The 57,344-nt window shown below is 43.2% G+C and carries 58 protein-coding genes, 1 pseudogene and 2 riboswitches (2 of these 61 running past the window's edge); of the genes and pseudogenes, 38 read left to right on the top strand and 21 right to left on the bottom strand.

Annotation, left to right across the window (positions count from 1 at the left end; all coding sequences use genetic code 11):
* The 4 genes in view from NLX67_RS07725 to NLX67_RS07710 are tightly spaced (at most 33 nt apart) and all read left to right on the top strand, a layout consistent with a single transcriptional unit that may run on beyond the window.
* A protein-coding gene (locus tag NLX67_RS07725) for a hypothetical protein (RefSeq protein ID WP_254311079.1) crosses the window boundary here: on the top strand, positions 1-175 show its 3' end. 485 nt of this gene lie to the left of the window's left edge; 175 of the gene's 660 nt are visible here — the last part of the coding sequence; its start codon lies off the left edge, out of view; its stop codon occupies positions 173-175.
* A gap of 33 nt (positions 176-208) precedes the next feature.
* A complete protein-coding gene (locus NLX67_RS07720) occupies positions 209-364 on the top strand; it encodes a hypothetical protein (RefSeq protein WP_254311077.1) in 156 nt (51 codons plus the stop codon).
* Complete coding sequence (locus NLX67_RS07715) at positions 357-1,709, top strand: arsenic transporter (protein WP_254311067.1); 1,353 nt, start codon at positions 357-359, stop codon at positions 1,707-1,709. Before NLX67_RS07720 ends, NLX67_RS07715 begins: the two co-directional genes overlap by 8 nt.
* Positions 1,710-1,730: 21 nt before the next feature.
* A complete protein-coding gene (locus NLX67_RS07710; protein ID WP_254311066.1) occupies positions 1,731-2,417 on the top strand; it encodes a hypothetical protein in 687 nt (228 codons plus the stop codon).
* Positions 2,418-2,565: 148 nt separating this feature from the next.
* Here the strand turns inward: NLX67_RS07710 and NLX67_RS07705 are convergent, their stop codons facing one another.
* Positions 2,566-2,808, bottom strand: coding sequence for a hypothetical protein (locus tag NLX67_RS07705; protein ID WP_254311064.1), 243 nt, complete (start codon positions 2,806-2,808; stop codon positions 2,566-2,568).
* A gap of 189 nt (positions 2,809-2,997) precedes the next feature.
* Between NLX67_RS07705 and NLX67_RS07700 the strand changes: the two genes are divergently transcribed.
* Positions 2,998-4,017, top strand: a complete 1,020-nt coding sequence (locus NLX67_RS07700; RefSeq protein WP_254311063.1) for an STAS domain-containing protein — start codon at positions 2,998-3,000, stop codon at positions 4,015-4,017.
* A gap of 206 nt (positions 4,018-4,223) precedes the next feature.
* Here NLX67_RS07700 and ku read toward each other — a convergent pair whose 3' ends face one another.
* Positions 4,224-5,000 (bottom strand): non-homologous end joining protein Ku, encoded by a 777-nt coding sequence (ku, locus tag NLX67_RS07695; RefSeq protein WP_254311061.1) that lies wholly within the window; start codon positions 4,998-5,000, stop codon positions 4,224-4,226.
* 182 nt (positions 5,001-5,182) lie between these two features.
* Between ku and NLX67_RS07690 the strand changes: the two genes are divergently transcribed.
* Positions 5,183-6,862, top strand: coding sequence for a ribonuclease J (locus NLX67_RS07690; protein WP_375143359.1), 1,680 nt, complete (start codon positions 5,183-5,185; stop codon positions 6,860-6,862).
* 98 nt (positions 6,863-6,960) lie between these two features.
* Here NLX67_RS07690 and NLX67_RS07685 read toward each other — a convergent pair whose 3' ends face one another.
* Positions 6,961-7,977 carry a C40 family peptidase gene (locus NLX67_RS07685; protein ID WP_254311060.1) on the bottom strand — a complete coding sequence of 339 codons (1,017 nt, stop codon included), beginning with the start codon at positions 7,975-7,977 and terminating at the stop codon, positions 6,961-6,963.
* Between the two features lie 220 nt (positions 7,978-8,197).
* Here NLX67_RS07685 and NLX67_RS07680 point away from each other — a divergent pair, with 220 nt between their 5' ends.
* Genes NLX67_RS07680 through NLX67_RS07670 form a run of 3 tightly spaced genes read left to right on the top strand, consistent with a single transcriptional unit; the run spans position 8,198 to position 10,118 of the window.
* Entirely contained in the window at positions 8,198-8,596 is a 399-nt protein-coding gene (locus NLX67_RS07680) for a hypothetical protein (protein ID WP_046179355.1), read from the top strand.
* Between the two features lie 29 nt (positions 8,597-8,625).
* Positions 8,626-9,330, top strand: a complete 705-nt coding sequence (locus NLX67_RS07675) for a thermonuclease family protein (protein ID WP_052728392.1) — start codon at positions 8,626-8,628, stop codon at positions 9,328-9,330.
* An 11-nt stretch (positions 9,331-9,341) separates the two neighbouring features.
* Positions 9,342-10,118, top strand: coding sequence for an alpha/beta hydrolase (locus NLX67_RS07670; RefSeq protein ID WP_256519698.1), 777 nt, complete (start codon positions 9,342-9,344; stop codon positions 10,116-10,118).
* 55 nt (positions 10,119-10,173) lie between these two features.
* On the opposite strand, the gene NLX67_RS07665 is transcribed toward NLX67_RS07670, so the two are convergent.
* A complete protein-coding gene (locus tag NLX67_RS07665) occupies positions 10,174-10,554 on the bottom strand; it encodes a ferritin-like domain-containing protein (RefSeq protein WP_046179357.1) in 381 nt (126 codons plus the stop codon).
* 112 nt (positions 10,555-10,666) lie between these two features.
* On the opposite strand from NLX67_RS07665, the gene NLX67_RS07660 reads away from it, so the two are divergent.
* Both NLX67_RS07660 and NLX67_RS07655 read left to right on the top strand, forming a co-directional pair.
* Positions 10,667-11,671 (top strand): zinc-binding dehydrogenase, encoded by a 1,005-nt coding sequence (locus tag NLX67_RS07660; protein WP_254311058.1) that lies wholly within the window; start codon positions 10,667-10,669, stop codon positions 11,669-11,671.
* Positions 11,668-11,826 carry a hypothetical protein gene (locus NLX67_RS07655; RefSeq protein WP_254311056.1) on the top strand — a complete coding sequence of 53 codons (159 nt, stop codon included), beginning with the start codon at positions 11,668-11,670 and terminating at the stop codon, positions 11,824-11,826. The genes NLX67_RS07660 and NLX67_RS07655 overlap by 4 nt, the downstream gene beginning before the upstream one ends.
* Positions 11,827-11,837: 11 nt before the next feature.
* Here NLX67_RS07655 and NLX67_RS07650 read toward each other — a convergent pair whose 3' ends face one another.
* Positions 11,838-12,401, bottom strand: a complete 564-nt coding sequence (locus NLX67_RS07650; protein ID WP_254311055.1) for a DUF3267 domain-containing protein — start codon at positions 12,399-12,401, stop codon at positions 11,838-11,840.
* A 51-nt stretch (positions 12,402-12,452) separates the two neighbouring features.
* Complete coding sequence (locus tag NLX67_RS07645; protein ID WP_254311053.1) at positions 12,453-13,409, bottom strand: DMT family transporter; 957 nt, start codon at positions 13,407-13,409, stop codon at positions 12,453-12,455.
* A 122-nt stretch (positions 13,410-13,531) separates the two neighbouring features.
* On the opposite strand from NLX67_RS07645, the gene NLX67_RS07640 reads away from it, so the two are divergent.
* From NLX67_RS07640 to NLX67_RS07600, 9 genes are all read left to right on the top strand, one after another.
* Positions 13,532-14,524, top strand: coding sequence for a zinc-binding dehydrogenase (locus NLX67_RS07640; RefSeq protein ID WP_254311051.1), 993 nt, complete (start codon positions 13,532-13,534; stop codon positions 14,522-14,524).
* A gap of 46 nt (positions 14,525-14,570) precedes the next feature.
* A riboswitch (TPP riboswitch) is annotated at positions 14,571-14,676 on the top strand.
* Positions 14,677-14,753: 77 nt separating this feature from the next.
* Positions 14,754-16,034 carry an acetylornithine deacetylase gene (locus tag NLX67_RS07635; RefSeq protein WP_254311049.1) on the top strand — a complete coding sequence of 427 codons (1,281 nt, stop codon included), beginning with the start codon at positions 14,754-14,756 and terminating at the stop codon, positions 16,032-16,034.
* Position 16,035: 1 nt separating this feature from the next.
* On the top strand, positions 16,036-16,710 hold the full coding sequence (tenA, locus tag NLX67_RS07630; protein WP_046179363.1) for a thiaminase II: 675 nt from the start codon (positions 16,036-16,038) through the stop codon (positions 16,708-16,710).
* Positions 16,703-17,467 carry an ABC transporter ATP-binding protein gene (locus tag NLX67_RS07625; RefSeq protein WP_046179364.1) on the top strand — a complete coding sequence of 255 codons (765 nt, stop codon included), beginning with the start codon at positions 16,703-16,705 and terminating at the stop codon, positions 17,465-17,467. The genes tenA and NLX67_RS07625 overlap by 8 nt, the downstream gene beginning before the upstream one ends.
* Complete coding sequence (locus tag NLX67_RS07620) at positions 17,467-18,210, top strand: ABC transporter permease (RefSeq protein WP_046179365.1); 744 nt, start codon at positions 17,467-17,469, stop codon at positions 18,208-18,210. The genes NLX67_RS07625 and NLX67_RS07620 overlap by 1 nt, the downstream gene beginning before the upstream one ends.
* Positions 18,207-19,217, top strand: coding sequence for an ABC transporter substrate-binding protein (locus NLX67_RS07615; RefSeq protein WP_254311047.1), 1,011 nt, complete (start codon positions 18,207-18,209; stop codon positions 19,215-19,217). Before NLX67_RS07620 ends, NLX67_RS07615 begins: the two co-directional genes overlap by 4 nt.
* Positions 19,218-19,304: 87 nt before the next feature.
* Positions 19,305-20,198 (top strand): acyl-ACP desaturase, encoded by an 894-nt coding sequence (locus NLX67_RS07610; RefSeq protein ID WP_046179367.1) that lies wholly within the window; start codon positions 19,305-19,307, stop codon positions 20,196-20,198.
* Positions 20,199-20,373: 175 nt separating this feature from the next.
* Entirely contained in the window at positions 20,374-21,303 is a 930-nt protein-coding gene (locus tag NLX67_RS07605) for an AEC family transporter (RefSeq protein ID WP_254311046.1), read from the top strand.
* 68 nt (positions 21,304-21,371) lie between these two features.
* The gene (locus NLX67_RS07600) at positions 21,372-22,703 is read left to right on the top strand and encodes a DUF2252 domain-containing protein (RefSeq protein WP_254311044.1); all 1,332 of its coding nucleotides are present in this window, start codon (positions 21,372-21,374) and stop codon (positions 22,701-22,703) included.
* A 30-nt stretch (positions 22,704-22,733) separates the two neighbouring features.
* On the opposite strand, the gene NLX67_RS07595 is transcribed toward NLX67_RS07600, so the two are convergent.
* From NLX67_RS07595 to argJ, 4 genes are all read right to left on the bottom strand, one after another.
* Positions 22,734-23,048: a DMT family transporter gene (locus tag NLX67_RS07595; RefSeq protein WP_254311042.1), complete on the bottom strand. Its 315-nt coding sequence runs from the start codon at positions 23,046-23,048 to the stop codon at positions 22,734-22,736.
* On the bottom strand, positions 23,045-23,380 hold the full coding sequence (locus NLX67_RS07590) for a DMT family transporter (protein ID WP_254311040.1): 336 nt from the start codon (positions 23,378-23,380) through the stop codon (positions 23,045-23,047). Before NLX67_RS07590 ends, NLX67_RS07595 begins: the two co-directional genes overlap by 4 nt.
* Positions 23,380-23,913, bottom strand: a complete 534-nt coding sequence (locus NLX67_RS07585) for a TetR/AcrR family transcriptional regulator (RefSeq protein WP_254311039.1) — start codon at positions 23,911-23,913, stop codon at positions 23,380-23,382. The genes NLX67_RS07590 and NLX67_RS07585 overlap by 1 nt, the downstream gene beginning before the upstream one ends.
* A gap of 89 nt (positions 23,914-24,002) precedes the next feature.
* Positions 24,003-25,151 (bottom strand): bifunctional glutamate N-acetyltransferase/amino-acid acetyltransferase ArgJ, encoded by a 1,149-nt coding sequence (gene argJ, locus NLX67_RS07580; RefSeq protein ID WP_254311038.1) that lies wholly within the window; start codon positions 25,149-25,151, stop codon positions 24,003-24,005.
* Between the two features lie 169 nt (positions 25,152-25,320).
* On the opposite strand from argJ, the gene NLX67_RS07575 reads away from it, so the two are divergent.
* Together NLX67_RS07575 and NLX67_RS07570 are read left to right on the top strand one after the other, a co-directional pair.
* The gene (locus tag NLX67_RS07575) at positions 25,321-25,779 is read left to right on the top strand and encodes an N-acetyltransferase (protein WP_254311036.1); all 459 of its coding nucleotides are present in this window, start codon (positions 25,321-25,323) and stop codon (positions 25,777-25,779) included.
* A 122-nt stretch (positions 25,780-25,901) separates the two neighbouring features.
* A pseudogene (locus NLX67_RS07570) lies at positions 25,902-27,359 on the top strand (alpha-amylase); the annotation flags it as partial.
* 302 nt (positions 27,360-27,661) lie between these two features.
* Here NLX67_RS07570 and NLX67_RS07565 read toward each other — a convergent pair.
* The 3 genes from NLX67_RS07565 to NLX67_RS07555 form a co-directional block, all read right to left on the bottom strand.
* The gene (locus NLX67_RS07565; protein ID WP_046179374.1) at positions 27,662-29,308 is read right to left on the bottom strand and encodes a glutamine--tRNA ligase/YqeY domain fusion protein; all 1,647 of its coding nucleotides are present in this window, start codon (positions 29,306-29,308) and stop codon (positions 27,662-27,664) included.
* 220 nt (positions 29,309-29,528) lie between these two features.
* Entirely contained in the window at positions 29,529-29,672 is a 144-nt protein-coding gene (locus NLX67_RS07560; protein ID WP_156153995.1) for a hypothetical protein, read from the bottom strand.
* Between the two features lie 114 nt (positions 29,673-29,786).
* The gene (locus NLX67_RS07555; protein WP_254311034.1) at positions 29,787-30,116 is read right to left on the bottom strand and encodes a DUF948 domain-containing protein; all 330 of its coding nucleotides are present in this window, start codon (positions 30,114-30,116) and stop codon (positions 29,787-29,789) included.
* A gap of 116 nt (positions 30,117-30,232) precedes the next feature.
* Here NLX67_RS07555 and NLX67_RS07550 point away from each other — a divergent pair, with 116 nt between their 5' ends.
* The gene (locus tag NLX67_RS07550) at positions 30,233-31,468 is read left to right on the top strand and encodes a DUF2254 domain-containing protein (RefSeq protein WP_254311032.1); all 1,236 of its coding nucleotides are present in this window, start codon (positions 30,233-30,235) and stop codon (positions 31,466-31,468) included.
* On the top strand, positions 31,422-32,042 hold the full coding sequence (locus NLX67_RS07545) for a DNA-3-methyladenine glycosylase (protein WP_254311030.1): 621 nt from the start codon (positions 31,422-31,424) through the stop codon (positions 32,040-32,042). Before NLX67_RS07550 ends, NLX67_RS07545 begins: the two co-directional genes overlap by 47 nt.
* Before the next feature lie 286 nt (positions 32,043-32,328).
* On the opposite strand, the gene NLX67_RS07540 is transcribed toward NLX67_RS07545, so the two are convergent.
* Positions 32,329-32,529: a hypothetical protein gene (locus NLX67_RS07540; RefSeq protein ID WP_046179377.1), complete on the bottom strand. Its 201-nt coding sequence runs from the start codon at positions 32,527-32,529 to the stop codon at positions 32,329-32,331.
* 104 nt (positions 32,530-32,633) lie between these two features.
* Between NLX67_RS07540 and NLX67_RS07535 the strand changes: the two genes are divergently transcribed.
* Positions 32,634-33,779, top strand: a complete 1,146-nt coding sequence (locus NLX67_RS07535; protein ID WP_254311028.1) for a DEAD/DEAH box helicase — start codon at positions 32,634-32,636, stop codon at positions 33,777-33,779.
* A 37-nt stretch (positions 33,780-33,816) separates the two neighbouring features.
* Here NLX67_RS07535 and NLX67_RS07530 read toward each other — a convergent pair whose 3' ends face one another.
* Positions 33,817-34,482, bottom strand: a complete 666-nt coding sequence (locus NLX67_RS07530) for a Dph6-related ATP pyrophosphatase (RefSeq protein ID WP_254311027.1) — start codon at positions 34,480-34,482, stop codon at positions 33,817-33,819.
* Positions 34,482-36,038, bottom strand: a complete 1,557-nt coding sequence (locus NLX67_RS07525; RefSeq protein WP_254311025.1) for an ABC-F family ATP-binding cassette domain-containing protein — start codon at positions 36,036-36,038, stop codon at positions 34,482-34,484. The genes NLX67_RS07530 and NLX67_RS07525 overlap by 1 nt, the downstream gene beginning before the upstream one ends.
* A gap of 127 nt (positions 36,039-36,165) precedes the next feature.
* On the opposite strand from NLX67_RS07525, the gene NLX67_RS07520 reads away from it, so the two are divergent.
* Positions 36,166-37,197, top strand: a complete 1,032-nt coding sequence (locus NLX67_RS07520) for an STAS domain-containing protein (protein ID WP_254311023.1) — start codon at positions 36,166-36,168, stop codon at positions 37,195-37,197.
* A 116-nt stretch (positions 37,198-37,313) separates the two neighbouring features.
* Positions 37,314-38,639, top strand: a complete 1,326-nt coding sequence (locus tag NLX67_RS07515) for a hemolysin family protein (RefSeq protein ID WP_254311332.1) — start codon at positions 37,314-37,316, stop codon at positions 38,637-38,639.
* Positions 38,640-38,922: 283 nt separating this feature from the next.
* Here NLX67_RS07515 and NLX67_RS07510 read toward each other — a convergent pair whose 3' ends face one another.
* From NLX67_RS07510 to NLX67_RS07495, 3 genes are all read right to left on the bottom strand, one after another.
* Positions 38,923-39,333 carry a C40 family peptidase gene (locus NLX67_RS07510; RefSeq protein ID WP_375143361.1) on the bottom strand — a complete coding sequence of 137 codons (411 nt, stop codon included), beginning with the start codon at positions 39,331-39,333 and terminating at the stop codon, positions 38,923-38,925.
* Between the two features lie 195 nt (positions 39,334-39,528).
* Positions 39,529-41,709 carry a GDYXXLXY domain-containing protein gene (locus tag NLX67_RS07505; RefSeq protein WP_254311022.1) on the bottom strand — a complete coding sequence of 727 codons (2,181 nt, stop codon included), beginning with the start codon at positions 41,707-41,709 and terminating at the stop codon, positions 39,529-39,531.
* A gap of 509 nt (positions 41,710-42,218) precedes the next feature.
* Entirely contained in the window at positions 42,219-44,408 is a 2,190-nt protein-coding gene (locus NLX67_RS07495) for a DNA topoisomerase III (protein WP_254311020.1), read from the bottom strand.
* A gap of 62 nt (positions 44,409-44,470) precedes the next feature.
* Between NLX67_RS07495 and NLX67_RS07490 the strand changes: the two genes are divergently transcribed.
* Both NLX67_RS07490 and metA read left to right on the top strand, forming a co-directional pair.
* On the top strand, positions 44,471-44,794 hold the full coding sequence (locus NLX67_RS07490; protein WP_254311018.1) for a hypothetical protein: 324 nt from the start codon (positions 44,471-44,473) through the stop codon (positions 44,792-44,794).
* An 84-nt stretch (positions 44,795-44,878) separates the two neighbouring features.
* Positions 44,879-45,787 (top strand): homoserine O-acetyltransferase MetA, encoded by a 909-nt coding sequence (metA, locus tag NLX67_RS07485; protein WP_254311017.1) that lies wholly within the window; start codon positions 44,879-44,881, stop codon positions 45,785-45,787.
* A 235-nt stretch (positions 45,788-46,022) separates the two neighbouring features.
* Here the strand turns inward: metA and NLX67_RS07480 are convergent, their stop codons facing one another.
* Positions 46,023-46,799, bottom strand: a complete 777-nt coding sequence (locus NLX67_RS07480; RefSeq protein WP_254311015.1) for a carbon-nitrogen family hydrolase — start codon at positions 46,797-46,799, stop codon at positions 46,023-46,025.
* Between the two features lie 101 nt (positions 46,800-46,900).
* A riboswitch (SAM riboswitch) is annotated at positions 46,901-47,002 on the top strand.
* Between the two features lie 71 nt (positions 47,003-47,073).
* Between NLX67_RS07480 and NLX67_RS07475 the strand changes: the two genes are divergently transcribed.
* From NLX67_RS07475 to pabC, 4 genes are all read left to right on the top strand, one after another.
* Positions 47,074-47,586, top strand: coding sequence for a class I SAM-dependent methyltransferase (locus tag NLX67_RS07475; RefSeq protein WP_254311013.1), 513 nt, complete (start codon positions 47,074-47,076; stop codon positions 47,584-47,586).
* A 69-nt stretch (positions 47,587-47,655) separates the two neighbouring features.
* Positions 47,656-49,026: an anthranilate synthase component I family protein gene (locus NLX67_RS07470; protein WP_254311011.1), complete on the top strand. Its 1,371-nt coding sequence runs from the start codon at positions 47,656-47,658 to the stop codon at positions 49,024-49,026.
* A complete protein-coding gene (pabA, locus tag NLX67_RS07465; RefSeq protein WP_254311010.1) occupies positions 49,023-49,613 on the top strand; it encodes an aminodeoxychorismate/anthranilate synthase component II in 591 nt (196 codons plus the stop codon). The genes NLX67_RS07470 and pabA overlap by 4 nt, the downstream gene beginning before the upstream one ends.
* On the top strand, positions 49,598-50,434 hold the full coding sequence (gene pabC, locus NLX67_RS07460) for an aminodeoxychorismate lyase (RefSeq protein WP_254311008.1): 837 nt from the start codon (positions 49,598-49,600) through the stop codon (positions 50,432-50,434). The genes pabA and pabC overlap by 16 nt, the downstream gene beginning before the upstream one ends.
* Here the strand turns inward: pabC and NLX67_RS07455 are convergent.
* The gene (locus NLX67_RS07455; protein ID WP_254311006.1) at positions 50,403-50,738 is read right to left on the bottom strand and encodes a YflT domain-containing protein; all 336 of its coding nucleotides are present in this window, start codon (positions 50,736-50,738) and stop codon (positions 50,403-50,405) included. The two genes, pabC and NLX67_RS07455, sit on opposite strands and share 32 nt — an antisense overlap.
* Positions 50,739-50,864: 126 nt before the next feature.
* Between NLX67_RS07455 and NLX67_RS07450 the strand changes: the two genes are divergently transcribed.
* The 5 genes from NLX67_RS07450 to NLX67_RS07430 form a co-directional block, all read left to right on the top strand.
* Positions 50,865-52,400 (top strand): response regulator transcription factor, encoded by a 1,536-nt coding sequence (locus NLX67_RS07450; protein WP_254311004.1) that lies wholly within the window; start codon positions 50,865-50,867, stop codon positions 52,398-52,400.
* A gap of 15 nt (positions 52,401-52,415) precedes the next feature.
* A complete protein-coding gene (locus tag NLX67_RS07445) occupies positions 52,416-54,188 on the top strand; it encodes a sensor histidine kinase (RefSeq protein WP_254311002.1) in 1,773 nt (590 codons plus the stop codon).
* Between the two features lie 147 nt (positions 54,189-54,335).
* Positions 54,336-55,622, top strand: a complete 1,287-nt coding sequence (locus tag NLX67_RS07440; protein ID WP_254311001.1) for an ABC transporter substrate-binding protein — start codon at positions 54,336-54,338, stop codon at positions 55,620-55,622.
* A 135-nt stretch (positions 55,623-55,757) separates the two neighbouring features.
* Positions 55,758-56,633, top strand: coding sequence for a carbohydrate ABC transporter permease (locus tag NLX67_RS07435; protein ID WP_254311331.1), 876 nt, complete (start codon positions 55,758-55,760; stop codon positions 56,631-56,633).
* Positions 56,626-57,344: the 5' portion of a carbohydrate ABC transporter permease gene (locus NLX67_RS07430; protein WP_254310999.1), read on the top strand. 106 nt of this gene lie beyond the right edge of the window; 719 of the gene's 825 nt are visible here — the first part of the coding sequence; it begins with the start codon at positions 56,626-56,628; its stop codon lies off the right edge, out of view. The genes NLX67_RS07435 and NLX67_RS07430 overlap by 8 nt, the downstream gene beginning before the upstream one ends.

Here is a 57,344-nt window from a genome sequence, read left to right as displayed (position 1 = left end):
ATATTATTCCCTGATGAAGCAGACAGAAAAACACCTTGAACCCCAATATTATTCCCTGATGAAGCAGGCCGAAAAACAGCTTGAACCTCAATATTATTCCCTGATGAAGCAGGCCGAAAAACAGTATAGGGAATTACGGGAAAAAAGGATCGGATGGGAAATGATGAACAACTAATGTACTCTTTTTTTGCAGGGAGGAGGAGCAGGGATGGCGATGACGGTTTTTTATTTAGCGACTGGAGGCTGTTTTTACTTTCTGTTTATTAAACCATCTTTTTTAACCAATTCAAAGAGAAAGAAAAGTGAACTCCTCACTATGAAAGGAGCTTCTTTAAAGAAGAAGGCGGCGAAAACGAATGCTTGATTCAGAGCTTTTCTTAATGGCCATGACCTTTTTTGTTGTCATTACCATTATGCTGTGGAGGCCTTTCGATGTAAATGAAACCATCCCGACGTCGGCGGGAGCAGTGTTCGTTTTAGCATTAGGTATTGTACCGCTTGCGGATATTAAAGATATTTTCAACATCGTAAGTGGTGCTTCACTGACGATTTTATCAACAATTATGATGTCCATCGTGCTGGACAGCATTGGATTTTTTAAATGGATTGCACTAAATATCATCATTCGGTCAAAAGGGTCAGGGAGGCACTTATTTTTTTATGTTATTCTTCTCTGTTTCTTCATGACGATGTTTTTTAACAATGATGGCAGCATTTTAATTACAACACCGATTATTATTCATATTATGTTACTTCTGAAAATGAAGCCAAAACAGGCTTTTCCATACTTAATTTCAGGCGCTTTAATTGCCACTGCTGCAAGTGCCCCGATTGCCGTCAGCAATATTTCCAATCTGATCGCTCTTAAAATTGTCGGACTTAGCTTAAACAGCTACATCGAGATGATGTTCGTTCCTTCTTTAGCAGGAATTCTTCTGATTGCGCTTATGCTTTATGTCTATTTTCATGGAGATATCCCGAGAAAAATACCTATTTTACAATTAAAGTGGAACCGATCCACAAACAATATAAAGCTGGACCACCCTTTGAAATTGACAGATACAAATGAAAAAGTGGATTGGTGGCTGTTTAAAGTTTGTTTATCGATCGTCGTGATCACCAGGGCCGGTTTTTTCTTGTTATCTCCACTTGGGGTTCCAATTGAATGGGTCGGGTTAAGTGGAGCATTTCTCCTTATTCTAATCAGGTGGTTCCGAACGAAAGATGGAATAATGGATATCGTGAAAAAAACACCGTGGCACATTTTATTGTTTGCTTTTAACATGTATGTTCTTGTATATGGATTGAAAAATGTCGGATTAAATGAACTTATTGTCGTTTATCTAAAAGAAATAGTCACAGAAAACCATTTTTATGCGAGCATGGTCATGGGGCTGTTTTTGACAATCCTTTCAAACATAATGAATAACCTGCCGGCTGTTATGATCGGTACATTGTCGATAACCGAAATGGGGCTGGATCATAAAACGATGCAGATCGCCTATCTGGCAAACGTAATCGGCAGCGATATTGGATCGCTTTTGACGCCTGTCGGAACATTAGCTACATTAATATGGATGTTTTTGTTGAAAAGACACAATGTTCATATTTCCTGGAGGCAGTACATGAAAGTAACATTTATCGTCATTCCGATCGGTCTTGTGGCCAGTCTTCTTTTTCTTTATTTATGGAACAGTTGGCTTTTTTAAGGGAGAAGGAGGTTTCATGAAATGAAGAAATACATTGGTGAACCGGTCTATTTAAATCTTGTCGGCAAAAAAGAGCTGACAGGTGTCTTGATTGATTACGGCAGCGACGTACTTGTGCTGCTAAGCCAAAACGACTTTTACTATATCCCGCTATTTCACATCCGGGAAATACGTTCTTTATCCAAAGAAGAAGCCGGCTCTTTTTCGCAGTCTGATACCGCCATGACACTTTCGTTTGATGAACAATTATCATTAAAAGAAGTTTTGCACGCTGCGGCGAAAGGAAGCTTCGTTGAAGTGAATATAACGGCCGCTCACGCTATTCATGGCTATATAACAAATGTGCTGGATGATTATCTGGTACTGTTTACACCTATTTATGAAACGATACTTATCCCGATTCATCATATCAAATTTCTAATTCCTTACTCTAAAGATTCCCGTCCTTACGGGTTCAAACTCACAAAAGCGCCTGTTTCAGTCATCAAAGGGCCTCCATCTGCTTTTGAAGACCATCTGGTAAAATTAAAAGGCTCTTTTATTACATTAAACATTGAAGGAAAAGACAGCATAAGCGGCCAACTGATTGGAAAAGAAGCTGAATTTATAGAATTGCTGACAGTGAGGGAGCAGCAAATTCATTTAAATATTCATCATATTAAAACGGTTATGCCATTTGTATTTAAAGAAGAAAAACAACAGTTATAAAAAAAGAAACGGCTCTGCTGTATGAACTGTATCCCGAATAGTGGACATTAAAAAAGTCTCTATTCGGGCTTTTTTATGTTTACTTTAACAAAAATGAAAAAAAGATTTAACGTCAACACAAAGCACATCCCGGTGTGGCAGGTGGTTGTCACCAAATGGCAACACCATAATCGTCACCCGCAGCGAAGTGAATGGACACGATCTCATCCTTTGAACTGTAGCCTTCCAATTTTGAATATTGTTTCCGGACAGGAAGCCGGCTGCATTCAGAGACGATTCCATCCACTTTCAGTAAATGATCATCGCCAAGTATATTACCAAAAATCACATAAGCACCAAAAGCGAACAAAAACGATAATGAAAAATAATGAATTTTTATCTTTGCTTTCATATACTCAGTACGATCAAGTTTCTCATATTGGCAATGAAATCCGAAATGTTTCGCATCCATTGCATAAGGAGATGATAAAGCAGAAAAGAAAAGGAGCAGCATCTGTATTGGACATGTTTTTTTATAATAACTATAATGAACTTACTATGTGCAAAAAACAATTGCTTAAAGCAAAAGGAGCATCAATATATGAAAATGAATTCAAGTATCAATGTAGGCGGGCTTGACTTTGAATGGGATCTGGAAAAAGGAACATTTCTATTTGAAGGGGAGGATGCGGTTCTTTTCTGGATTTCTTCCGCAATGAGAACGTTCTTCGATACGATTGAAGAAATTTCAGGCGAAGAAGCATCAAACCTTGTTTTTGAGACAACCGGTTTTCGGCAGGGATTAGTGGTAGGGCAGTACTTTGAGAAAATAAAGGATGTCAGTATCGCGCAAGCAGCAGAATTGATTACGAATACATATGCTTCAGCTGGCTGGGGACGGACCACGATTGAAAATTTAGACTTCGAATCAAAAGCGTTGACGGCTCATATTCAAGACAGCTGGGAATATAAAATCAACCTGGCACAAGGAAAGACACAGGGCGGCAACTATCTTCCCGCACACTATGCTGGAATCTTTACCGGACTGTTCGGTACAAATATTTGGTATAAAGTCGTGCAGCAGCAACTGGAAGGCCATGAATATAGTGTGATTGAATATTTTCCGTCAGATGTGACGATTACAAATAATATTCATCAATTAGCGAGAAAAAAGGAAGCAGAAGAAATTCTCCGCTTAGAAGCTCTTGTAGAAGAAAAAACGAGAGAACTAAAAGAACTGGTGAAAAAGCTTTCTTCACCCATTATTCCCGTTCTTGAAGGAATCGTGGTGGTCCCACTGCTCGGAAAATATGATGAGGAACGTTCAGAAGAACTTGTTGTCAAAACGTTAAATAATCTTCCTGCATATAAGGCGAACTATCTTGTGCTGGATTTAACTGGACTGGATAAAGACATAAGTGGCCATACGGTAAGCCTTATTGAAAAAATCGGCTCTGCGGCTTCTCTAATCGGGACAAATACGATCCTTGTTGGCATTTCTCCTGAACTCGGCATGATTATTTCGCAATCAAATATCAATTTGTCTATATTTGATTGTTTTCAAACTTTGCAGCATGGAATCTATTTTGCTTTAGGACAGCATGGGCGAAAGATTATTTAAAAACGAATGGAACACGAAACGGCACTTCACTAGAGGAAGTGCTGTTTTTTTGTATGCGTAAGATAAACTAACAGGCGCGTTCGTAAGGATAATGTCACGATTCATCCTTCATTCGCTCAGCAAGTTTGATCGGGACAATATTTTTCAGGCCATACGAGCTGTCTGTTCGTTTCAGCCGGCCATTTGTCTTAATGGATGGAACAGGTTTATTTTGCTTGTTTTTGCTGTTGGATGTGGACAATGCTTCGCTCCATCGCATCCATTAAGCTAAGAATATGTGAAGCGTCTGGAACCGGTTCAGCCCGTTTCGGCATTTTGGTTTTGATCAGCTTTTCCAGTTTCTCACGGTATTCGTCGTAGTAGTTGGATGGATCGAACTTTTCGGTCATCTGCTCAATCAGTGCAAGTGCCACTTCTTTTTCCTTCTTCGTCAACTTTATGCTGGATAGGTTGGACAGCTCCATCGTTGAGCGGATCTCGTCGGGAAAATGAAGCGTTTCAAGGACAAGATAATTATTAAAAACCCGGATTACTGCCAGCCGTTCCTTTGAGCGTATCGTAATTTTTACGATACCAGCCTTTCTTGTTGTCATTAATGATTCTTTTAATAATGCGTATGCTTTTGTTCCTGCCGTATTAGAAGCCAAATAATATGTTTTGTCAAAGAAGATCGGATCGATTTCACTTAATCGAATAAATTCGATGATCTCGACCGATTTATCTTCAACGTCACTTTTTATACCTGCCAGCTCTTCATCCGAAATAACGATAAAGCGGTCCGAAGCATATTCATACCCTTTAACCAATTCATTTAAATCGACTTCCCTGTTACAAACTGGACAAAATTTAAGCTGCTTAACCGGATTTTTACATTCTGCATGCAGCTGGCGCAATTTAATATCTCTGTCTTCAGTAGCGGCATGAAGTTTGATCGGGATGGAAACCAATCCAAATTCGATTGAGCCTCGAAAAATTGTTTGCATATTTTTTCACCTCGGTCTTATTTTGTGGCCTAAGAGAGTTTGCTATGCATGAAGAGTGGCAATCATGGCCGTTTTTAACGAAAATATGTTAGCTGAATGATTGAAAGTGGTCTTAAAAAAGGAAAAGCATAAAAGGACTTTAAAAGGGCACAATTTGGATAATGATTTAGTTGGGGAGGAATATGATTTTGAACACAGCGGAAAATAAATTATCCATATTTGCTTTAGGCGGTGTGAATGAAGTCGGGAAAAATATGTATGCGGTACAATATGCAGACGATATTGTGGTGATTGACTGCGGGTCCAAGTTTCCAGACGAGAGTTTATTAGGCATTGATTTGATTATTCCGGATATTACATACTTGCGTGAAAACAAAGATAAAATCCGAGCTTTAATTGTGACACATGGTCATGAGGACCACATTGGCGGCATTCCCTATTTTTTAAAGCAATTGAATGTGCCTATTTATGCCACCCGGCTGACACTTGGCTTAATTGAAATAAAGCTGACAGAACATGGGCTTCTTAGGGAAACAAAGCTTACGTCAATTGATTCCCATTCGAATATTGAGTTAGGAACGATCCACTTGACGTTTTTTAAAACAAATCACAGTATTCCTGATTGTTTAGGGGTGGCATTCCATACACCTGAAGGAACGATCGTACATACCGGCGACTTCAAATTTGATTTAACGCCGGTAAATGACCAATATCCGGATATTCATAAAATGGCCGATCTCGGCAAAAACGGTGTTTTAGCTCTCTTATCAGAAAGCACGAATGCGGAACGTCCCGGATTTACGCCATCAGAAAAGCTTGTCGGCACGCATATTCAAGAAGCATTTAACAAAGCGGATGGGAAAGTGTTTATCTCGACTTTCGCTTCGAATGTCCATCGTGTACAGCAGGTGGTGGATGCGGCGGTCAAAACAAACCGAAAGCTTGCTTTGCTTGGCCGGAGTATGGTGAATGTTGTGTCGGTTGCGATGGAACTTGGTTATTTGACGATCCCGGACGATATGCTGATTGAAGCAAATGAAGTGAATGACTGGGCTCCAGAAAGAGTGGCAATTCTTTGTACGGGAAGCCAGGGAGAACCGCTGGCGGCTTTATCCCGTCTGTCCAGTTCAAAATATCGGCAAGTGGAAATCTTCCCGGGCGATACGGTTATTTTCTCTTCAACGCCAATACCAGGGAATGAACGGAATGTTGCGCGGATTATCGACAATTTGTTCATGCTGGGAGCGAAAGTGATCTATGGATCGGGAACAGCCACGGGTATGCATGTTTCCGGACATGCTTACCAGGAAGAATTAAAATTGATGCTTACATTAATGAAACCAAAGTATTTTATTCCTATTCACGGTGAATACAGAATGCTGTATCAGCACCGCCTGCTGGCTGAGTCTGTCGGTGTCGAAAAAGAGAATATTTTTGTTGTGAAAAATGGCGATGTAGTCGATATCAGCCAATCGACTGCCCGCCAAACGCGGAAAATACCTGCAGGAAACATTTTTGTTGACGGGTTAGGGATTGGCGATGTGGGGGATATTGTTTTGCGTGACCGCAAACAGCTTTCCGAGGATGGAATGCTTGTGATCGTCATTACGTTAAGCAAAACAGAGAACAAGATTATCTCGGGTCCGGATACCATTTCCCGTGGATTCGTGTATGCCCGGCAGTCAGAAGAACTTTTAAAAGATGTAAATCAAATTGTAACATCGACCATTAACAAGCTGCAGGAAGCAAATGTGACGCAATGGAAGATCATGAAGCAAAACTTAAAAGAATCCGTCGGCAAATTTTTATACGCTCAAACGAAAAGACGGCCGATGATTGTTCCGATTATTATTGAAGTATAATCCACTCAAAACGTGTCGAAGTGGCACTGTGCTGCCTTTATAAAAGTAAAAAACATCCCCGGGATACGAGTGCCGGGGATGTTTACTGTTTCTTTATATTAATCGGTGTAGCGTCTCGCTCCTGCATATTCCTGTTTATATGGAGCTGTATTCATTGAGATGATTTCCACTCGTTTGCCGGCTTTTGGTGAATGAATCATTTGGCCGTTTCCGGCGTACATGGCAACGTGGTGAACGCGTCCTTTCCCATTATTATAAGCGAAAAACAACAGATCACCTGGCTTTAAGGACGACTTCGCAATCGCTTTTCCTTTTTTCGCCTGATCGGACGCGTCACGCGGAATGCTGATGCCGTGGTATCGGTAAACAGAAGATGTAAAGCCTGAACAGTCATAGCCATAAGACGACACGCCTGACCATAAATAAGGAAGACCGAGAAATTGCTTGCCGGTTGTGAGCAGCGCTGTGCCGATCGGCTTCGGAATGACCGGAGTGGCGGCGAGAATGCGAATATCGCCCTTTTTTAACCATTTAGCGCCGTTGGCCGGGGTCATCACCTGCACCCAATTGGTTTCTGATTTGATAATCGGCAGCTCAGTATTAAAGCTCAGTTCCATAAAGGATGTCTTTTTATCTTGAAACAGGACAGCCGTATTTGATTTTACACCCGCCGTCTCGCATGCTTCATATGCGGCCGGCTGTGTTGTTACTTGTGCTTTTGGCAGCCAGCCGGGATAGCCTTTGCTGTTTTTAGGTGTAGACTGGTCTTTAACAGCAACCTGTGCCCAGCTGCCGCTCGTTTTCAACACGGTTACTTCCTGGCCGTACAGTGCCTGCGTTTCAGCTTTTCCTGTCAGCCAGAGCCGATCTTTGACCGTTGTCATTTTTGACGTCCATGCTTTCATATTGACGGGATTGGAGAGGACGTGCTGATCCATTTGCCGTTTCGTGCCGGGTTCTTTCCAAAGAGTGGCGACGGATACATTAATGTATGTTTTTTTAGCGGGTGTTTTCGCATAACAAGTGGCGGGGTCGGCTGCTTTTGCAGCAGGAGGGACGAGTGAAAAAGCCATTACACAAAGCATGATTGCCATCATCACCTTTTTAAAGGTCATATCTTGAAGCTCCTCTATCTATATGGTATTTGTTGTCACGACTATATCACGATTTGAAAGTGTTGTTAATAAAATTTTTTCGGCGTTCGTGCATTCACCATCGCAACCTTTAGCTTTTTGTTAATAGTGTATGTGCTGTGAAGGATGACGTTGAATGGAAATTGACGGATATGCGCCTGCATCATGTATAATAAAAAGGAAAGAAAAAGGAGGCGTTTGTATGGGCAAGAAATTACCGATAAAAGAACAGGTGCTTCTCGCATATTATGTGCAGTATTATTTGGAGAACAAGCCGGATGTCATGTATGAATTGCATGAACGGATGAGTGAAAACATGGAACCGGCTGTCTATGAGATTGCGATGAATGATTTATTTGACCAAGGGCTGATCAATGGACTCGAAAAAATCCGCCATTATGATGAAACAGATGGGCAGATTATCAAACCGATGATTACAAACGAAGGCATTTTATACATTAATAACGTACTGAATATTCAATCATACGCGAGCGATGGCAATAAGCTTGAGTACGTGAAAAATAGTTTGACGACGAGCGGCCTGGAATTATCGATTCCGATCATTGCGGAATACATTAACGAGGCAGCGGCAAAGAAATAAAAACCTCTTAAATTGAAGAGGTTTTTTTAATGGCTGCCTTCTACAAGGAAAGAAAAGAGGACTTAGACGTGAAAAAGTGGATGACAATCATTCTATCCGGGGTTGCGGCTCTTTTTTTATCAGCTTGCACATTAGATGAGGTGAATGATGTTCTCGAAGTAACAGAAGATGTATTGACAGCAATTGAAAAAGAAAAGCAGGACACTGCAAATACGGACGATTCACAGGAGCCGGTTAACGAAACAAACAATGTTTTAAAAACAAAAGGGACGATGGACCCGATTCCGGCAGACCTTGTCCGTCCGGTTGACGGCGATACGGCCGTATTTGCATTTGATGCGGACAACGATGGGGAAAACGAGGAGTTCAGCGCCCGTTTTTTACTTATCGACACCCCGGAAACGCGCCATCCACAGCTTGGCAAGCAGCCGCTCGGGGAAGAGGCGAAAGAGCGGACGGCGGAGCTGCTGGAAAGCGGTAATATCACAATCGAATTTGATATTGGCCAGCGCCTTGATAAATATAGCCGGATTTTAGTATACGTATATGTGAATGGAAAAAGCGTTCAGGAAACGCTTCTTCAAGAAGGATATGCGCGGGTTGCTTACGTGTATCCGCCAAATACACGCTACCTTGATGAATTTGAAGCAAAACAGCAAATTGCTAAAAAGAAAGAAAAGGGTATCTGGTCAATGGATGGATATGTGACCGAACGTGGATTTAATTCAAAGTAGGAGGGAATTTTATGATTCGACTGTGGGAAAAAGAAGCACCTTTTCAGATTGAAGAGGAGGAAGCACCATATATGACGGCTTATCCGGCTGGAACAGAAACGGCGCCCGCGATGCTGATTTTTCCAGGCGGAAGCTATCGAAGACGGGCCGCTCATGAAGGAGAGCCTGTCGCAAAATGGTTAAACAGTCTGGGCATTCATGCGTTTGTCGTTCATTATCGGGTTGCACCGTATAAGCATCCCGTGCCGCTTTTAGATGCATCGCGTGCGATTCGTATGATCCGGCAACAGGCAGAAAAATGGAATGTGGACGAAAAGAAGGTTGGTGTACTCGGCTTTTCGGCAGGCGGGCATCTTGCCTCAACACTTGCCACGAAATATGACCATGGAATCAGCAGTGCGGCGGATCAGATCGAACAACAATCATCCCGGCCGGATGTCATCGTGTTAGGGTACCCGGTCGTTACATTTGGGGAGCATCGCCATGAGGGGTCTATGGAAAACTTACTCGGTCTCGGTTCCTCGGGCGAGCAGCGTTTATTTTTATCTAATGAACGGCACGTAACGAAAGACACACCACCCGCATTTCTTTGGCATACAGCGGAAGATGAACCGGTTCCGGTTGAAAACAGCCTTTTATTTGCTGGTGCTTTAAGCCGTGCTGGTGTCCCATTTGACCTGCACGTTTTTCAAAGCGGCCGCCACGGTCTCGGTCTCGCATCTGATCATTCGGAAGCTTTTTTATGGACGGCTGTGTGTGAGAAGTGGCTGAGAAAACAAGGATTTTAACGTGTTTTTTCCGCCGATAATGCAATGCGGGAGTATAAAAGGGAACAAGCTGTCATTATAAAAACGATAAAAACCAGACGGCATGCCGCTGTTCATCCGCTGCTGCACGGTTGAATACTTTTTTTATATATGGAAGGTGAGAAGAATCTGCTATTTGCCGGTAAAATTCAGACGTTTCCTGCTCATCTTGAAACGATAAAAGAACGCCTTGTTTAAAGATTTTTGGACAAGGTTTATTCATTTTAGGAGATGGAGCAGATCCGGTTAATGCATGATAAAGAGCGGAGAATGCTTCAAAATGCTGCAGTTCATCTTCGCGAATGGCCAAAATCCGTTTTTTCGCTGAAGGGTTTGTCGCTAGATTGGCAAGCTTTTCATACCAATGAATGGCCGTATACTCTCCATTTATCGCTTTTGTGAGCTGCTCAGTCATCATAGAGAACACGTCCTTTTCTACATAGTAGTGCTATATCATATGCATGCTGTCGTTTTCTTGTTAAAATGGACGGGTAAATGGATGAGAAACGTCAGACAAAGGGGGAAAAACAATGAAAGCCATTTTATTGAAAGAAACAGGCGGTCCGGACATGGCAAAGTACACAGAGGTGGAAAAACCAGTTCCGAGCAGCTGGGAAATCGTCGTAAAGCTGAAAAACGCATCATTAAATCGGCGTGACGTGTTTATAACATATGGGATGTACCCGGGCATAAAACTGCCCTCCATTCTTGGGGCGGATGGAGCAGGCGTCGTTGAATCAGTTGGAGACGGAGTGGAGAGTCTTTGCCAAGGCGATGAGGTCGTTATCAATCCAGCTCTTCAATGGGGGGATGATATTCGGTTTAGCAGCTCTAAATTTCATACTCTGGGTATGCCAACCGATGGTACATATGCAGAATACGTGAAAATATCATGTGAAAATGTGTATAAAAAGCCACCCTATTTAACATGGTCCGAAGCAGCGGCGATTCCGCTTTCTGCTTTAACGGCTTACCGGGCTCTTATTACGCGCGGCGAGTTAACAAAAGGAGAGACTGTATTTATTCCGGGTATTGGGAGTGGTGTTGCGCTATTTGCCCTGCAAATTGCTGTCGCAAAAGGAGCTCATGTTTTTGTTTCATCAAGCAGCGATGGGAAAATTGAACGGGCGAAAGAAATGGGCGCGGCCGGCGGCATGAACTATAGGGCAGATGGCTGGGTAAAAGCACTAAAGAGCGAAATGGGTGGCGCCGACGTCATCATTGATGGGATCGGCGGCGAAACATTTAAAGACTTAGTTCAGCTCGCGAATCCAGGCGGAAGAATCGTCAACTTTGGTGCAACGGCCGGACCGGTGCCGGAGCTTGTACTGCCGCGTGTTTTTTTCAAGCACCTTGATATACGCGGAACGACAATGGGCAGCCCGCAGGAATTTGCGGATATGCTGACGTTGTTTGAACAGCACGAAATCCGTCCAGTTATCGATAAGCAGTTTCCGCTTGAGGATGCCGTTTCAGCCCTCAAGTATATGGAAGACGGCGACTCGTTCGGCAAAATTGTGCTGAATATTGAATGAAAAAGTGGACAGCCTTTTTAACAACAGCTTCTATTGCGAAAGCAATAGGTATCTTTCAGGGAAGCGGCCTCGCTTTTTTACCTGGAACCGATAGGTGTTTTAGAAAAGCAGCAAGGGGATATTCCGGTAAAAAATTTAATTTTTCTACAATCTGAGTGGGCGCTTCCTAATAAGGAACGTCCACTTTTTCATTAAAGACATACAAAACTGGCTCATGAAGGTGATCCAAAACAAACGCATTTTTTTTAGCCCGACGCAGCTGACGGTACATCGAAAAGTCGCCGACCGCTCCACCGATTAAAAAAGCGGATGTAATCATTAAAACAGCACTATTCAGCCAAATTCCCGCGATGAACGGAAGCAGGCCTGTTACCCAGAAAGGAAGGAGCAGCGCTCTTTTCATAGCAGAAACGGGCAGTATTTTTTTCGTGCCCGCATACGCAATGCCAAGTTCCCGGTTAATTCCATAAACGAGGTCCCTTCTTCTGCATTTCCCCCAAACTATAAAACCGATCAAGTGGAATATCTCATGCAGAACAATTAAAAGGATATACAAAATTGCCCACAAAACAAATCCCCACAATGAAAAAGAAAAGCCGCTTTCTAAATGGAGAAACGCCATAAGAAAGGCCCCGATGAATACAGAGGTGAGCGTGAGAACAATTGCCCAGATATGAATACTTTTCATGTTTAATGTAATGACCTGGTCCGGTTCACGAGGAAGATTCATCGAAGTCACCCTTTCATTCCGGTTTTTGACGCACACATTGAACGATGCCGCTTAAGCTACATGTTCACGTTTTCCACGCTCCTTCAATTTTTTCGTATACCAGCTGTGCAGGATCATGCCGATAATAATCAGCACAATACCGCTGGATGCAATTAGACCTGGAAACGCCGCACTGAAAAGCAGCACTTCACCGATCAAAGTAACCAATACCTGCGCGGACTGGGTCGCTTCAACAGACGCAAGCTGACCTGGATTGTGGCGGGATCGGTCAGTTGCGATAAAAAAGAGTGTTGTCGCAATAACACCAGATGACAAACTAACGATAAACGTCTGAACCAGCTGGCTTGATGACGGCGGTCCATCCATCGCCCATCCGAACGCGCTAATGAGAAGCCAAAATGGCAGACTGGCGATAATCATGCCAAGGATGCGTGAAAACGTATCAAGCCGCCCACCGCACAGCTCCATCATCTTCCGGTTGCCGAGCGGATACGCACAAGCCGCGATCAGCACCGGCAAGATACCGGTCATAAAGGCGGACGTTGTCAAGCCATCTGATTTTTCGAATTGAAGCAATGTAACACCAATCAAAATGACACAGGAAATCGCTAACGCGCCGAGCGGAATTTTATGACGGATCACCTGCCCGTTTATTTTCTCCGTAAACAGCGGCGTTAAGAGAACACCGGCGACAATCGTTAGCTGCCACGTGCCGCCGACAACCCAGCCCGGTCCGGATGCCGCTGCATACGTAATCGGAGCATAAAAAAGCACAAATCCGAAAAAGCTCCACACAACCCATGCAATAGGATTGCGCTTCATTTCTGTAAATAGTGGCCGCAGTCTGCCGCGCATGGCAACAATGATCGCAAAAAACGGCACCATAAAGAAAAAACGAAGGGAGGCACTCCACATCCAGCTGCCGCCCGACAGCTCCATCGAACGATTTAAGATAAAGGTTACTGCAAAAAACACCGAAGCTAAAATGCCAATGGCTATTTCTTTCATAAAGCGCCTCCTTCCCGGTATCTGTCCCCTAATTCGTTAATATGTCCATGCGCTGGGTGACAGGCACCATTATATGTATGTTAAAATCATATCATACTGACAAAAAACAAGGGGGAATTTCGATGAAGGCGATTGTGCATGAAGGAGCCGCCGGACTTAGCGGTGTTTCTTGCCGTGAAATAGAGGAAGCGGTACCAAAACAAGGGGAGGTGCGGATTCGGTTAAAAGCAGCGGGGCTGAATCATCGCGATTTGTTTGTACTGCACCGTCATCAAGAGAATGAGCCGCCGCTTGTGATCGGATCAGATGGCGCGGGTATCGTGGATGAAGTCGGCGCGGGTGTAACATCGGTTAAAGTGGGAGACGAAGTGATCATCAACCCGGGACTTGGCTGGTCGGAAAAAAGCGATGCGCCGCCTGCTGGATTTGAGATTGTTGGCTTGCCGTTTCACGGAACATTTGCAGAATCAATCATTGTGCCCGAAGAAAATGCGGTACTGAAGCCGCAACACTTGTCATGGGAAGAAGCAGGCGCCTTGTCACTTGCCGCTTTAACGGCATACCGCGCACTATTTACAAGAGGCAATGTTAAACCTGGCATGACGGTATTAATTCCAGGCATCGGCAGCGGAGTAGCGACGTTTTTGCTTCAATTTGCAAAAGCAGCAGGTGCTGCTGTGTACGTCACGTCACGTTCGGAAGAAAAGCGCCAAAAAGCGCTGGAAATCGGCGCGGACAAAGCCATTGATTCAGCGGGCAGCTGGACTGAAGCGCTCGGCGGAGAAAAAGTCGATCTTGTTATTGAATCTGTCGGTGCGGCGACATTTAATCAGTCGCTTGAGCAGTTGAAAACTGGCGGTACCATTGTTACGTTTGGTGCGTCGGCCGGGGATGAGGTGATGATTAATTTACGAACCTTCTTTTATGGCCAGTTTAACATGCACGGCTCAACGCTCGGCAGCGGTGAAGAACTGAATGAAATGCTTCAGTTTATCGAAAAACATGAACTACATCCTATTATGGACCGGACGTATACACTTGATCAATTTGAAGAAGCCTTTACAAGAATGGAAAAAGCCGAGCAGATCGGGAAAATTGCATTTTCTATTGAATGAAACGCTTTAGTGTGATAAAACTAGTAACAAGATCAAATTAAATAGGAATCACCGCTGGGGGTGCCCGTAATGGGGCTGAGAGAGGCGAGCTGCCTTAACCCTTATAACTTGAACCGGTTTGAACCGGCGTAAGGAAGAGGTGTTTTGACGTTTTACTTCAATTTGTCATGACAGCCGTTTCTTCCTTGCGAAGAAATGGCTTTTTTACGTTTTAGAAAGGAAGGCTGCTATGACCACGATCACACAATTACATACACAAATTGATAAGAGGAAAGATGAACTTATTGATTTATTGAAAACATTGATTTCATTTAAAACGCCGGCACCGCCTGCCCGTAATACGGAAGAAGCCCAGCAGTTTGTTGCTGCTTTTTTGCGTGAAAAAGGCTTCGCAATTGATAAATGGGATGTATATCCGGGAGATCCGAATGTCGTTGGTACATTAAAAGGAACAGACAGTGCCGTGTATAAAAGTTTAATTATAAATGGCCACATGGACGTGGCGGAAGTGAGCGCGGATGAGAAATGGGACGCCGATCCATTCATGCCGATTATTAAAGAGAATGCTGTAGTCGGGCGTGGCGCAGCAGACATGAAGGGGGGTCTCGCCGGCGCTTTATTTGCGATTCAGCTTCTCCATGAGGCGGGTATTGGACTGCCGGGTGATTTGATTTTTCAATCTGTCATTGGTGAAGAAGTCGGCGAAGCGGGCACCCTTCAATGCTGCAAAAAGAGCTACAGCGCCGATTTTGCCCTCGTCGTTGATACGAGTGATCTGCATATTCAAGGCCAGGGCGGTGTCATTACTGGGTGGATCACACTAAAAAGCGATAAGACATTTCATGATGCGACGCGCCGGCAAATGATTCATGCAGGCGGCAAGCTGCTAGGTGCAAGTGCCATTGAAAAAATGACAAAAATTATTCATGGCCTGCAGGAGCTTGAGCGGCATTGGGCGGTCATGAAAAGTTATCCTGGATTTCCGCCGGGAACAACAACGATCAATCCAGCAGTGATTGAAGGTGGACGTCACGCCGCTTTTATTGCCGATGAATGCCGCCTTTGGATTACGGTCCATTTTTATCCGAATGAAACATATGAAAGTGTGGCAAAAGAAGTAGAAGAATTTATCGGAAATATAGCAAAAGGCGACTTGTGGATGCAGGAAAATCCGCCACAGTTTGAGTGGGGCGGCACGTCCATGATCGAAGACCGCGGAGAAATTTTCCCATCGTTTGAAGTGGATCCTGATCATGCGGCCGTTCACACATTGATGGACATACACAGCAGGGTGCTAAAAGAAAAGCCAATACTTGACGTGTCACCATCCGTAACTGATGGAGGATGGCTGGCGGATGCCGGCATTCCAACCGCAATTTACGGACCCGGCAAGCTGCATCATGCCCATGCGGTTAATGAGCAGCTCGATATCGATGAACTCGTTCAATACACGAAAGTGATGGTTTCCTTTATATACAATTGGACGCACCAAAAGAAAGGAGACCAGTGACATGAAATTCAGCGATCAGCTAAAAGAAAAATGTCTGCCGATCTGGCAGCAAAACCATTATCACCCGTTCGTAAAAGGAATGGCGGACGGCACGCTCGATCCGGAAAAATTCCGTTTTTATATGGTGCAGGATTACTTGTATTTAATTCAATATGCAAAAGTATTTGCGCTTGGCGCCGTTAAAGCGGACGACATAGCGACAATGGGCAAATTTGCAGCGCTGCTGGACGGAACACTCAATGAAGAAATGGCACTGCACCGGCAGTATGCGGCCCGGTTCGGCATCACAGAAGAAGAGCTTGAGCAGGCGAAGCCGTCACCGATCACACTTGCGTATACGCACTATATGCTGCACGCCGCTCAGAACGGGACACTTGCGGATGTCGTTGCGGCTGTTTTGCCTTGTGCCTGGAGCTATTGGGAAATTGGCAAAGAATTAAGTAAGCGGCCGGGTGCTGCGGATCATGAGTTGTACGGTGAATGGATTCAAATGTACGCCTCGGAAGAATTCGGCCAGCTTGCAAAGTGGTGCATCGAGTTGATGGACGAGCACGCGGCTGGAAAATCGGACAAAGAACGCGAACGGTTAGAAGAGATTTTCTTAAATACGACCCGGTTTGAGTACATGTTCTGGGAAATGGCGTACAACGGGGAAATGTGGCCGATTAATGCGTAAGCCAGTGCTTGAGTTTCAAGATGTGTCGTTTTCATACGGCGGCAAAAAGCCAATTCTCGACCATTTAAATGTAACGGTTTACGAACGGGAGTTTGTCACGATTATCGGCGCAAGCGGCTCCGGAAAAAGTACGCTGTTTCGCTTAATTACCGGTCTCGAAACGGAGGAACACGGACGAATACGGATAAATAGTGAGCAGCCCAAAAACCGCCACGGCCGCACCGGCTATATGCCGCAGCAGGATTTATTAATGCCGTGGCGAACGGTGCTCGAAAATGCTGCAGTTCCACTTGAGCTTGCGGGAGTGAGTAAAAAAGAGTCATCTATCCGTATTTTACCGCTTTTGAATGAATTTGGACTAAACGGTGCAGAACATAAGTATCCGTCTGAGCTGTCCGGCGGCATGAAGCAGCGAGTGTCCTTTTTACGTTCGATTTTAACAGGATCCAATATTCTGCTTTTGGATGAGCCGTTTAGTGCGCTTGATGCCATTACGCGGCTGTCGATGCAGGAGTGGCTGCTGGACCAGTGGGAAAAACGGGAAAAATCAATTTTGTTTATTACGCACGATGTGAACGAAGCACTGTTTTTATCCGACCGGATTTTCGTTTTTCAGGATACACCGGTACGCACACTTCAGGAAGTCGTTGTGCCACTTGGCCGTCCAAGATCGCTGCGTGATTTAAATGATCCGGCCGTGATGGAACTGAAAGACAAGCTTATTGATCAATTGCGGGGCGGGGTGAAGAGATTGTGATGAAAAAATATGGACCCGCCGTGCTTATTGTCATTTTCCTGTTTGGATTATGGGAATTGGCTTCCCGTTTCGTAAACTTGTCGTTTATTTTTCCGCCGCCATCTGGCGTCGCGATCCGGTTTTGGGAACTGCGGGAAACACTTCTTTTTGACCATTTGCCATCCACGCTTGCCATCATTTTAATCGGTCTTGCGATATCGATTGTGCTCGGTGTGGCACTTGCCGTCTGGATGGCGGTTAGTGAAACAGCGGAACGGGCTTTTTATCCGCTTGTCATTTCATCACAAATGATTCCGACCATTGCGCTTGCGCCGATTTTTATTATGTTTTTTGGCTATGGGATTTGGAGTAAGGTCGTTGTGACCGTTCTGATTACGTTTTTTCCGATCACTGTCAATACATTTGACGGGTTGAAATCAAGCAGCAAAGAGCTGCGGGAATTAATGCTGACGATGGGCGGAACGAAAAAAGATATCTTTTTAAAAGTGCAGGTACCTTCTGCGAAACCGCACTTTTATTCCGGCTTAAAAGTAGCCGTTACACTAAGTGTGATCGGCGCGGCGATTGGGGAATGGCTTGGTGCCCAGGCGGGACTTGGATACTTCAGCCGCCGGATGATGACTCAATTTGACGGCGCGGCCGTTTTTGCGCCAATTGTTCTGTTATCTGCTGTCGGTATTGTTTTATTTTTACTTGTGAAGGTACTTGAAAAACGATCAATGAAATGGAGGAATAAAGAATGAAAAAATGGACAGCAGGTATTCTTGCGGCAATGATGCTCGCAGGGTGCGGGGCAAGTGAAGAAGAAACACAGACAGAAACAGCAGGGGGCGGCGATCAAGAGCTGCAGGACGTCAGCATTATGCTCGACTGGTATCCGAATGCAGTACACAGCTTTTTATATGTAGCAGAGGAAAAAGGCTATTTTGAAGATGAAGGCATTAATCTTGATATTCAATTTCCGGCGAATGCGACCGATCCGATTGCGATGGCCGCGTCTGATCAAGTCACGCTTGCGATTACATACCAACCGGATGTAATCGTAGCAAGTACGGAACAAAATGTAGGCGTGAAGTCCGTTGGCGCGATTGTGCGTGAGCCGTTAAACCGCGTCGTATCACTTGCTGAAAGCAACATTCAGTCACCAAAAGATTTAGAAGGCAAAACGGTCGGCTATACGGGTATTCCACTCAATGAATCCATTGTCAAAACAATGGTGGAACAAGATGGAGGAGACCCATCGAAAGTAGAATTGATTGACGTCGGTTTTGAATTAAATGCAGCGTTGATCAGCAAAAAAGCAGATGCCGTTGTCGGTGCGTATATTAACCACGAAGTGCCACTTTTAGAGTTTGAAGGGTACAAGACCGCCAATTTTGATTTAACCAAATACGGTGTGCCATCGTTTTATGAATTAATTACGGTCACAAGCGACAAAACGTGGGAAGAAAACCCAGAACTCATCCAAGCGTTCTGGCGCGCGGCAGGGAAAGGCTTTGACGATGTGAAAGCGAACCCAGATGAGGCCCTTGATATTTTGATGGCGAATCAGGAAGCCGAAAACTTCCCGCTTGAAGAAGAAGTAGAAAAAGAGAGCATGGATATTTTATTGCCGTTAATGGATTCAGAGCAAGGCTTTGGCTACCAGGAAGAGCAGCCATGGGCAGATACAGCCAAATGGATGAAAGAGACAGGCTTAATTGAAAAGGATCCGAAAATCGACGAACTGTTCGTCAATATGCCGGAATGAGAAAGGAACTGCCCCAAAATTTGGGCAGTTTTTGCTGTTATCGTGTACAATGTAAAGATAGGCAGGATGTAAAGGAGAGGGATACACTTGTTAACAAATGATCTCGATTTTCGACTAGAGCCAAGACTGAAAGTCTTATACGATGAACATAAAACACGTTCTGCTAAAATTGACTGGGGCTACCATGAATTTTTGCCATGGGACAAAGCGCAGGATTTCCGCCGCGTGCCTTGGGATCCGTCGCAGGTTACATTGCCGCCGAACGTTGTCACGGCAATTGAAACCGCTCTTTTGACTGAAGTGAATCTGCCTTGGTTTACGTCGCATCTTGCGCAGACGTTTAAAGGCTCGCTTTCTATCGTTAAAGATTTTGTTTATACGTGGACTGCAGAAGAAGATCAGCATTCAAACTTACTTGAAACGTATTTGCTCATTACACGCAGTGTTGATCCAAATCGGCTGCATGAGCTTCATAAAATGACCGTTGAAAACGGCTGGGAGCCTGATTTCCACACACCGTTTGAAACGATGGTGTACACGTCGATGCAGGAGCTTGCGACCATGGTGTTTTACAACAATGTCGCCAAAGAAGCGAATAAGCACGATCCGGATCTGGGCAAAATTTTACGCCGTCTCGCTAAAGACGAAACGCTTCATTATGCTTTTTACCGTGACGTGATCAAGTTTCATTTAGAGCTTGAGCCAAATTACTGCTACCATCTCGGGCACGTTATTAAAAACTTCCAGATGCCGGGTGCCGTTATGCCGGATTTTGAAAATCGGATGGCGATTATTGCAAAAGAGGCAAACTATGGACCGCTGGAATATTTTGATCAAGTGCTTGATGTTATTATTAAGTATTGGGATATTGAAAATCTTCGTCCAATTGCGCCAGAAGCAGAAAAGGCCCGTCTGGACATTTTAAATTACCATGCCCGGATGAAACGGGTAAAAGAACGGTTTATGCGTTCACAAAAGTAATTCACTCATGGATAATATGAATAAAAAGGATAAAATGATAACAATCTGTTCGGAAAAGGGATGCTGTGTTACGATTATTTCATCCCCTGATGTGAACAGAAGTGTTTCACATCCCCAGGGAAAACGAAGCGCCGCGCTTCGTTTTCTTTTTTTATTTATTGGAGGCGTTTACAAGATGGCAGTCTTCACAAATGTGCTTATTCAAATTATTCTTCCTATGTTTTTGCTTATTGCAGCCGGCGCTTTTTTGCACCGGAAATATACATTGCACATGCCGACATTATCACAGCTGACCATTAATTTCTTTTTGCCGATGGTGTGCTTTGTGAATATATATGAAACAGAGTTATCGGGTACAACCGCTGTTATCATTTTTGTTTATTTGCTGCTGTTTAATGGACTGTTAATTGCGGCAGCCATGCTCATCTCCAAGATGGCAGGGTTTGAGCGGAAATTATCATCCAGCTTTCAAAACAGCGCCGTTTTAAGCAATTCAGGCAATTATGGTCTTCCGGTAAGCGGTCTTGTGTTTGCCGCAAATCCGCTTGGCTTATCTGTTCAAATTATTATTTCGATTTTTCAAAATCTGCTGACGTATACGTGGGGGTTTTACAACTCTGTTTCCGCTTCGGCCGATAATGAGAACGTGCTGAAAAAAGTACTCAAGCTGCCGGTGCTTCATGCCCTTGTATTAGCTGTTGTGTTAAAAGCAGCCGGCATCAAAATCCCATTCTTTTTATGGTCACCAATCGAAAATTCATCAAATGCTTTTTTAGCGGTAGCTCTTATTACGCTTGGCGCACAATGTGCTTATATGAAAATCACATCTGTTTCTAAGCCGCTCATACTTGCCGTTTCAACCAGGCTGCTGCTTTCACCGGCGATCGGTCTGCTCGTCATTTTCCTGCTGGATGTTCAAGGGACGCTCGCCCAGGCGATGTTTATTGCCAGTTCGTTTCCTACATCACGAAATAGTGCGCTTTTGGCACTTGAATACGATAATTATCCAGAATTTGCGTCACAGGCCGTTATTGTTACCACTGTGCTCAGCAGTGTAACAGTGGCATTGGTCATTTATTTGGCAAAAATATGGTTCCCGTTGTAAGCGCCGTTTTTTCTAAACCGCGCTCTTTTTTGTTGTGGTAAAATGTAAAGGACGAGGGAGGGATATGGATGATTGAAAACTGGATGGCAGAAGTACAGAAAACGCGCCGCGCGCTTCGTTCAAATATATTAGAGACGGTGCTGAATGAATTTGACTCACGGATCACCGGCCTGAGTCATGATAAACGCAAGAATAAATACAGGCAAATGGCGGAAAATCCATTTCGATTTTTCCGGGGCAGCGCGTATTTATTTTATTATGATGTAACAAAAATCCCATTTTCATTTCATACACCGGACGATAAACCGACGTGGATTCAAGGTGATATGCACGTGGAGAACTTTGGTGCGTTTCAAAATAGTGAAGGGGATATTGTATACGATGCCAACGATTTTGACGAAGGCTACATGGGTTCGTACGTATACGATTTACTTCGCATGACTGTCAGTATTGCACTTTACTGTGAACAGTACGGCTTTGGTGACGCAGAGGAACGCATGCGTGTATTTCTTGAAGCTTATTATAAGCAGCTGAAAAAGTTTGTAAAAGGAAAAGAAGACCCAATCACCCTTTTTTACACGGAGCACAACACGAAAGGTCCAATCCGCAAAGTGCTGAAAAAACTTGAAAAACGTGATTCAAAGCGGCTATTGGAACAATGGACAGTAAAAGAAGACAGTACACGGACGTTTGACCTTTCAGAAGAACTCACACCGGTTACACAAAAAGAGCAGGAGAAGATCGAAGCGGTCTGGCATGCTTATATAAGAAGCTTGGATGATGCAGACCGGAAAAAGAGCGAATTTTATGAAATAAAGCATATTGTGCGCAGGCATGGTTCCGGTACGGCTTCGATCGGTCTCGACCGCTATTACATTTTAATAGAAGGTAAGCAGGAATGCATAGAGCAGCTTGATGACTTGATTTTGGAAATGAAAGAAGTTCGTGCACCCGTACCGGCTTATTTTATGCCGTATAATGAAGAATTTTGGCTGAAATACAGCCATCAAGGTGAACGTGTGGTCACGACCCAAAAAGCGATGCATCACTACGATGACCCATTGTTAGGTTATGTCACGATCGACAACCGGCATTTTTACGTACGGGAACGGTCGCCATACAAAAAGCGGATCAAGCCGGAAGATATTGAAAACGAAAAAGAGTTCGATAAAGTACTCGACGTCTTTGGCGGCATTGCGGCGAAGATCCACGCCCGCGCTGATGTAGACATCGCACATTCACTCTTAGACTATCATAGTGAAGAAGAGATTTTAAATGCGATTGGCGAAGATTTTGATGCGTTTTCTGAACAGCTCGTTTTTATGTCAATGGCGTACAAAGAACGTGTTAAACAAGATTACGTGCTGTTTTGCGGCTGGCTGAATACAAAATTTACGTAAGGAAAAAACTGCCGAGTGGGGCAGTTTTTTTCATGGAACAAGTTTTAAGCCGATCACAGCGGCGATAATCATGGCAATAAATAAAAGCCGCTTGGCGTCACGCGATTCATTGTAAACAATCATGCCGACGAGTGCGCTGCCGACGGTACCGATGCCTGTCCAGACGCTGTACGCGGTGCCCATAGGCAGCGACGTCATCGCGATAGATAGGAAAAGAAAACTTAGTCCGAAGCCGCCGGTTAGCATAACCCAGGAGCGGATATTTTTCTGCTGATTGACCATCGTCATGCCGGCAACACCCACTACTTCTAAAAGACCTGCTGCGATTAAGAGAGTCCATGTCATGATGCCGCCACATCCTTTTCATACGTCACCATTTTCAAGCCAGTGATGCCAGTAAGAAGAAGCACGATAAGCGCCACTTTCATCCAGCTGAACGGTTCGCCAAACACGGTCATATCGAGCAAAACCGTTCCGGCGGTACCAAGGCCAACGAAAGCCGCATACACGGTAGTGGCTGGCAGCTTTTTGGAGCAAAAAATGAGCAGACCAAAGCTGACGGCAATCGCCACGGCTGTTCCGAGCCATTCAAAAAGCGAATCAGCATGTTTTAATCCCGCAGCCCATCCGACTTCAAAAAATCCCGCTAAAAGTACGAGAAACCATTTCGTATTCATTACTTTTCCTGTCCTTTCAAAAACTGCTGCTCGTAAACCCGCCATGCCACATCCAGCCGTTTCTCCGACTTCTTCCGGGTACCATAGCATAGTTCAACAAACAAGCTGTCTAAAATAATCGTATACATAACCGCTGCATCATCCGCCTGATCAGGAGGCAATTTCAACAATGCCCTCACTTTGCTTTCAAGAGCGTCAAGATACGCCTCGTACTGTTGAAGAATGTTTTCTTTTAAAAAGTCAGGCGGAAAAAAAGAACTCGTTAAGAAAAAGCGGAAAAGTGAATCTTCATCGTAAAGAAAAAGGTACGATTCAAGCAGTCCATATAAATTATTTGTTTCCTCTAATCGTTTCATTTCAGCATTAAATGCATCGTGAAGCATATATTCAAATAGATGATCCTTGCTTTTATAATGCGCATAAATAGACGGTTTTTTTATGCCAACTTTTTCACTTATTTGGGCAAGAGACGTTCCTGCATAGCCGTGCTCGGCGAAAAGTGAAGCGGCCGCTTGTTTAATCATTTCTTTCATTTTTATCCCTTCCTAACGTTCGTTAGTTTAAATGATAACATAAAGGGATGAAAAACAAAAACTCCCGCCTATAAAAGGCGGAAGAGGTATTATGTTGTATATTCACCATTAATTTTTACATAATCATACGATAAATCACAGCCCCAGACGGTTGCGGCACCTGCGCCATTTCCGAGCGAGATTTTAATAAGCACCTCATCTGTTTTCAAGTATTCTTCAAGCTCTGCCCGTTTGTCTTCTGTCGGCGACCCATCTTTAAACACATAAACGTCCGCAAATGAAACAGAAACAGAAGTGGTATCAACCGCGTCTTCTGAATTTCCGATCGTCGACATAATCCGTCCCCAGTTCGGGTCTTCTCCAAAAATAGCCGTTTTCACAAGCGGCGAGTTAATAATCGACTTGCCTATTTTTTTCGCTGCTGCATCGCTGTCGGCTCCTGATACTTGCACTTCAATGAGCTTCGTGGCGCCTTCGCCGTCACGGGCAATTTCTTTGGCAAGTTCAATACAAAGATCGGTTAAAACGGATTCGAATTCGACTAAGTCCACATCGCCCGCCAAACCGTTTGCGAGCATAGCGACTGTGTCGCTTGTGCTTGTATCACCGTCAACAGAAACGCTGTTAAACGAAACATTGACTGCTTTTTTTAGCATTTTGTTTAAATCAGCCGCTTCTATTTTTGCATCCGTTAGAATATAGCTAAGCATCGTCGCCATGTTAGGCTCAATCATGCCTGAACCTTTCGCCATCGCGGCAATCGTGATATTCCCGATCGTGCGTGTCCGGAATTTTGGGTATGTGTCCGTTGTCATAATCGCCTTTGCTGACTGTTCAAGCCCATCTGCTTTCAGCTGTCCTTTTAAGCCAGGAACAGCAGAGACGATTTTCTCAATGGGCAGCGAAACACCGATGACACCAGTTGAAGAAGGGAGAACGTCAGCTGAGTTGATGCCAAGTTCAGCAGCAACGGTTTCTGTCATCGTTCGGGCATCTTGAAGCCCTTTATCACCGGTTGCGACATTTGCGTTTTTGCTGTTGACGGCAATTGCCTGCAAATAGCCGTCTGCCACATGCTCTTTTCCAACCACAATCGGTGCGCCGCAAAATTGGTTTTTTGTAAACATGGCCGCAGCCGAAGCGCGAACATCAGAGTAAATAATCGTGAAGTCAAGTGTGTCATCTTTTATTCCTGCATTGATCGAGCACGATGTAAATCCTTTTGGAAAATGAGTCAAAGAAAATCCCCCTAGCGTTTATTTCGATGTTTTTATTATACAACGAGATATTGATAAACGTGAAGAATATTTGAATAATTATTCAAATAAAATGAATATAACATCTTGACATATAAATGAAAATCAGTAAGATAGAAAGATAGCATAGGAACAGAAAGGGTGAGAAATCATGATCGAAGTACGCAAAGCGGTGCTGGCTGACGTGGAGCAAGTATTTGAACTCGTGAATCATTATGCAAATGAAGGGCTGATGCTGCCGCGAACGAAAGATTCGCTCGTTTTAAACTTGCAGTCTATTTTTGTTGCAGAGGAGGAAGGAGAGATTCTTGGCATTGCCAGCCTGGCGATACTTGGTCATGATCTCGCTGAAATTCGTTCGCTCGGTGTGAAAGAAAATGCGAAAGGACGCGGCATTGGAAAAATGCTAGTTGAACGAGTGGTAGAAGAGACGAAGTTAATCGGTATTCCCAAACTCATTTCGCTTACGTATCAAGTTGTTTTTTTCGAAAAATGCGGGTTTGAAGTTATTCAAAAAACAGAAATGCCGCAAAAAGTGTGGACAGATTGTATTCACTGTCCGAAATTTCCGAGTTGTGATGAAATCGCAATGGCGATTCAAACAGCGTAAAGAAAATCGGCCGCCTCTCGCCGGGCCGCCGGTTTATTTTCATTTGACTGATCATTTTTTATGAAATTAGGGTATAAAGAGTTTATACAGTTTTTCACAAGCAGATGACAGGAGAGATGAAAATGGAACGAAATCGTACAATGATGCAATTTTTTGAATGGCATTTGCCGGCAGATCAAAAGCACTGGGCAAGACTGGAAGAGCGAGCAAAAGAATTAAAAGATGCGGGCATCGGTGCCGTATGGGTTCCACCGGTGACGAAAGGGCAGTCTGCCGAGGATACTGGTTACGGCGTGTACGACTTATTTGATCTCGGTGAATTTGATCAAAAAGGCACGATTCCAACAAAATATGGAACAAAAGAAGAGCTTGAAGATGCCATTAAAGCCTGTCATGATGCGGGCATTCACGTATATGTCGATGTTGTGATGAATCATAAAGCAGGAGCAGATGAAACAGAAAGATTCGCAGTCGTTGAAGTGGATGAAAATGACCGTAAAAAGGTGATTTCAGAAGAACCATTTGAAATTGAAGGTTGGACTAAGTTTACATTTCCTGGCCGTAAAGGCAAATATTCAGATTTCCACTGGCGTTTTCAGCACTTTAATGGAACAGATTACGATGCGAAAGAAGACCGGACTGGCATTTTCCGTATCGAGGGTGAATATAAAAATTGGAATGATAATGTTGATGATGAATTTGGCAATTACGATTATTTGATGTTTGCCAATATTGACTACCGTCATCCAAGAGTGCGTGAAGAAGTGATTAAATGGGGCAAATGGATGGCAGAAACGCTGGACTGTGATGGTTATCGTTTGGATGCTATTAAACATATTGACCACAACTTTGTGAATGAATTTACAAAAGAAGTAGAAGGTGAACGGGGAGACGACTTCTTTTTTGTTGGTGAATTTTGGGTGGCGGATTTGGAACCATGTGCAAATATGATTGAAGAAACTGATGGCCGCATTCACTTGTTCGATGTGCCCCTTAAATATAATTTATATAGTGCTTCTCAAGAAGGAGCAAAATACGACTTAACGAAAATCTTTGAAGGAACAGTCGTGGAAAATTATCCGCAAAATGCTGTTACATTCGTTGATAACCACGATACGCAGCCAGGAGAATCATTAGAATCGTTTTTGGCAGATTGGTTTAAGCAAAGTGCCTATGCATTAACACTGCTTCGCAAAGATGGCTATCCGTGTGTGTTTTATGGGGATTATTACGGCATTGGCGGTGACAACCCGGTCGATGCAAAAAAAGAAGCGATTGATCCGCTGCTGTACAGCCGTCTGCATAAAGCGTATGGTGACCAGGATGATTATTTTGACCATCCAAATACAATCGGCTGGGTACGCCGGGGTGTGGAAGAGATTGAGCGTTCAGGCTGTGCAGTTGTTATTAACAACAGTGAGGAAGGCGGAGAGAAGCACATGTGCGTCGGCGAAGAACGTGCCGGTGAAAAATGGGTGGATATGCTGAATTCCCGCGATGAAATTATTGAAATTGGCAAAGACGGTTGTGCAACTTTTCCTGTTAATGCGGGATCGGTTTCTGTTTGGGCACTTCCAGAAGTTGATGTAGAAGAACCAGATAAGGGAGAAGATCGAAAGCAGGAATTAATGCAGGAATTGATGCTGGAAGTAAAGCAAGAATTAAAAGAGGAAGTAAAACAAGAATTAAAAGAGGAAATAAAAGAAGAATTAGAGCAGGAAATAAAAGAAGAGTTAGGACAGGAAACAACGAAAGAAGCAAAAAAGGAAACAAAGAAAGAAGTGAAGAAAGAACTAAAGAAAGAAGAAGCGAAAAAAAAGAATGAAGAGTAAAACGTAAAAGAAAAGGCAGCTCTCGACGTAGGCGAGAGCTGCTTTTTTTGTTATAAACGAAATGAGCTTTTTAATGAAACAATCTGGTTAAAAACTGGTTTGCCAGGCTCTGAATGTTTCGGATCAACGTTAAAGTAGCCATGGCGGAAAAACTGTAATTTTTCCTGCGCATCAATGTCTTTTAAATTTGGCTCGATGAACCCATTTAATGTTTCTAAAGACTTTTCATTCACGTAATCTAAGAACGTTTTCTCTTCGTCTTCTTCTTCGCTGTCCAAGATAAGCGGCTCGTATAAACGAAATTCGGCAGGAACCGCGTGTAGGGCATCTACCCAGTGAATCGTTCCTTTTACTTTTCGCTCATTAAAGTCTGATCCACTTTTCGTCCGGGGATCGTACGTGCAATGGATTTCAACTACATTTCCTTCTTCATCTTTAATGAAATCTTCACATTTCACAAAGTAAGCATGTTTTAAGCGCACTTCATTGCCAGGGAAAAGACGGAAATATTTTTTTGGAGGCTCTTCCATAAAGTCTTCCTGTTCGATATAAATCTCACGTGAAAATGGAATTTTACGCAAGCCCATTTCCGGATTTTCCGGATTCACTTCCGCATCCAGCCACTCTACTTGACCCTCTGGATAGTTCGTAATGACAAGCTTTAGCGGACGAAGCACACCCATCGTACGCGGCGCTTTCAGTTTCAAATCTTCACGGACAAAATGGTCAAGCATTGCTGAATCAACAACACCAGAACCTTTTGAGACACCCGTTTCTTTGACGAATTCACGAATGGCTTCCGCTGTAAAACCGCGGCGGCGCATACCGGAAATCGTCGGAAGACGTGGATCATCCCAGCCGTCTACATGCTGCTCATCAACAAGCTGCTTTAGCTTCCGTTTACTCATTACAGTGTTGGTAATATTTAAACGGCCAAATTCGATTTGCTGCGGCTGCATCTCCATTTCGCATTCGCGGACAACCCATTCATAAAGCGGCCGATGGTCTTCAAATTCTGTCGTGCACAGAGAATGTGTTACGCCTTCAATTGCATCCTCAAGCGGGTGGGCAAAGTCATACATCGGGTAAATGCACCATGTATCACCTGTATTATGATGAGACGTATGAGACACACGGTATAAAACCGGATCGCGCAAATTTAAATTTGGTGATGTCATATCGATTTTCGCACGAAGCACTTTCGTCCCATCCGCGAATTGACCGTTTTTCATCTGTTCAAACAAATGAACGTTTTCTTCGACAGAACGGCTCCGGTGTGGACTTTCTTTGCCCGGTTCTGTTAATGTGCCGCGATATTCGCGAATTTCGTCAGCAGATAAATCATCGACATAAGCAAGCCCTTTTTTGATAAGAAGTACAGCACGCTTATACATTTCATCAAAGTAATTGGAGGCATAGTGAAGAGCGTCCCACTCATAGCCGAGCCAGGTGACATCTTCTTTAATGGAATCAACATATTCCTGGTCCTCTTTTAATGGGTTTGTATCGTCAAAACGCAAGTTTGTTTTGCCTCCAAAATCGTCCGCAAGCCCGAAGTTGATGACAATTGATTTTGCGTGTCCAATGTGGAGATAACCGTTCGGTTCAGGCGGAAAGCGGGTAATAACATGATCCCGTTTGCCTGTTTCTAAATCTTGCTTAATAATCGTTCGAATAAAATTAGATGATTGTTCCAAGGTGATATCAGCCTTTCTCTGTTAAGGTCATGTATGTTTATTATATTTCACTGACCGCGTGAAAGAAAGGGCTGGACACTATTCTTTCACTTTTGCGGTAAATTTGTCGAACCGTTCTGTCATTACGCCTTCCATTCTTGTCAGCAGGCGCACGATTATAATGGCAGCAAGGGAAAGCGCCAATCCTGGAATCAACTCATATAAAAGATCGGCATAAAAGTCAGCTGCTCATATCCGATACACTGGCAGAAAGCGCCGTTAAAGCAAGATCTAACCCACGGTCTCTGAGCATATAGTCTGTTAAAGCAGCCGGTTTTTTATTCGCAAACGATCCACTAAACAGCATGGCGGCCATGTGAATCACAAATCATCCATTAAGATATCCTTTCTGTTTTTTGAGCGTAACGGTACCCATTAGAAAGAAATGTAACAAAAAGCTTTCCGGCGTGGAGCCGAAAAGCCTTTTGTTCCTATCATATTAAGCTTTTGCCATTTTTTTATTTTTTCTTGAAGGAGCGGCTGTTTTCGCCAAAAATTTCGCGTTTTGCGGAAGTTGCTTCGCTTCATTAACAGTCAATGTAACCGCTTGTTTCGCATGATCAACATCTGCCATAATATGCTCCTGATGAACCTTTAATTCATCCGTTTCCGTTTTAATTTTACCTGTTTCAGTTTGAATACGCTGCTGTGCCGTTTTTAAATGATCCATTTTCGGTTTCATTGATTTAAATGTTTTAAAAGCCGAAATTCCGAGAAAAATAAGTGCACCGACAACAATAGCAAGACTAAGCCATCCAATCCATTCCATAAAAAAACCTCCTGAAAATTCAATGCTTTTTTCTACTTTACCCTGAATCGAAGGAAAAGTAACAGAAAACGTTTTGGAAAACAGCCAAAACGGAAAAAGAAAGGAGAGGTGATCGTATGTTAAAGGAACGGACGAAACTGAAGCTGTCCCGCCATATTTGGATCGTGCCGGGGATCTACAGCATCGGAGCTCTGCTGCTGGCCAGTTTGGTCATTTGGATTGATATATTTCATTATGAAACGGTGAAAAAAGTTGTCCCAAACCGGTTGTTGACGAGCACGTCATTAACGAAAACGATTCTTGGCTCCATCGCTGGCTCGCTGCTGACGATGACATCGATTACGTTCTCAACGCTCATGGTTGTGTTAACTACCTATTCAGGCCAATTTTCACCGCGTATTTTGCAGAATTTTATTCATGATAAAGTGACACTCCGGGTGCTCGGTGTGTTTATGGGCGGATTTGTTTATTCGATGTTTTCATTGCTCTTTATTCGCGAAGTGAACAATGACGATCCAGTTATTTCCGCAGCAGTCGGAGTGTTTATCGCCTTTACCTGCCTGGTTTTCTTCGCCCATTTCCTGCAGCATGTCGCAAATTCCATTCAAGTAACAAAATTGATTGCCCGTCTTGGGGATGAAGCAGTAGAAGCGATTGAGAAAATCGAAATGTCGGGTGAACGTGTAGGTGTACGGCCCGATGTGCTGAAAGTGGAACCGGATCTGCTCATTTCTGGAAAAAGAGGGTATATACAGTTGTACGAAACAGAAAAGCTTTTGGCGATCGCCGAAAAAAATGAATGTGTCATTGAATTGATCGAGCCGATTGGCGCGTTTGTCACGAAAAAAACTCCGATTGTAAAGCTGTATCGAAGGCATTCGTTTTCTGAAGATGTTCGTGAATATATAAAGGTCGGGGAAGAGCGGATACATGTACAGGATGTAGAATTTGCGATCCAAAAGCTGGCTGAAATTACACTTCGGGCTTTGGCGCCGGGGGCTAATGATCCAAATACGGCAATCGAAGGTATTCGTCATATTGGAATGGCGCTTGAAGAAGCGAGTCGTCTGGACGGAAAGTATGTCGTTTTTCGAGATCGGCTGATCGTTCCGCAGCGGCCGTTTGAAGATATTCTGTACGAAACGTTTTACGAAATTTGTTATTCAGGGCGGGATCGCGTCTCGGTGCTTCTAGCTGTTTTTGATGCACTGCAAATGATCTCACGTGATAATACCCCGGCAATTGGAGAAAAGGTCCGCCATTTCGGTGACTATGTCCGGGCAAAAGTAGAGGAGGATATTTTAAATGAGACAGACCGGCGAAAGATTACCGAACGATTCGAACAGCTATAAGCCGGTTGGCGAAGCTTTTTTTAAATTGCCGACACTCACACTGGCGCGCAATTTACTTGGATGTCTTCTTGTAAAGGAAACGGAAGAGGGCATTGCTTCCGGTTATATTGTGGAAACGGAAGCATACCGGGGACCGCTTGATCAGGCTGCTCACAGCTATAACAACAGACGGACGAAGCGTACTGAAGTGATGTTTGCAGAAGCAGGCCGTGTGTACACATATTTAATGCATACACATTGCCTAGTCAACGTCGTCAGCGGGGAAGCAGGAGTGCCGGAAGCCATACTTATCCGGGCGGTTGAACCGTGTGACGGAATTGATTTGATGATTGAGCGACGGGGCAGCATGACGATGAAAAATTTAACGAGCGGTCCAGGCAAGCTGACGAAAGCACTCGGTATTCATATGACTGATTATGGCAGACGATTTGATGAGCCGCCTATATATATTGCGCCAGGGTTTGCGCCCGAAAAAATTGTAACAGGTCCCCGGATTGGTATTCCAAATAGCGGCGAAGCAAAAAACTACCCGTGGCGGTTTTGGGTAGCCGGCAATCCGTACGTATCGAAATAAAAAGCAGCGGCTGCTCAGCCTAGCCGCTGCTTTCAGAGTGTAAACAAATAAGTATTTCTTTGCTCTCTACAGTGAAAGGAAGAGGAGAGAGGGTTTCGTTTGTTACTTTTAAACGAGCCAGTCTGAGCTGGTTCATGTGAGTGACCTTATGCAATAAAAAGGAAACATCCCCTATGCCCTCTGCCCGTGGAAAGCGAAGTCCGGCTGGCTTCACCTATCGGCTCTTTTCAAAAAAGCTGCCGACTTTGTCGACAGCCTGAAAGAAGCGGCTAATTGGCTGCTTCTTTTATTTTGGGTATTTTTTTTCGCTGGATGATGAATCTTTTGTTTTGTGCTTGTCTTTTTCATCACGCTGTTCGATTTTTAAATCCTCTAACGGAATGGCATCAACGTTTTGTTCTTCTTCAAATTTGTCATACAAGCTTTCTTTATCTGTATCGATTTGTTCAGGATTATCCATTTTTCCCTGATCAAGCTTTTTATCCATATAAATCACTCCTAAAAAATTGTTTTCTGTACTGTAACCTTATTTTGTCATTGTTAAACATCTGAAAAAAATGGATAATAGATAAAAACGAAGAAGGAGCTTTTATGTCGACACAACCAGTCTTTTTATCATCATTACAGCCATTTTTACAGGAATCTTGGGAGAAAGCGGGCTTTAAACAAGCGATGCCTGTTCAGGAAGAAGCCATTCCATTTTTATTGAACGGACGTGACGTGATCGCGGAATCACCGACAGGAACAGGTAAAACATTGGCTTACGTTTTACCAATGCTTCAGAAAATAGACCCGAAGCGCAATCAAGTCCAGGCGATTGTGATGGCATCATCACGCGAGCTCATTATGCAAATTCAAGAAGAAATCCGCACATTTGGCGGGGGTATCATTACATCTACGGGCATGATCGGCGGCGCAAATATTAAACGCCAGACGGACCGGCTGAAAAAGCCGCCGCACATCATTTGTGGAACGCCGGGACGGCTGCTTGAACTTATTCAAATGAAAAAATTGAAAATGCATGAAGTAAAATTAATCGTGCTCGATGAAGGAGACGAATTGTTTAGAACGGCTCTTTTAGAACCGGTTCAATCGATTATTAAAGCAACGCAAAAAGACCGGCAGCTCGCACTTTTTTCGGCAACGCTTCCCGCTGCCGCAGAGCTAAAAGCGAAAGAGCTCATGAATGATCCGGAAATAATTCAAATTAAAAAAGAAAGCATGCCGCAGGAAGGGACGGTCCGTCATCTTTACTTCACGTGCGAATGGAAAGAAAAGCAGCAAATGATTGAAAAAGTGATGCGCACCTTTGAACCGGAGCGCATGCTTGCATTTATTAAAGATATTACCGATGTAAACGTTATGTCGGAGAAGCTATCATTTAAAGGGGTAAAAAACGGTGTTTTGCATAGTGAACTCCGTAAAGAAGAACGTCTGAAAGCAATTCGTGATTTCCGAAGTGGAAAAGCACCATTGCTGTTTGCGACAGATGTAGCTGCGCGGGGGCTTGATGTTAAAGGATTAACACATGTGCTTCACTTTGAAGCGCCGCACAATTTACGCGAGTACACACACCGCTCCGGCAGAACTGGACGTGCTGGCGGAGACGGAACCGTGATTACCCTTATTACGAGTGAATTTCAAGAAAAAGAACTGAAAAAAATTGCCCGCCAAATGGGCGTAGAACTCGAGAAATATGAATTTTTCAAGGGAAAAGCATTTCCAGTGAATAAATAAGCAAAAAGGAGACAGCAGTCATGCCGTCTCCTTTTTTTCATATAAACAATTCCAATCGGTATGAAGCTTTTGATTCAAGCAAAGGCCCGGTTTTGATCGGAATCGGCTCTTGAAACAACGGACCATTATACACAAACGTATGATATTCACCATTTTCACCCATGGGACAGCAATCTGTTTGGGCGATGTCTTCCGCAAACGACGCGTTAAGTACCATTCCGAGGTATCGTGGGGCGAGCATATCTTTTCGCACGCGGATGACCATCGCTTTATAACCGGTCAAAATAAATTCTTCTAACATTTGGGCTGCTTTATCGGGTTCACCGCGCAGGGGAAAGATCGCTTTCAACCCCACAGCCAGGGCTGTATTTTCTCCCCATTCAAAATGGGCGTCTGTGTAAATGTCACCGTACGCGATACCGTCTAGTGAAAAAGATTCCTTCAGCATCTTCAAATCTTGAATAAAGTCTTCAGTATAATGATCGTAACGGCAGCGGATAAAATGGACAGGAAGACCAAGCGCTTTTCCCTGCGCTTCAATGAGCTCCATTTTTTCATCATGCCCAAATGTCCGTCCTGTTTCGATTGGCGCTGTCGTGATAAGACAGGCAACGTCCATTTGCTGTTTTTTCATCTTATGCAAAACCATCATGCAGTCTTTGCCGCCGCTCCACGATAACGCAAATCGTTTTGTTGTTCCCATTAAAAGACCTTCGTTGTCCATGATTCGCCGTTCCAAATGCCTGTCACAATGTCCTGGTAAAATTCAGGTTCATGGGAAATAAGCAAAACGCTGCCTTTATAGTCTTTTAGAGCACGCTTTAGTTCGTCTTTCGCATCGACATCCAAATGGTTCGTCGGCTCATCGAGTACGAGAATATTGGATTCCTGATTAATCAATTTGCACAGGCGGACTTTGGCTTTTTCGCCGCCGCTTAAGACAGATACTTTGCTTTCGATATGTTTCGTTGTTAAGCCGCATTTTGCAAGCGCCGCCCGAATTTCATACTGCGTAAAAGACGGAAATTCCGTCCACATTTCTTCAATGCATGTATTTTTATTATCGACTTTTATTTCCTGCTGGAAGTAGCCGATCAATAAATTTTCACCGCGCTCAACGATGCCGGAAACAGGCTTGATTTCGCCGAGCAGGCTTTTCAGCAATGTTGTTTTCCCGATGCCGTTTGCGCCGGTCAAGGCAATTTTTTGTCCGCGTTCCATCTGTAAGTTTAATGGACGTGATAGCGGCTCATCGTACCCAATAACAAGATCACGCGCTTCAAAAATAAGCTTGCTTGGCGTCCGGCCTTCTTTAAACCGAAACTCTGGTTTTGGCCGTTCAGATGAAATTTCAATAATATCCATTTTATCGAGCTTTTTCTGGCGGGACATCGCCATATTACTCGTTGAGGCACGCGCTTTGTTGCGGGCGACGAAATCTTTCAAGCCGGCAATCTCCTGCTGCTGCTTTTTAAAAGCTGCTTCCTGCTGCTGTTTTTTCATTTCGTGTACTCTCAAAAATTCATCATACGTACTGGCGTAGCGGGTTAATTCCTGGTTTTCCATATGATAAATTAAAGTGACCACTTCGTTTAAAAAGGGAATATCGTGTGAAATTAGGACAAAAGCATTTTCATATTCCTTTAAGTAGCGCTTCAGCCATACAATGTGTTGTTCGTCTAAATAGTTTGTCGGCTCATCCAAAAGTAAAATATCCGGCTTTTCAAGAAGCAGTTTTGCAAGCAATACTTTCGTCCGCTGTCCGCCGCTCAAGTCGTGCACATCGCGCTCAAGGCCAATTTCATCAAGGCCGAGTCCACGCGCCGTTTCTTCAATTTTGGTATCGAGAATGTAAAAATCGTTGTTCGTTAATAAATCCTGCATTGTTCCAGTTTCTTCAAGAAGCTTTTCCAGCTCCTCCGGCGTTACATCGGCCATTTGGCCAAACAGTTCATTCATGTTTGTTTCGATATCGAATAAATATTGAAAAGCCGTCCGAAGCACATCACGAATCGTCATGCCGGTCTTGAGCACGGCATGCTGGTCCAAGTAGCCGACACGGACATTTTTCGACCATTCCACTTTTCCTTCATCCGGCTGCAGCTGCCCGGTAATAATATTCATAAAGGTTGACTTGCCTTCACCGTTTGCGCCAATAAGTCCGATATGTTCGCCTTTCAGCAGTCGGAACGAGACGTCGTTAAAAATCACGCGGTCGCCAAAGCCGTGGCTCAGGCGGCTTACTGATAAAATACTCATGTAAGATAAAAACTCCTTGTTCTTTTTTGATCATTATATCATTCCCCTAAAAAAACGGGGCAAAACTGTTAAACAGGCGGTACTCATTATAGAATAAAGGTATGAAGAAATTCGGGAGGGATTGTGGATGCAGGAAAAGCAGGAAATCAACGTGATCGGGACGAACCTTCAATGGGACCGAACGAACGGATCATTTCAGTTTGAAGGGGCGGATGTTGTTCTTTTTTGGACAAAAACGGCACTGAAAACATTCATTGATACAATCGAAGAAGTAACAGGTACGGAACCTGCCCGGATCGTAATGGAAACAGCGGGCTACCGGACAGGGAAAATTGTCAGCGGTTTTTATAAAGAAATCGGAGAAGAAACAGAAGATGTGCTTGCGTTATTGCCAAATATTTATGCGGCGGCAGGATGGGGAGCGATTGAATTCAAGCAGCTTTGCTTAACGGAACGCCGCGCCATCTTGTCTATTCGAAACGACTGGGAAAGCAAAGTCGTGCGTGCGCAAGGGAAAGAAAGCCCCGGCACGTTTTTAGGCGGCCATTGGGCAGGACTGCTCAGCGGCCTGCTTGAAGAAACGATTTGGTATAAAGTAACGGAATATACGTCGACAGATGAAGGATCTTATAAAGAAATTGAATTATATCCGTCTCCAATGACACCATCAGAAAATGTCCGGGAGCACATTCAGACGCAAGAGCAGCAAACAATTACGCAGCTTGAGGCGATGGTGGAAAATCGCACAATCGAACTGCGTAAAATGATTCGTGAGTTGTCCTCGCCGGTTATTCCGGTGCTGGACGGTATTCTCGTGACGCCAGTCATGGGCCGTTTTGATCAGGAACGGTCGGATGATTTTACGGAAAAAGCGCTGCAGGCGATTGTTGAGCATAAAGCAAGCATGCTTATTCTGGATGTCACCGGTATTAAAGCGATGAACAATTTAATTTTGAGTACGCTTGAAAAAGTGACGCAGTCCGTACAGCTGATCGGAGCTGTCCCGATCATTGCGGGCATTTCACCGGAACTTGGCATGGAAATGGCCTCAAAAGGCATTTATTTGAATAATTTAAAATGCTTTGCGACATTAAAGCATGCCATTCATTATGCGATTGCGCTTGAAGGCATACAGATTGTGAAAAAGGAAGACAAATAATTTCATAAAATTTAGTGCAATTTGGTATGATAAAAGAAAATACGGGTATAGAAAACAAGAACTTTTTTGCCCCAGGAGGTGAGGGGAAAAAGCAGCCAAGCTGCTTTTTCCACATTTTGATAGCTGTCAATTTATTGTTATTTGCTTTACTTATCGTGTTAACTGGTTTTTTCGTTGCGACGGAATTTGCCATCATTCGTGTGCGCCAGTCACGTATTAATCAGCTCGTTGAAGAAGGAAACAAACGGGCGATTGCAGCACAAAAAGTAACATCTAATCTGGATGAATACTTATCCGCCTGCCAGCTCGGAATCACCATTACTGCGCTTGGTCTCGGTTGGCTGGGTGAACCGACAGTCGAGGAAATTTTGCATCCGGTCTTTGAACGGTTCGAGATTGCCTCATCTGTTTCGAGCATTTTATCATTTGTGATTGCGTTTTCTGTCGTGACATTCCTGCACGTGGTTGTCGGGGAGCTCGCACCGAAAACGGTCGCTATTCAAAAAGCAGAGTGGGTCACATTAACATTTTCGCCGCTCATTATCATTTTTGATAAAATTATGTATCCGATTATTAAAACGCTCAACGGCTCTGCACGTGGGCTTGTCGGACTCTTCGGCTTAAAGCCGGCGTCTGAGCACGAGATGGCCCATTCGGAGGAAGAGCTGCGCATCATTTTATCCGAAAGTTTCAAGAGCGGAGAAATCAACCAGTCTGAATACAAATATGTTGATCGTATCTTTGAATTTGACGAGCGCGTGGCCAAAGAAATTATGGTGCCGCGTACCGATATGATTACGTTGTCAAAAGATTTAACGTGGGATGAAATTACATCAATCATTGAAATTGAGAAATACACACGCTATCCGGTTGATGATGGGGATAAAGATAATATTCTCGGCATGGTCAACATGAAAGAACTGCTGTCGTATTATTTAAGCCGTGACAGCGACCGGAGCCGCCCGCTTGAAGAATTCGTCAAGCCGGTGATCCGGGTGATTGAAACGATTCCCATTCATGACCTTCTATTGAAAATGCAAAAAGAACGTATTCATATGGCAGTGTTAATGGACGAGTATGGCGGCACGTCCGGACTTGTGACCGTTGAAGACATTTTGGAAGAAATCGTCGGTGAAATTCGAGATGAATTTGATACGGATGAAAAACCAGAAGTTCAAAAACTCGGCGAGAAGCATTATTTGCTGAATGCCCGCCTGCTTATTTCGGAAGTAAATGACTTGCTTGGCACGGATCTGTCGGATGAAGAAGTCGATACACTCGGCGGCTGGGCACTTACGGAAAATATTGATGTGAAACTCGGTGATTCTATTGAACAGGACGGCTATGAATTCATTATCCGCGATGCAGAAGGCCATCATATTCATGAGATTGAAGTGAAAAAAGCGAAGCCGAAAGAAGAAGTGGCAGCTGAGGGTGATTAACGAAAAGAGTCTGCGGTTTATCGCAGACTCTTTTTTGAAATTCAAATTGACGCAGCTAAACTACTGATTCATTCAATAAAGTGCTTAGAATTAGCGGCTTCTTCATTGCTGATTGTTTTAAGCTGTCATTTAATCGTTTTTCTTATGATGTTAATACCCCGTTGGAATATTCTTTCTATTCACTTTTATCATAAGCAATGTGAAAGAAGACGTTTTTTCTTTCACATTTTAACAGCGAAAAAGCGCCCGCAGCTGATTCATTCAGTTGCGGGCGCTTGAAATATTAATCTAGTGTTTTAGAGCCGATATAACGTTTGCTCCAATAGGAATTGGATGTTTTATCAATTGTTACGCCTTTAGAAGAAGACGCGTGGATAAATTGATTATCACCAAGGTAGATGCCGACGTGTGAAGCACCTTTTTTATATGTTGTAAAGAACATTAAGTCGCCTGGCTCCATATTTGCTTTCGAAACGGCTTGTCCTTTTTTATACATTTCAGCAGCAGTACGGGGAAGTGAGTAGCCTGTTTGCTTATGGGCATATTGGATAAAGCCCGAGCAATCAAACCCTGCTGGTGTTGTGCCGCCAAATTTATAAGGTGTGCTAATATGTTCTTTTGCTTCCGCAATCGCTGCATCTGCGGAGTAAGCTGCTTTTGTTTCTTGTGCCGGCAACAGTCCGCCGAACATCATGAAACAAATACTGAAAATCATAAATAATCCTTTTTTCAATGTAGTCCCTCCGGTCTGCTTTACCGCTTCTAAACGGGTTGTATATATGAACTTATATAAATATATCAGAAAATTTGGGTTATTGAGTTACAGTTCCATGTGTTTCACATTACAGTTTCATGACAAAAACCGCCCGGGGACATCCCGGACGGTTCATTAACGTAGCGTTTCTAGAATTGCATCGCCATTTTGGGCAATACGGACGATTGCATGTGTTTTTTCTTCCCATTCTGTTCCGGTGTTTTCAGGGATGAAGAAATGCTCGATCCCGAGCGTTAACGTCCCGTATTGGCCTTTTCCTTTCAGGAAGAGCTCTTTTTTTGTACCCGCTTCAACAAATTCTTCTGCTTTATAAACTGGGATTTTCTGGCCTTTATATTCAATCGAGGTGGAAGAAGGCTTCAAGATGACATCGATTTTCCCCTCGGGCGGAGCTGTTGAGCTGTTTAAAAATTGGTCATTGTAATCAGCCTGAACGTCGTACCCCAGCTGAACATAATCTCCTTGAATAAAAGAACGCGGATCAACAGGCGCCAGCTCCAGTGCTGCGATTTCCCCATTTTGGATAAGCTGTTCTTTTTGCCACGCGGTTACTAGCACGAAAGCAGATTGCAGTACGAGGATAGCTGCAAACAAACCGGCACTCCATTTTTTCACAGAAACAGGAGTGGTATGCTTTCGTCCCCATACAAACCAGATTGTAAAAAAGAGAACGCTGATCAGCAAAAACGTAAGTGATTTATGCAAAAGCAGCCAGGCGTATTCGTAATACTTCCAAATGAAAAATCCGATAAAAGCTGCCCAGACCGGCCAGCGGTACAGCCGCGTCTCAAGAATAGGCTTAAACAGGTGCCAAAAAATGCAGACGAGAAAAGCGGCATGCAGGAGCAAAGAATCCCAGCCTTTTTCCGTTAACGAATAAAGCATAAAGGCGAGTGACAGCCAAAAAGCAGAGAGGCCAATTGGAAGGTTCTTTAATAAAAGAAACACAACGGCATTGCCAGCTGCGGCTGAAAATAAAACCCACGTACTAATGGAAAGAGACACATGGTTTTCGGAAAGCAAATGAAGAATGCCATAAAGAAGAGATGCATTCGCTGCCGTATAATACAAAATGGCTTCTTTCTTTTTAAACAGCAGCACTGTCAGCAAAACCAACGGAGTGGTGATAAAGAATGCTGGCCATACGTGCGGCCATTCCGAAATAATATAAGAAAACAAAAAAACAATTCCAGTAATTTGTAGGGTCATGCGGACGACTAACCATGCTTCTTTTTTCACGGCAAGGCCGGCACTAACACACAGCACTGCCAAAACAAGAAAGCTGAGCGAAAAATTATCGCTGAATCCAAAAATCATCCCGACAAACGAACTGAGGGAGAACACGGCGATCAGCGTTCCAATAAAAGCGAGCGCACCGGTAAAAAAAGTCACCATGTATCTTGCCCATTTCCGGTCGTGTCCGGCAGAGGACAGCTTAATTTTTCGCAGGCCGATAATGCTGAAGGCGAAAAGCAGCAGCAGCATAGGGAAACCGGTGTAGAAAATAAATTCACCAATTAATTGAAACGTCATGTAAAAGACGTTCGGAACAACGTATAAACCAAAAAATAAAAGATGAACGGCCAGATCAAACGGATGACTTTTTGGCGCATTCATAAAAGCTCTCCAAAAAATTACTATAAATGCAATATACAGGATATGGAGAATAATAAAGACAGCGCGATAATCCATTTCGCTTGCAAACGTGTCGTACAGCATATGCTTATTCAGCAAATAAACAGCACAGCTTTGCATGACAATGAGAGAAACAAATGAAAGTTTTTGCTCTTGAACTTTGCGCCAAAAAACGTAGATGGCTCCGTGGAGGACAATCGCTCCGAAATAAATGAGGAGCTGTTCGCCGTCTGTATACGTAAGAAATGTACTAGTCGGATAAAGCTTGAGCCAAAATGTCAGTTCAAACAGGAAAAACGACAGCCAGTAAAGCGGACGGTAGCGGGTAAAGACTGCCAGTAATACGGATGGAATAAGCGTAACAAGAAATAAAATGTACGAATCCGCATGTGAATTGTACATTTGCCCGAGGAGTGCCGTCGCGACCGCAAAAGCGATGACAGATAAGAAAAGCCACCAATTGCTAAGGTACGCAAACGTATGGCTGCGCCGATAAAAAAAGGCTCCGGACGCACAAAGGAGTAAAATCGACAGACACAGCCCAATTTTTACCGGACGATCAAAGCCGGGCCAGTTGGAGGCAAAAAAGTATACAACCGCAGCGATGAAAAAAATGAGTCCGAGTAAATACGGAATATCCCCCCGTTTTTGCGTAATCATCCTATAACCCCCTCCTACTTTTTCTGTAGTATAAGTATACTATCTTTCTAGAAAAGAAGAGAGCAGAACGGCAACAGAAGCGGTAATTGCTGCATATGCAGCTAATGGTTCGCCATCCCAGTTTTGGACAGCAATGCCGGTAAGCCTCTAAACGAAAACGAACGGGTACGTGCGGTCGTCGTGTGAAAGCTGGTGGAGTGAAGAGCACTATTAATTTATCGGAAATTTCACCAGTTGTCTGCCCGTTCAATGGCAGAGCACTCGCCAGGCCATTCCCTGAAATGACAAATATAAGAGTCAAAAGATGAATCCAAGAAATTCACAGAAAATCGCTCCCTTTTTCTTTCCGTTCCCTTTAAAAGCTATGCACTAACCCTTGTCCTTTTTCTGATTGCTATTTTGAAATAATTTATTTGATTGTGATTTATCTCTATAAAAATGAATTAAAGAAAGGAAAAAAGACGTTGGTTATCTGATTTTCGATAATCAACGTCTTTTTCATTTAAGGATTAGTCAAATTTTAAACCTTTTAACGCCTCTGCAAGTGCATTGTTTAAAGGTTCTTCTTGTTTATCTTGTTGGTTTAAATATTTCTGTACGGAACGTTTATCCACTTTACCACCAGATTCTTTCTTACGTCTTGCTTCAAAAGCAGATAATTTCTCGCGATACCCACATTTACATGTAAAGATCTGACCGTCTCCTTCACCACGAAGTTCCAGCTTTTTCTTACATTGCGGACAACGTGCATTCGTTACACGTGCGACGTTTTTACGGTGACCGCATTCCCGATCTTGACAGACAAGCATTTTTCCTTTTTTGCCGTTCACTTCAAGCATCGGTTTTCCACAGTCCGGGCAGGATTTCGTTGAAATATTGTCATGCTTGTATTTTTTATCGCTGGATTTAATTTCAGAAACGATTTTCTTTGCGTAGTTTTTCATCTCTGAAATAAATACTTCTTTTTTCAGTTTGCCGTTTGCAATAGCCTCTAGCTTTTGCTCCCATTCGGCTGTTAGGGTAGGGGATTGTAACTCTTCGGGCACTAAATCAAGCAGCTGCCGGCCTTTTGAAGTAATGTGAATGTCTTTGCCGCGCTTTTCAATTAAGAATGAGTTAAACAGTTTATCGATAATATCAGCCCGCGTTGCAACCGTACCTAAACCACCAGTCGATTTTAATGTGTCTGCAAGCTGTTTGTTTTGCGTGTCCATATACTTCGTAGGGTTTTCCATTGCCGAAAGTAATGTCGCTTCATTAAAGCGTGCAGGTGGCTTTGTCTGTCCTGATGTTTGTGCAATCAATTTTACGTTTAATGTATCGCCTTTTGCGATGCGGGGTAAAATTTGTTCTTTCAGATCATCTGCTGCCTCGCCATCTTCAAATTGATTTTCGTATGCTTCTTTCCAGCCACTAGATAAAATTGTTTTCCCTCTAGCAACAAAATTCTCATTACCAATTTTTGCCCGAAGCGTTAATTGCTCATATTCAAATGGTGGGAGTAATACAGCTAAGAACCGTTTAACAACTAAATCATAAATTTTGCGTTCTTTATCCGTAAAAGCTGAAAAATTTACGTAATCTTCTGTTGGAATAATAGCATGATGATCTGATACTTTACTGTCATCAACAAATGCCTTAGAAGCTTTTATAGGCTTGTTTAATATCTTGTTAGTTAATGAACGATATTCTCCTGCTCCACAGGCTTTAAGACGCTCAGGAAGAGTTTCCACGATATCTGAAGAGATATAACGTGAATCTGTACGAGGGTACGTTAACACTTTGTGCTGCTCATACAGCTTTTGCATAATGTTTAACGTTTCTTTTGCAGAGTAACCAAAAATCTTATTCGCATCACGTTGTAACTCCGTTAAGTCATAGAGGCCAGGAGCAAACGACTTCTTCGGCTTTTTTTCAATTTCTGTTACGGAAGCATTTTGTGTGCCCAGTTTTTTCACAATGTCATCGATTTTGTTTTTATCAAAACTGCGGCCATTCCCTTTTTCGTCTTGCCACGTGAGCTTCAACTTGTCTGATGTTTGAGCTTCGATGCCATAATATGTTTGAGCTTTGAAGTTTTTGATTTCGTCCTCACGCTCTGCAATGATCGCGACAACCGGCGTTTGTACACGTCCACAATTAAGCTGCGCGTTAAATTTTGTTGTCAGTGCACGAGTAGCATTAAGACCGATATACCAGTCTGCCTCAGACCGAGCTACTGCAGAATGATATAGGTTTTCATATGCTTTACCTGGTTTTAAATTATTAAATCCATCTTTAATTGCTTTATCCGTTACAGATGAAATCCATAGTCGCTTCACAGGCTTATTTACTTTTGCCTTATCAATAATCCAGCGAGCTACTAGTTCACCTTCACGGCCAGCATCTGTCGCAATTATAACGTGTGACACATCACCACGTGTAAGTTGAGATTTAACAGCATTAAATTGCTTGCCCGACTGCTTAATAACTGTTAATTTCAAGCGTTCTGGCAGCATCGGCAAATCTTCTAAGTTCCACGTTTTATATTTCACATCATAATTTTCAGGATCAGCTAGTGTTACAAGATGTCCTAAAGCCCATGTAATGATATATTTATCTCCCTCAAGAAATCCGTTGCCTTTTTTATTACAATTCAATACACGCGCAATATCACGAGCTACTGACGGCTTTTCAGCTAAAACTAAGCTTTTTACCATTTTAAACATCCTTTCTTACATACATAAAATAAATATTAGCATAGATGTAAGGAGGAAGTGGAGTGATCGCTTTAACAAATGAAAATTACAAGTCTAAATCCTCATTATATGAAAGAAATCTGTGGCTGCGTAAAAACGTGACCAAAGAAATTAAAAACAGCGAGACGTTCTTCTGTTTGTCTGCAAATGCGGCCATCAGGAAAATTTATCCATTTTTGAAAAACGAAAGTAAAAAAAGCGGCCAAGGTGCTGCTAACAAACGCGATGTGAATCAACATTTGAAAAAGGAGGACAAAGACGAACCGGTCAACACGATACTTGCCGATGTATTAAAAATTTGGAATTATAATCAGGAAACCGTTCTTGAATTTATTATTGGAAAATAATAATCGGGAACGGTTGTTTTTTTTCAGAAAAGGTGTCTATAATTATTTGACAAAGATATATCTTGTTTTAAAGGGAGGAAAATTATGCCGATTACTATACCGCATCAGCTGCCGGCACGCGAAGTTTTAGAAAGAGAGAATATTTTCGTTATGGACGCGGATCGTGCCAGAATGCAGGATATCCGCCCGCTTAATATTTTAATTTTGAATCTAATGCCGGAAAAAGAAAAAACAGAAGCCCACCTTTTGCGCCTGCTTGGTAACACGCCGCTTCAGGTAAATGTTTCGTTTTTATATACAGCGACCTATGAATCGAAAAATGTAAGCAAATCACACCTTGAGCAGTTTTATATTACGCTTGAGGATGCAAAAAGCCGCCGCTACGATGGATTGATTATTACCGGTGCACCGATTGAGCTAATGGAATTTGAAGACGTCAATTACTGGCCGGAGCTGCAGGATGTTATGGATTGGGCGAAAACGAATGTGACATCCACGCTTCATATTTGCTGGGGTGCCCAGGCAGCACTGTACCATCATTACGGAATCGGTAAATTTGAGCTGCCGAAAAAGTGCTCTGGTATATTTAAACATACAATCACGGATCCGACCGTGAAATTGCTGCGGGGTTTTGATGACGAATTCTACTCACCCGTTTCGCGCTATACGGATGTGAGCCAAGAAGCGATTGAAACGCATGAAGACTTAATTTTGCTCGCCTCTTCGCCGGAAGCGGGTCCTCTGTTAATGATGTCTAAAGATGCACGAAACATTATGATTACCGGTCACCTTGAGTACGATGCGACCACACTAGCGGAAGAATACGAACGCGACTGTGCGAAGGGCGTTGAGGCTGAATTGCCGGAGAATTATTTTCCGGATAATAATCCCGGGAAACGGCCGCTGAACAAATGGCGCTCCCACGCTCATCTGTTGTACTCCAACTGGCTGAACTATTATGTTTACCAAGAAACACCATACGAGTGGAAATGAAAGAGCAAGACCGTCCATGTGTAATGGACGGGTTTTTTGTTTATCGGCTGGATCCAAATGATGATAAGTGGACATGAAAGGGTAAGGAGTAGATAAAAACTGAGCAAAATGGACATAAAACGATGTGTGTGGAGGAGCGAAGACTTAAAAGTGCGATATCCTGGCAGCGCCTTTATTAGCACATCCTGTGCGTCAAAAGCGCCGCCGATGATACATCGGGGCGCCCAACTATTACTTAATAAAATGATTCGCGCCGGTCTTCAAATACTGGAATGCGGCTGCGGATTTCATCAATGGCATCAAAGTCAACATCGCCAATGAGCATTTCTTCGTTTTCTCCTGCTTCGGCAATCACTTCACCCCAAGGCCCGACAATAATGGAATGCCCGGCAAACTGGTTGTCAGGGTCAGAACCCGAACGGTTGCACGCTACAACATATGCCTGATTTTCAATCGCGCGGGCCATCAGCAGCGTACGCCAGTGATCGACGCGGGCAAGCGGCCATTCCGCGGGTACAAATAAGACACGCGCCCCGTTTAAAACCTGCTTTCTAAACCATTCCGGAAAACGGATGTCATAGCAAATAAAGCCGGCCATCGCTTCGCCGGCAAGTTCAAACAAGCCGTCACCGTCGCCATCGATCAAATATTTTTCTTCGTTCATAAGCCGGAACAAATGCAGCTTGCTATACTCATGAACAATGGCGCCAGTTTTATCCACGACGATCATCGTATTTTTCACGCCATCGCCTGTATCATTGGCGACAGAACCGCCCACGATGTGCATATTGTATTGTTTCGCCATTTCCGTCAAAAACGCTTTAGCCCGTTCAGCTCTGTGGTCCGCAATTTCATCCAATCTCGTTAAATCATAGCCGGTTGTCCAAAGTTCCGGCAGCACGGCCAATTCACAGCCGGCGTCACTCGCTTTTTTCAAAAAGTCCGCCGCCTGGTCGTAATTCGCTTCCGGATCGCCAAACGTTATGTCCATTTGCAAGCAAGCTATTTTCATCTCGTCATCTCCAGATTCATTTTCAAAAATTGTAACACGGTTGACAGTGAAAATGAAACGTGGCATAATCCTTCTTAATAAACAAACGGACAACTGAATACATCTTATCAAGAGCAGGTGGAGGGACAAGCCCGATGATACCCGGCAACCGACCTATTTTAGGCACGGTGCTAATTCTTGCAGTGAAAGCTGAGAGATAAGAAGATGAACAAGGAACCTTTCTTCTTATTTCGTGAAGAAAGGTTTTTTTATTTTCCAAAAGGAGGCGTCGGACATGACCGTTATCGACAAAACAGACAAACCATTGAAAATTGAACAAGGAAATTTATACGCCACAATTCATCCGCAGCAAGGAGAGCGCGTCATGATTATCGGCGGCTCCGAAACGCTGATGGCTCGATGTTCAGACGCAGGCGCAGCTGTTTTGCCGGCTGCTTCTTTTTCACAGGTGAAGCAAAATGAATTCGATACCGTGGCCGCTCCTTTGTCGATTCACCCCTATGCAGACGGCACGCAGTGGACGGCAAAAGCGTATGAAGCATTAAGGCAGGGCGGCCGGTTTGTGGCAGATTTTGCAGAAGCTGATTCCCTGCCATCTGCTACTGACTTTCCATATGCGGAATCACTGGCCGGCTATTGGGAGCGCCTGAAAGCGGCCGGTTTTTCAACGATTTTTTTTCAGCAGCTGTCAGCGGGCTCAGCAAAAGAAGCAGTTTTAAACGGCTGGACGGAGCTTGTGCCCTCGAAATACCCGGTCACGGTCAATCGGTTTATCGCAGTGAAATAGCCTAACCATTTTCAAAACGGGTGCCTCCGTATTATGATGTAGTCATCAACATGCGAAAGGTGGCACCACGTGAACATTTTTTACCAGAAAACCAACTACACAAAAGAGCAATTTTTTCATCAATATACAGCATTATCGAAAAACGAGATGCATCACGCCTTTTTAGAAAGCGGACGCGGCGGACGCTATAGCTTCGCTGGTATCAAGCCTGCCGCCACCGCGGTTTCAAGCGAAGAAGGGCTTTTACTTAATGAAAATGGCAAAGAAGTATTGTTAAAAGGAAATCCGATTCATGCACTTGTTTCCATCTTGAATAAACGACATGTCCCAAAGCATCCGGATTTGCCGGATTTCCAAGGCGGCGCCATTGGCTGGATCAGCTACGACTACGTCCGGTTTATTGAACTTTTGCCCGAGACTGCCGTCAATGATCTTGGGCTGCCGGATGTTTGTTTCTTATTTTTCAACGAATGGGCGGCGTTTGATCACGAAACAAACGAATTGTATGTGATGACACTCGCTGAAACAGATGAGGGACTTGAAGACTTGCTTAAACAGTGGCTTGATCCTGCTGAACCAATTCAGTGGGCAGCAGGAACCGGAATGGATAAGATAGATGTCTCGTTTCCGGAAGAGCAATTTAAAATAGCTGTAGAGAAAATTCGTGAATACATTGCAGCAGGCGATGTGTTCCAAGTCAATTTATCCGTCCGCCACGCCCGTCCATTAACTGTGCCGCCGCTTTCGGTTTATGCCACACTTCGAGCGTTAAATCCGTCTCCATATATGGCTTATATTCAAACACCGGATTTTCAAATTGTTTCCGGATCACCGGAGCTGCTTGTGAAAAAAGATGACCAGCACCTTTCGACAAGACCGATTGCGGGCACACGTTCACGTGGAAAAGACGATGCGGATGATGAGCGGCTGGCGGCAGAGCTGATTCATAATGAAAAAGAACGGGCCGAACACGTGATGCTTGTGGATTTGGAACGCAATGACCTTGGGCGTGTTTCACGATACGGTTCCGTTCATGTGGATGAGTTTATGGTGATTGAAAGATATTCACATGTTATGCACATTGTGTCAAATGTGCGCGGGGAGCTGGCAAAAGAAAAAACAAATGCGGATGTCATTGACGCTGTTTTTCCGGGAGGTACGATCACCGGAGCACCGAAAGTACGGACAATGGAAATTATTGAAGAGCTGGAGCCGGTGCGACGCGGGATTTACACGGGTTCCATCGGCTGGATTGGCTACAATGGAGACATGGAGCTGAATATCGTCATCCGGACGATGCTGAGTGCGGGAGGATATGGATATGTTCAGGCTGGTGCAGGGATTGTGACCGATTCAAAGCCAGAATATGAATATAAAGAGTCGCTGAAAAAAGCGGCCGCAATGTTAAAAGCGATGGCACTGGCGGAGGATGCAAAATGATTTTAATGATTGATAATTACGATTCATTCACGTATAACCTTGTTCAATATCTTGGGGAATTGGGCGAAGAACTTGTGGTCCGCCGGAATGATGAAATGACGGTTGCAGACATTGAAACGATGAAGCCGGATTTTGTGATGATCAGTCCGGGACCCTGTACACCAAATGAAGCGGGCATTAGTTTAGAAGCAGTGGAAAAGCTGTCCGGCCGCATTCCGTTGTTTGGTGTCTGTCTCGGCCAGCAATCCATTGCGCAAAGCTTCGGCGGTGATGTGGTACGCGCCGAACGGCTTATGCACGGGAAGACATCTCCTGTTTTCCACGATGGAAAAACCATTTTCAAAGACGTCCCGAATCCGTTCCGGGCAACGCGTTATCATTCACTAATTGTTAAAAAAGACACGCTGCCGGATTGTTTTGAAGTTTCTGCCTGGACTGAAGAAGGCGAAATTATGGCGATTCGTCATAAAGAGCTGGCGGTCGAAGCAGTGCAGTTTCACCCGGAATCCATTATGACGGAGTATGGAAAAGAGATGTTGCAAAACTTTATTGACACGTACAAAGGTGTGCCATGTATACGTACGTAAACGGGCAGGTCATTCAAAACAATGAAGTACGTATTTCGCCATTTGACCACGGATTTTTATACGGTGTCGGTGTATTTGAAACGTTCCGTACGTATGACGGCAAACCGTTTTTGCTGGATGAACATCTCAGCCGGCTGAACGACAGCATGCGGGAACTTAATATTGACCTTCATGTAACACGCAGCCAGGCAGAATCCATTTTGGCGCAATTAAATGAAGCGAATGGATGGAACAATGCGTATATCCGTTTCAATGTGTCTGCCGGCGACGGAGAAATTGGCCTGCAGACCGCGCCGTATCAATACCCGAACGTAATTGTTTTTCAGAAGGAATTAAAACCGGCCGGTGCTATGACAGAAAAGCAGGGCGTTTGGCTCGACACGCGGCGCAATCGTCCGGAAGGCGGGTACCGGTTAAAGTCTCACCATTATTTAAACAACATTTTCGGTAAGCGGGAAGCCGGGAACGATCCTTCTATAGAAGGGTTATTTTTGACCGAGGATGGATTTGTAGCGGAAGGCATCGTGTCGAACCTGTTCTGGACGAAAAAAAAGACGCTATACACACCAGCGCTCCAAACAGGTATTTTAAACGGCGTCACCCGTCAATTTGTTATGAAAATCGCACATAAAGCAGGCTTGAATGTAGAAGAGGGGCTTTATACGGTAGATGATGTAGCAGCGGCAGACGAAGTTTTTGTCACCAACTCCATTCAAGAAATGGTGCCGCTCCATCAGGTCGGAAAAAAAGCGTTTCCCGGCAAAGCAGGAAACGCGGTGCAGCAGTTATTTACAATGTATCGGGAAGCTGTTCGTCTGTGACGAGCAGCACTTTTTCTTTTGCAAGCCCGTCGTGGTATTTTTCCGCATCTTCTTCAGACAAGCCGAAGTCGAGCAAGGCATCTTTCACCGGCTTCTCGCGTGTAAAGATGGATTTTACTTTTTCCTTTATGGAAGGTCCTGTTGTTTCCACATTTGCTTCCGTTCGGTTTTGAATCGTTAAATACACGTCTGCATCTTTCGTAAGCGCGGTCATTTTGGATGGATCATATCCCGCTACCTTTAAATCTTCTATTTTCCTGATTACGTCAATTTCCCCATCAAATAAGCCAAGAACATGTTTCATAGTTAATCCCCCTGCGCGATTTATTTTATTGACCTTTTCCCTGAGCAGTCTGTTCAAAAACCTAATAGATAATACTTACTCATTATCGCTATAATAGAAAATAAAGAATAAAAAGAGGGGTATTCTATGACAAGTGAATTATGTAAAGTGCTAATTGTAGATGATGAACTTCTAATTAGGCAAGGAATTAAACACTATATTCAGTGGGAGCAGGAAGGTTTCAAAATTGTCGGTGAAGCATCTAATGGACAGGAAGCACTATCATTGATCGAAGCCGTGCAGCCTCATATTGTTATGACCGATATTGTCATGCCGATCATGGATGGGGAAGAGCTGACAAAAATCATTCGTGCCGCCTACCCTAGAATTCAAGTTATCGTTCTAAGTAGTTTTGGAGAGTTTGATTATGTCAGGTCAACTTTTCAACAAGGTGTAACCGATTATATTTTAAAACCAAAATTAGAAGGAACGTTACTTTTGAAAGCGCTGCAAAATGCCGCTGACAAGATTCCCTCTTTTCAGCTTGTTAAAAGAACCCAAAAAGAAGAATCTTCAGCATCATTTTATATAAAAAGATTAATGGAGGATTATAGCATAGAGGTTGAGGAGGATGAGATGCAAAAAGCCTTTCCTTATAAATCTTTTTTCATTATTAGCCTGCAACTTAAAAAGAGCGCAGGAAAAAGCAATTATATAAAAGAAAAACTGAGAAATGATTTACAAAAACAATTGCCAGATTCATTTTTTCTGCCGATTCAATCCGGTGAGGGAGAGGTGGGATTCTTAGTCAATATTGACTTGCATCAAGAAAAATGTCTTGTACAGGTAGTAGAGCACACATCCATGATCATGCCCGAGCTGGTTTGGTCAGTCAGTGATCATTTTTCAAAAGTGAATAATGTGAAACGTATGTACGAACAACAGGCAGCGGCTTTAAAAAGGTATTCTTTTTATTTCCCGGACCAGTCGTTTTTTCACAATGAAGGGCTCCCAGCGGTCGAAACAGATGAACAGTCTTTTCAGCTAACCGCTTTTACTGACATGCTTAAACGATCACAACTGGAGGAAGCTATTGATAATTTGCTTTTGCATGTGGATAAATTATCAAGAAATTACACAAACGATATTCAAGAATTTAAGCGGTTTTTAAGCAATATTATTTTTAACGTAACTCTGTTGGTGCGGGATTTAGGATGCGAGAATGCAAAATTTTACAAAGATAAATATGCTTATTTTGCATCAATTGATGGATCGGTCCGTGCAGATGAGGCTATTCGTCAGTTAATGAATTTTTTAACGGACGTAAAACAAGCAGTTTACAACCAATCAACCAGCAAAATAGATCCCGGCATAAAAAAAATAATGGACTATATTGACCAGCATTACGATCAGCCGTTAACGTTGACGGAAGTAGCAAGCCGTTTTCATTTTAATCCTTCCTATTTGTCTACTTATTTTAGCAATCACAGCAGTGAAGGGTTTAGCGAATATGTTACAAAAGTTCGGATTGAAAAAGCGGTCGACCTCCTTCAGCAAAGGCACATTTTTATTTCTGAAATAAGTGGAAAAGTTGGATATGCCGATCACAGTTACTTTTGTAAAGTGTTTAAAAAAGTAAAAGGAATGTCCCCAAGCAGTTATCGAAAACAGTTTTTTCTTTAAGAAATGAGGAGGACGATGGGACGGATTATCGGAAGATTCAGTCATCATAGATTGTTTATAAAAATGTTTTTGGTAATGGTGGCAAGTATCATTGCTGTTTCTGTCATCATTACATACAGTACGATCCGTATGTCAGAGCAGTTGTTCCTTGATACATTCAGTATTACGAATGCAAAAGTGATTCAACAAGTTAAATCGAGTTTTGAAACATTCAGCAATTCAGTTGCGACCGCAGCAAATGAAGTGCAGCAAAGCGGGACTATTAAAAGCTATTTATCAAAAGACGAGACAACTTCTTTAGAGATGTCAAAATTGTATTACAACACTCACATCCAGATGGACCGGGTTCATTTGAATGTAGATGACTACGATTTAAGCATTATGGTCAGCGGTATGAATGGAAGAAGCTTTTCAACAGACCGTGCTTACTGGATGATTGATGAAAAAGTACTTGCCGAACATAAAATCACAAAAACGATGTATGCGGAACCAAGAAAGCTGCTTTATCAGTTGGAGCAGGAAAGCGCCTCTCCGATGATTGTGGTTACGAAAGCATTAATGGAACGGACAACAGACAGTATATACGGTGTTTTTTATCTTTCTATCAAAGAAAGTGAATTTCAAAAATTTTATGCAAACTTTACGAGTGAGGGAAACGATATACTTGTCATTAATTCCGCGGGACATATTCTCTCAAGCAACCGTCATGAAATGATTGGGGAAACTTCTCATCTGCTTCTTGATCGAGCGGCTGAGATTGAAAAAGAAGGCGCCGATTATAAAGAAATTAACTGGATGGAAAGCAATCAAATTATGCTTGCGGAGTACTTGCCTGCTCTGGATATGTACATTGTAAACCTAATTGATAAAGAAATTGTTATGAATAATTTAATTAACACCAAAACGATTGTATTAAGCAGCTTTCTCATTGTTTTAATCGCCGTGTCGATCGTTTTTCTTATTTCTAGGCGAATGACTAAATCATTATCTCAGCTTGTAAAACAAATCTCCTCTTTATCGAAAAATAATTTTGACCAATACGTAACAGCTACAGGAAGCTATGAAACAAAACAGCTTGCCTATGCGTTTAATGATATGCTTGATGAACTTCATAATTATGTGGAAGAACTGATTCAAACACAAAAAAAGCAGCGAAATGCCGAGCTGGCAGCCCTTCAAAGACAGATCAATCCGCACTTTCTTTATAACACGTTAACATCTGTCAAAATTATGGTGCAGCAAGGAAATAAAGAAAAAGCAGCAGACACAGTCAATGCGCTTATTTCCCTGCTTCAACATGCAGTAGGGAATGTCCATGAAACGATTACAATTGAAGAAGAAATTGAGAATCTGAAAAGCTATGTATTTATTAACCAGGTCCGTTACGGAGAGCGAATTCAAGTGAGCTATTTTATTGCACCTGACTGCGGCGACTTACATGTTCCAAAATTGATCATTCAGCCTTTTATAGAAAATGCTTTTTTTCATGCGTTCAATCAAAAGGCGGAAGGATTTATTCACATCATCGTACTAAAAGAAGAAGATATGCTTGTTTGTGAAATTGTTGATAACGGGGATGGCATGCAAATTAAAAGCAAGCACCATCTTCCAGACTCAAAAAGAAACCGCCAGCTTTTCAGTGGGATCGGTGTGAGGAATGTCCATGAGCGGATTAAACTGTTGTATGGGGAACAATATGGGGTTCATATTTCAAGCAATCCAGGAGAAGGAACCCATATTCGACTTGTGCTTCCAATCATAAAACCTGAGAATAGTTCAAAGATCTAAAGAAAGTACAAATGCGGGCGAAAGAATAAATTTAATGCTGAATATATTAATAACTTTTATGAAGATCGTCCTAACGATCTTTTTTTTATGGTGATAACCTAAGGAATATAAATAAAGCGCTTACAAAATAATAAGGGGGCTTAACACATGAAAAAATTAATCTTTTTGCTTATTGCTGGTATTTTGTTTCTATCTGCATGTTCACCTTCAGGATCAGATTCTTCAAGCGATGATACGGAAACAGACAGTAACAAAGTAACCATTTGGGCTTGGGATCCGAACTTTAATATAGCAGCATTGAATATGGCAAAAGAAATATATGAAAAAGAAAATCCCGAGGTGGAAGTTGAAATTATTGAAAATGCACAGGATGATATTGTGCAAAAACTGAATACAGGATTAAGCTCAGGTACATCGAAAGGACTGCCGTCTATTGTACTTATCGAAGACTACCGGGCGCAGAGTTTCCTGCAGGCGTATCCTGATGCATTTTACGAAATGTCAGGTGCATTTAACACAGAAGACTTTGCTGAGTATAAAATTGCGCCAACGAGTATAGACGGAAAACAATATGGTCTTCCATTTGATTCAGGTGTAACGGGTCTTTATGTGCGTACAGATTATTTAGAAGAAGCAGGCTATACAATGGAAGATTTGCAGGGACTTGACTGGCAGCAGTACATTGAAATAGGGAAGAAAGTAAAAGAAACAACAGGCAAGGACATGATTACGCTAGACCCAAATGATTTGGGCATTGTTCGATTAATGATTCAAACAGCAGGTGCATGGTATCTGGAAGAAGATGGTGTAACACCGTCATTGGCGGGCAACAAAGCGTTAAAAGAAGCATTTGAAATATATAAAGAAATGATGGATGCGGATATTGTCAAACCAAATTCCGACTGGAGTCAATTCGTCGCAAACTTTAATAGTGGAGACGTTGCCTCGGTTCCGACCGGAAACTGGATCACTCCTTCTATTAAAGCCGAGACTTCTCAATCCGGCAAATGGGCTGTAGCGCCAATCCCTAAATTATCAACAGAAGGGGCTGTTAACGCTTCGAATCTTGGCGGAAGCTCATGGTACGTGTTAAATGGAGATAGCGCTGAGCAGGCGGCAGACTTCTTAGGAAAAACATTTGGTTCCAGCACAGAGCTTTACCAGCAGTTAGTCACAGACATTGGCGCTATCGGTACGTATAAACCAGCTGCCGGGGGAGAGGCCTATGAAAAAGAAGATGAATTTTTTAGCGGACAAAAAATTATTTCTGATTTTGCCGGCTGGACTGAAGAAATTACCGGGCTGAACTATGGTATGCACACCTATGCGATTGAGGACATTTTAATCGTTGAAATGCAAAATTATTTGAACGGCAAGAGCATTGATGACGTACTGAACGATGCACAGGCACAGGCGGAAGCACAGTTGAAATAAATGGAAAAACATCCCTATACGAGCAGGGAAGCTATAGGGATGTTTTTCTTTTTAAAAAAGCAAGGGGTGAACAGAATGAGCAGCAAAACAAAAAGCACGACGATCGGATCGTCTTTTTCTTCTAATAAGCTTGGAATGAATAGCAAAATGAAAAGCACCATTATCGGCTGGTCGTTTGTGATGATATCCGTCATCATGATTTGTGCCTTTTATTTTTATCCTATGATTCAGGCACTTCTTCTATCGTTTCAGTCTGGAACAGGGGCGAATTTACAATTTGTCGGATTGGATAACTATAAAAGACTGCTGACCGACAGCACATTTTTAACAGCTGTGAAAAATACATTTATTTATTTAATAGTCCAAGTGCCGGTTATGATTATATTGGCATTGTTTTTATCGGTTTTATTAAACGACCGCACATTGAAATGGAAAGGTTTGTACCGGACAGCCATTTTTCTTCCGGCAGTGACATCACTTGTCGCCTATTCTGTTATCTTTAAATATCTGTTTTCCAACGACGGGCTGGTAAATACGATGTTATTAAAATTCTCGCTCGTACCAGAAGCAGTCAATTGGCTGACGGATCCCTTCTGGGCGAAGGTGACAATCATTATTGCCATTACCTGGCGATGGACGGGCTATAATATGATTTTTTACTTGTCAGCCCTTCAAAATGTGGACCAGTCCATTTATGAAGCAGCAAAAATGGACGGAGCATCAGCCGTTCAGCAGTTTTTCAAAATTACGATTCCGATGCTGAAGCCGATTATTTTGTTTACATCCATTACGTCTACAATCGGCACGCTCCAGCTGTTTGATGAAGTCATGAATATTACTCAAGGCGGACCTGGAAATGCGACAACTTCCATTTCACAGTATATTTACAATCTATCCTTTAAATACACGCCGGACTTTGGCTATGCGGCAACAGTATCTTATTTTATTGTGATTTTAATTGTCATTTTTTCTATTATTCAATTTAAAGTAGCAGGTGATCGAAATGACTAAATTGAAACGAATAGCAACCTACTTTTTCCTGACAGCTGCCGCTTTTATTTCTATCTTTCCAATTATGTGGATGGTTATTAGTGCAACGAATCAATCAGTGGATGTAACGAAAGGAAAGCTTCTTCCAGGAAGCCATACAGCCGAAAATTTTTCGAATTTAACTCAAACAATTGATTTAGTGCCGGCTCTTTTGAATTCAGCTAAAATTTCCATTTCCACAACGGTTTTATCATTGCTGATTGCGTCGCTGGCAGGATATGGATTCGAAATATACAAAAGTAAAGCGAAAGACATTGTGTTTACTATTTTACTTCTGTCGATGATGATTCCGTTTGCTTCATTAATGGTGCCGCTTTACCGGATGTTTGGATCTATCTCGCAAACTATGCCGGCAATTGGAATCGATACGCTGACATCGGTTGTTCTTCCAACTGTAACGACAGCATTCTTAATTTTTTTCTTTCGTCAAAGCACCAAAATGTTCCCGAAAGAATTGGTAGAGGCAGGCCGGATTGATGGATTAAGTGAAATTGGTGTGTTTTTTAGAATTTACGTTCCAACGATGAAAACGACCTATGCAGCTGCTGCCATTATTACGTTTATGGCAAGCTGGAACAATTATTTGTGGCCGCTTGTTGTGCTGCAATCACCTGAAAAAATGACTATTCCTCTCCTGATTTCAAATTTAGGATCAAGCTATTCGCCTGACTA

The sequence above is a fragment of the Domibacillus sp. A3M-37 genome, assembly GCF_024213455.1.
Classification (GTDB): domain Bacteria; phylum Bacillota; class Bacilli; order Bacillales; family Domibacillaceae; genus Domibacillus; species Domibacillus tundrae.
This window is presented reverse-complemented; position numbering and strand designations above follow the sequence as displayed.

Bases quoted from the DNA above. Each gene is read 5' to 3' on its own strand.
- NLX67_RS07615 (WP_254311047.1), top strand. From the start codon at position 18,207: ATGAAAAAATGGACAGCAGGTATTCTTGCGGCAATGATGCTCGCAGGG.
- NLX67_RS07550 (WP_254311032.1), top strand. From the start codon at position 30,233: ATGTTAAAGGAACGGACGAAACTGAAGCTGTCCCGCCATATTTGGATC.
- NLX67_RS07440 (WP_254311001.1), top strand. From the start codon at position 54,336: ATGAAAAAATTAATCTTTTTGCTTATTGCTGGTATTTTGTTTCTATCT.
- NLX67_RS07710 (WP_254311066.1), top strand. From the start codon at position 1,731: ATGAAGAAATACATTGGTGAACCGGTCTATTTAAATCTTGTCGGCAAA.
- NLX67_RS07535 (WP_254311028.1), top strand. From the start codon at position 32,634: ATGTCGACACAACCAGTCTTTTTATCATCATTACAGCCATTTTTACAG.
- NLX67_RS07625 (WP_046179364.1), top strand. From the start codon at position 16,703: ATGCGTAAGCCAGTGCTTGAGTTTCAAGATGTGTCGTTTTCATACGGC.
- metA (WP_254311017.1), top strand. From the start codon at position 44,879: ATGCCGATTACTATACCGCATCAGCTGCCGGCACGCGAAGTTTTAGAA.
- tenA (WP_046179363.1), top strand. From the start codon at position 16,036: ATGAAATTCAGCGATCAGCTAAAAGAAAAATGTCTGCCGATCTGGCAG.
- NLX67_RS07605 (WP_254311046.1), top strand. From the start codon at position 20,374: ATGGCAGTCTTCACAAATGTGCTTATTCAAATTATTCTTCCTATGTTT.
- NLX67_RS07545 (WP_254311030.1), top strand. From the start codon at position 31,422: ATGAGACAGACCGGCGAAAGATTACCGAACGATTCGAACAGCTATAAG.
- NLX67_RS07660 (WP_254311058.1), top strand. From the start codon at position 10,667: ATGAAAGCCATTTTATTGAAAGAAACAGGCGGTCCGGACATGGCAAAG.
- pabC (WP_254311008.1), top strand. From the start codon at position 49,598: ATGTATACGTACGTAAACGGGCAGGTCATTCAAAACAATGAAGTACGT.
- NLX67_RS07585 (WP_254311039.1), bottom strand. From the start codon at position 23,913: ATGAAAGAAATGATTAAACAAGCGGCCGCTTCACTTTTCGCCGAGCAC.
- NLX67_RS07690 (WP_375143359.1), top strand. From the start codon at position 5,183: ATGATTTTGAACACAGCGGAAAATAAATTATCCATATTTGCTTTAGGC.
- NLX67_RS07540 (WP_046179377.1), bottom strand. From the start codon at position 32,529: ATGGATAAAAAGCTTGATCAGGGAAAAATGGATAATCCTGAACAAATC.
- NLX67_RS07635 (WP_254311049.1), top strand. From the start codon at position 14,754: ATGACCACGATCACACAATTACATACACAAATTGATAAGAGGAAAGAT.
- NLX67_RS07670 (WP_256519698.1), top strand. From the start codon at position 9,342: ATGATTCGACTGTGGGAAAAAGAAGCACCTTTTCAGATTGAAGAGGAG.
- NLX67_RS07600 (WP_254311044.1), top strand. From the start codon at position 21,372: ATGATTGAAAACTGGATGGCAGAAGTACAGAAAACGCGCCGCGCGCTT.
- NLX67_RS07435 (WP_254311331.1), top strand. From the start codon at position 55,758: ATGAATAGCAAAATGAAAAGCACCATTATCGGCTGGTCGTTTGTGATG.
- NLX67_RS07645 (WP_254311053.1), bottom strand. From the start codon at position 13,409: ATGAAAGAAATAGCCATTGGCATTTTAGCTTCGGTGTTTTTTGCAGTA.
- NLX67_RS07495 (WP_254311020.1), bottom strand. From the start codon at position 44,408: ATGGTAAAAAGCTTAGTTTTAGCTGAAAAGCCGTCAGTAGCTCGTGAT.
- NLX67_RS07700 (WP_254311063.1), top strand. From the start codon at position 2,998: ATGAAAATGAATTCAAGTATCAATGTAGGCGGGCTTGACTTTGAATGG.
- NLX67_RS07685 (WP_254311060.1), bottom strand. From the start codon at position 7,977: ATGACCTTTAAAAAGGTGATGATGGCAATCATGCTTTGTGTAATGGCT.
- NLX67_RS07505 (WP_254311022.1), bottom strand. From the start codon at position 41,709: ATGATTACGCAAAAACGGGGGGATATTCCGTATTTACTCGGACTCATT.
- NLX67_RS07595 (WP_254311042.1), bottom strand. From the start codon at position 23,048: ATGACATGGACTCTCTTAATCGCAGCAGGTCTTTTAGAAGTAGTGGGT.
- NLX67_RS07650 (WP_254311055.1), bottom strand. From the start codon at position 12,401: ATGAATCTTCCTCGTGAACCGGACCAGGTCATTACATTAAACATGAAA.
- NLX67_RS07475 (WP_254311013.1), top strand. From the start codon at position 47,074: ATGACCGTTATCGACAAAACAGACAAACCATTGAAAATTGAACAAGGA.
- NLX67_RS07525 (WP_254311025.1), bottom strand. From the start codon at position 36,038: ATGAGTATTTTATCAGTAAGCCGCCTGAGCCACGGCTTTGGCGACCGC.
- NLX67_RS07655 (WP_254311056.1), top strand. From the start codon at position 11,668: ATGAAAAAGTGGACAGCCTTTTTAACAACAGCTTCTATTGCGAAAGCA.
- NLX67_RS07620 (WP_046179365.1), top strand. From the start codon at position 17,467: ATGAAAAAATATGGACCCGCCGTGCTTATTGTCATTTTCCTGTTTGGA.
- NLX67_RS07450 (WP_254311004.1), top strand. From the start codon at position 50,865: ATGACAAGTGAATTATGTAAAGTGCTAATTGTAGATGATGAACTTCTA.
- NLX67_RS07665 (WP_046179357.1), bottom strand. From the start codon at position 10,554: ATGATGACTGAGCAGCTCACAAAAGCGATAAATGGAGAGTATACGGCC.
- NLX67_RS07445 (WP_254311002.1), top strand. From the start codon at position 52,416: ATGGGACGGATTATCGGAAGATTCAGTCATCATAGATTGTTTATAAAA.
- NLX67_RS07455 (WP_254311006.1), bottom strand. From the start codon at position 50,738: ATGAAACATGTTCTTGGCTTATTTGATGGGGAAATTGACGTAATCAGG.
- NLX67_RS07675 (WP_052728392.1), top strand. From the start codon at position 8,626: ATGGCTGCCTTCTACAAGGAAAGAAAAGAGGACTTAGACGTGAAAAAG.
- NLX67_RS07680 (WP_046179355.1), top strand. From the start codon at position 8,198: ATGGGCAAGAAATTACCGATAAAAGAACAGGTGCTTCTCGCATATTAT.
- NLX67_RS07640 (WP_254311051.1), top strand. From the start codon at position 13,532: ATGAAGGCGATTGTGCATGAAGGAGCCGCCGGACTTAGCGGTGTTTCT.
- NLX67_RS07705 (WP_254311064.1), bottom strand. From the start codon at position 2,808: ATGAAAGCAAAGATAAAAATTCATTATTTTTCATTATCGTTTTTGTTC.
- NLX67_RS07715 (WP_254311067.1), top strand. From the start codon at position 357: ATGCTTGATTCAGAGCTTTTCTTAATGGCCATGACCTTTTTTGTTGTC.
- NLX67_RS07720 (WP_254311077.1), top strand. From the start codon at position 209: ATGGCGATGACGGTTTTTTATTTAGCGACTGGAGGCTGTTTTTACTTT.
- NLX67_RS07530 (WP_254311027.1), bottom strand. From the start codon at position 34,482: ATGGGAACAACAAAACGATTTGCGTTATCGTGGAGCGGCGGCAAAGAC.
- NLX67_RS07575 (WP_254311036.1), top strand. From the start codon at position 25,321: ATGATCGAAGTACGCAAAGCGGTGCTGGCTGACGTGGAGCAAGTATTT.
- ku (WP_254311061.1), bottom strand. From the start codon at position 5,000: ATGCAAACAATTTTTCGAGGCTCAATCGAATTTGGATTGGTTTCCATC.
- NLX67_RS07590 (WP_254311040.1), bottom strand. From the start codon at position 23,380: ATGAATACGAAATGGTTTCTCGTACTTTTAGCGGGATTTTTTGAAGTC.
- NLX67_RS07510 (WP_375143361.1), bottom strand. From the start codon at position 39,333: ATGATGTTCGGCGGACTGTTGCCGGCACAAGAAACAAAAGCAGCTTAC.
- NLX67_RS07480 (WP_254311015.1), bottom strand. From the start codon at position 46,799: ATGAAAATAGCTTGCTTGCAAATGGACATAACGTTTGGCGATCCGGAA.
- NLX67_RS07520 (WP_254311023.1), top strand. From the start codon at position 36,166: ATGCAGGAAAAGCAGGAAATCAACGTGATCGGGACGAACCTTCAATGG.
- NLX67_RS07555 (WP_254311034.1), bottom strand. From the start codon at position 30,116: ATGGAATGGATTGGATGGCTTAGTCTTGCTATTGTTGTCGGTGCACTT.
- pabA (WP_254311010.1), top strand. From the start codon at position 49,023: ATGATTTTAATGATTGATAATTACGATTCATTCACGTATAACCTTGTT.